48 protein-coding genes and 4 pseudogenes (2 of these 52 running past the window's edge) are annotated in these 57,671 nt (G+C 40.8%); 34 read left to right on the forward strand and 18 right to left on the reverse strand.

From position 1 onward, the window contains the following. The 5 genes from LZF95_RS06195 to LZF95_RS06215 form a co-directional block, all read left to right on the forward strand. A protein-coding gene (locus tag LZF95_RS06195) for an AraC family transcriptional regulator (RefSeq protein WP_233754111.1) crosses the window boundary here: on the forward strand, window positions 1-767 show its 3' portion. Its footprint begins 166 nt before the window's first position; the window shows 767 of its 933 coding nt (coding positions 167-933); its start codon lies beyond the left edge, outside the window; its stop codon occupies window positions 765-767. An 89-nt stretch (window positions 768-856) separates the two neighbouring features. Continuing rightward, window positions 857-1,597 (forward strand): SDR family oxidoreductase, encoded by a 741-nt coding sequence (locus LZF95_RS06200; RefSeq protein ID WP_233754112.1) that lies wholly within the window; start codon window positions 857-859, stop codon window positions 1,595-1,597. A gap of 15 nt (window positions 1,598-1,612) precedes the next feature. Further along, window positions 1,613-2,095: a DUF1097 domain-containing protein gene (locus LZF95_RS06205; protein ID WP_233754113.1), complete on the forward strand. Its 483-nt coding sequence runs from the start codon at window positions 1,613-1,615 to the stop codon at window positions 2,093-2,095. Between the two features lie 298 nt (window positions 2,096-2,393). Then, window positions 2,394-3,305: an NAD(P)H-binding protein gene (locus LZF95_RS06210; RefSeq protein ID WP_233754114.1), complete on the forward strand. Its 912-nt coding sequence runs from the start codon at window positions 2,394-2,396 to the stop codon at window positions 3,303-3,305. A 3-nt stretch (window positions 3,306-3,308) separates the two neighbouring features. Continuing rightward, window positions 3,309-4,217, forward strand: coding sequence for an AraC family transcriptional regulator (locus tag LZF95_RS06215; RefSeq protein WP_233754115.1), 909 nt, complete (start codon window positions 3,309-3,311; stop codon window positions 4,215-4,217). Between the two features lie 257 nt (window positions 4,218-4,474). On the opposite strand, the gene LZF95_RS06220 is transcribed toward LZF95_RS06215, so the two are convergent. From LZF95_RS06220 to LZF95_RS06245, 6 genes are all read right to left on the reverse strand, one after another. Beyond that, the gene (locus LZF95_RS06220; RefSeq protein ID WP_233754116.1) at window positions 4,475-5,515 is read right to left on the reverse strand and encodes a hypothetical protein; all 1,041 of its coding nucleotides are present in this window, start codon (window positions 5,513-5,515) and stop codon (window positions 4,475-4,477) included. 416 nt (window positions 5,516-5,931) lie between these two features. Further along, entirely contained in the window at window positions 5,932-6,330 is a 399-nt protein-coding gene (locus LZF95_RS06225) for a hypothetical protein (RefSeq protein ID WP_233754117.1), read from the reverse strand. Window positions 6,331-6,464: 134 nt separating this feature from the next. Beyond that, entirely contained in the window at window positions 6,465-7,229 is a 765-nt protein-coding gene (locus tag LZF95_RS06230) for a LytTR family DNA-binding domain-containing protein (RefSeq protein WP_233754118.1), read from the reverse strand. Next, window positions 7,226-7,990 (reverse strand): sensor histidine kinase, encoded by a 765-nt coding sequence (locus tag LZF95_RS06235; RefSeq protein WP_233754119.1) that lies wholly within the window; start codon window positions 7,988-7,990, stop codon window positions 7,226-7,228. Before LZF95_RS06235 ends, LZF95_RS06230 begins: the two co-directional genes overlap by 4 nt. Window positions 7,991-8,540: 550 nt before the next feature. Continuing rightward, window positions 8,541-9,101, reverse strand: coding sequence for a porin family protein (locus LZF95_RS06240; protein ID WP_233754120.1), 561 nt, complete (start codon window positions 9,099-9,101; stop codon window positions 8,541-8,543). A 673-nt stretch (window positions 9,102-9,774) separates the two neighbouring features. Further along, the gene (locus tag LZF95_RS06245; RefSeq protein WP_233754121.1) at window positions 9,775-10,125 is read right to left on the reverse strand and encodes a helix-turn-helix domain-containing protein; all 351 of its coding nucleotides are present in this window, start codon (window positions 10,123-10,125) and stop codon (window positions 9,775-9,777) included. A 103-nt stretch (window positions 10,126-10,228) separates the two neighbouring features. On the opposite strand from LZF95_RS06245, the gene LZF95_RS06250 reads away from it, so the two are divergent. The 5 genes and pseudogenes from LZF95_RS06250 (at window position 10,229) to LZF95_RS06270 (ending at window position 14,822) form a co-directional block, all read left to right on the forward strand. Continuing rightward, complete coding sequence (locus tag LZF95_RS06250) at window positions 10,229-10,999, forward strand: SDR family NAD(P)-dependent oxidoreductase (protein WP_233754122.1); 771 nt, start codon at window positions 10,229-10,231, stop codon at window positions 10,997-10,999. Between the two features lie 399 nt (window positions 11,000-11,398). Beyond that, window positions 11,399-12,394, forward strand: a complete 996-nt coding sequence (locus LZF95_RS06255) for an SDR family NAD(P)-dependent oxidoreductase (RefSeq protein ID WP_233754123.1) — start codon at window positions 11,399-11,401, stop codon at window positions 12,392-12,394. Between the two features lie 51 nt (window positions 12,395-12,445). Then, window positions 12,446-13,249, forward strand: a pseudogene (locus tag LZF95_RS06260) (helix-turn-helix domain-containing protein). Between the two features lie 60 nt (window positions 13,250-13,309). Next, the gene (locus tag LZF95_RS06265; protein WP_233754124.1) at window positions 13,310-13,879 is read left to right on the forward strand and encodes a Crp/Fnr family transcriptional regulator; all 570 of its coding nucleotides are present in this window, start codon (window positions 13,310-13,312) and stop codon (window positions 13,877-13,879) included. 79 nt (window positions 13,880-13,958) lie between these two features. Continuing rightward, a complete protein-coding gene (locus tag LZF95_RS06270; RefSeq protein ID WP_233754125.1) occupies window positions 13,959-14,822 on the forward strand; it encodes an SDR family oxidoreductase in 864 nt (287 codons plus the stop codon). 172 nt (window positions 14,823-14,994) lie between these two features. Here LZF95_RS06270 and LZF95_RS06275 read toward each other — a convergent pair whose 3' ends face one another. The 3 genes from LZF95_RS06275 to LZF95_RS06285 all read right to left on the reverse strand — a co-directional run bounded on the left by LZF95_RS06275 (window position 14,995) and on the right by LZF95_RS06285 (window position 17,000). Further along, window positions 14,995-15,750 (reverse strand): SDR family oxidoreductase, encoded by a 756-nt coding sequence (locus LZF95_RS06275; protein WP_233754126.1) that lies wholly within the window; start codon window positions 15,748-15,750, stop codon window positions 14,995-14,997. A 94-nt stretch (window positions 15,751-15,844) separates the two neighbouring features. Then, window positions 15,845-16,753 (reverse strand): AraC family transcriptional regulator, encoded by a 909-nt coding sequence (locus LZF95_RS06280; RefSeq protein ID WP_233754127.1) that lies wholly within the window; start codon window positions 16,751-16,753, stop codon window positions 15,845-15,847. Window positions 16,754-16,829: 76 nt separating this feature from the next. Further along, a complete protein-coding gene (locus LZF95_RS06285; RefSeq protein ID WP_233754128.1) occupies window positions 16,830-17,000 on the reverse strand; it encodes a hypothetical protein in 171 nt (56 codons plus the stop codon). Between the two features lie 663 nt (window positions 17,001-17,663). On the opposite strand from LZF95_RS06285, the gene LZF95_RS06290 reads away from it, so the two are divergent. From LZF95_RS06290 to LZF95_RS06315, 6 genes are all read left to right on the forward strand, one after another. Continuing rightward, window positions 17,664-18,137 carry a (2Fe-2S)-binding protein gene (locus tag LZF95_RS06290; RefSeq protein WP_233754129.1) on the forward strand — a complete coding sequence of 158 codons (474 nt, stop codon included), beginning with the start codon at window positions 17,664-17,666 and terminating at the stop codon, window positions 18,135-18,137. Beyond that, window positions 18,134-18,781, forward strand: a complete 648-nt coding sequence (locus tag LZF95_RS06295) for a hypothetical protein (protein WP_233754130.1) — start codon at window positions 18,134-18,136, stop codon at window positions 18,779-18,781. Before LZF95_RS06290 ends, LZF95_RS06295 begins: the two co-directional genes overlap by 4 nt. Window positions 18,782-18,814: 33 nt before the next feature. Beyond that, the gene (locus LZF95_RS06300) at window positions 18,815-20,968 is read left to right on the forward strand and encodes a molybdopterin cofactor-binding domain-containing protein (protein ID WP_233754131.1); all 2,154 of its coding nucleotides are present in this window, start codon (window positions 18,815-18,817) and stop codon (window positions 20,966-20,968) included. A gap of 152 nt (window positions 20,969-21,120) precedes the next feature. Next, window positions 21,121-21,693 carry a TetR/AcrR family transcriptional regulator gene (locus LZF95_RS06305; protein ID WP_233754132.1) on the forward strand — a complete coding sequence of 191 codons (573 nt, stop codon included), beginning with the start codon at window positions 21,121-21,123 and terminating at the stop codon, window positions 21,691-21,693. Window positions 21,694-22,078: 385 nt separating this feature from the next. Then, on the forward strand, window positions 22,079-22,942 hold the full coding sequence (locus LZF95_RS06310) for an aldo/keto reductase (RefSeq protein ID WP_233754133.1): 864 nt from the start codon (window positions 22,079-22,081) through the stop codon (window positions 22,940-22,942). A 61-nt stretch (window positions 22,943-23,003) separates the two neighbouring features. After that, window positions 23,004-23,849, forward strand: coding sequence for an aldo/keto reductase (locus LZF95_RS06315; RefSeq protein WP_233754134.1), 846 nt, complete (start codon window positions 23,004-23,006; stop codon window positions 23,847-23,849). 31 nt (window positions 23,850-23,880) lie between these two features. On the opposite strand, the gene LZF95_RS06320 is transcribed toward LZF95_RS06315, so the two are convergent. Then, complete coding sequence (locus tag LZF95_RS06320) at window positions 23,881-24,258, reverse strand: helix-turn-helix domain-containing protein (RefSeq protein WP_233754135.1); 378 nt, start codon at window positions 24,256-24,258, stop codon at window positions 23,881-23,883. A gap of 114 nt (window positions 24,259-24,372) precedes the next feature. Here LZF95_RS06320 and LZF95_RS06325 point away from each other — a divergent pair, with 114 nt between their 5' ends. From LZF95_RS06325 to LZF95_RS06345, 5 genes and pseudogenes are all read left to right on the forward strand, one after another. Next, window positions 24,373-25,251 carry an SDR family oxidoreductase gene (locus tag LZF95_RS06325; protein ID WP_233754136.1) on the forward strand — a complete coding sequence of 293 codons (879 nt, stop codon included), beginning with the start codon at window positions 24,373-24,375 and terminating at the stop codon, window positions 25,249-25,251. Window positions 25,252-25,455: 204 nt separating this feature from the next. After that, window positions 25,456-25,800 (forward strand): nuclear transport factor 2 family protein, encoded by a 345-nt coding sequence (locus LZF95_RS06330; protein ID WP_233754137.1) that lies wholly within the window; start codon window positions 25,456-25,458, stop codon window positions 25,798-25,800. A gap of 22 nt (window positions 25,801-25,822) precedes the next feature. Then, a complete protein-coding gene (locus LZF95_RS06335; protein WP_233754138.1) occupies window positions 25,823-25,990 on the forward strand; it encodes a hypothetical protein in 168 nt (55 codons plus the stop codon). A 39-nt stretch (window positions 25,991-26,029) separates the two neighbouring features. Next, window positions 26,030-26,314, forward strand: a pseudogene (locus tag LZF95_RS06340) (SDR family NAD(P)-dependent oxidoreductase); the annotation flags it as partial. After that, the gene (locus tag LZF95_RS06345) at window positions 26,311-26,478 is read left to right on the forward strand and encodes a hypothetical protein (protein ID WP_233754140.1); all 168 of its coding nucleotides are present in this window, start codon (window positions 26,311-26,313) and stop codon (window positions 26,476-26,478) included. The pseudogene LZF95_RS06340 and the gene LZF95_RS06345, both read left to right, overlap by 4 nt. Before the next feature lie 906 nt (window positions 26,479-27,384). Here LZF95_RS06345 and LZF95_RS06350 read toward each other — a convergent pair. Further along, entirely contained in the window at window positions 27,385-29,946 is a 2,562-nt protein-coding gene (locus tag LZF95_RS06350) for a hypothetical protein (RefSeq protein ID WP_233754141.1), read from the reverse strand. Window positions 29,947-30,594: 648 nt separating this feature from the next. On the opposite strand from LZF95_RS06350, the gene LZF95_RS06355 reads away from it, so the two are divergent. The 5 genes and pseudogenes from LZF95_RS06355 to LZF95_RS06375 all read left to right on the forward strand — a co-directional run. After that, window positions 30,595-33,744: a TonB-dependent receptor gene (locus tag LZF95_RS06355; protein WP_233754142.1), complete on the forward strand. Its 3,150-nt coding sequence runs from the start codon at window positions 30,595-30,597 to the stop codon at window positions 33,742-33,744. 10 nt (window positions 33,745-33,754) lie between these two features. Beyond that, on the forward strand, window positions 33,755-35,650 hold the full coding sequence (locus tag LZF95_RS06360; protein WP_233754143.1) for a RagB/SusD family nutrient uptake outer membrane protein: 1,896 nt from the start codon (window positions 33,755-33,757) through the stop codon (window positions 35,648-35,650). Window positions 35,651-35,869: 219 nt separating this feature from the next. Continuing rightward, on the forward strand, window positions 35,870-36,553 hold the full coding sequence (locus tag LZF95_RS06365) for a DUF3823 domain-containing protein (RefSeq protein ID WP_233754144.1): 684 nt from the start codon (window positions 35,870-35,872) through the stop codon (window positions 36,551-36,553). A gap of 5 nt (window positions 36,554-36,558) precedes the next feature. Then, a complete protein-coding gene (locus LZF95_RS06370) occupies window positions 36,559-37,917 on the forward strand; it encodes a glycoside hydrolase family 71/99-like protein (protein WP_233754145.1) in 1,359 nt (452 codons plus the stop codon). Between the two features lie 64 nt (window positions 37,918-37,981). Then, window positions 37,982-38,610 (forward strand): annotated as a pseudogene (locus LZF95_RS06375) (GMC family oxidoreductase); the annotation flags it as partial. A gap of 88 nt (window positions 38,611-38,698) precedes the next feature. Here the strand turns inward: LZF95_RS06375 and LZF95_RS06380 are convergent. Next, window positions 38,699-39,403, reverse strand: a complete 705-nt coding sequence (locus LZF95_RS06380; protein WP_233754146.1) for a LytTR family DNA-binding domain-containing protein — start codon at window positions 39,401-39,403, stop codon at window positions 38,699-38,701. Next, window positions 39,400-40,197 carry a sensor histidine kinase gene (locus tag LZF95_RS06385; protein ID WP_233754147.1) on the reverse strand — a complete coding sequence of 266 codons (798 nt, stop codon included), beginning with the start codon at window positions 40,195-40,197 and terminating at the stop codon, window positions 39,400-39,402. Before LZF95_RS06385 ends, LZF95_RS06380 begins: the two co-directional genes overlap by 4 nt. Window positions 40,198-40,397: 200 nt before the next feature. Between LZF95_RS06385 and LZF95_RS06390 the strand changes: the two genes are divergently transcribed. The 4 genes and pseudogenes from LZF95_RS06390 to LZF95_RS06405 all read left to right on the forward strand — a co-directional run bounded on the left by LZF95_RS06390 (window position 40,398) and on the right by LZF95_RS06405 (window position 45,466). Further along, complete coding sequence (locus LZF95_RS06390; protein ID WP_233754148.1) at window positions 40,398-41,270, forward strand: ABC transporter ATP-binding protein; 873 nt, start codon at window positions 40,398-40,400, stop codon at window positions 41,268-41,270. A 12-nt stretch (window positions 41,271-41,282) separates the two neighbouring features. Further along, window positions 41,283-44,570: a M1 family aminopeptidase gene (locus tag LZF95_RS06395; protein ID WP_233754149.1), complete on the forward strand. Its 3,288-nt coding sequence runs from the start codon at window positions 41,283-41,285 to the stop codon at window positions 44,568-44,570. 78 nt (window positions 44,571-44,648) lie between these two features. Next, window positions 44,649-45,023, forward strand: coding sequence for a cupin domain-containing protein (locus LZF95_RS06400; protein WP_233754150.1), 375 nt, complete (start codon window positions 44,649-44,651; stop codon window positions 45,021-45,023). A gap of 234 nt (window positions 45,024-45,257) precedes the next feature. Then, window positions 45,258-45,466, forward strand: a pseudogene (locus LZF95_RS06405) (helix-turn-helix domain-containing protein). A 143-nt stretch (window positions 45,467-45,609) separates the two neighbouring features. On the opposite strand, the gene LZF95_RS06410 reads toward LZF95_RS06405, so the two are convergent. The 5 genes from LZF95_RS06410 to LZF95_RS06430 all read right to left on the reverse strand — a co-directional run bounded on the left by LZF95_RS06410 (window position 45,610) and on the right by LZF95_RS06430 (window position 53,709). Then, the gene (locus tag LZF95_RS06410; RefSeq protein ID WP_233754151.1) at window positions 45,610-45,930 is read right to left on the reverse strand and encodes a DUF4194 domain-containing protein; all 321 of its coding nucleotides are present in this window, start codon (window positions 45,928-45,930) and stop codon (window positions 45,610-45,612) included. Window positions 45,931-45,933: 3 nt separating this feature from the next. Next, window positions 45,934-46,368, reverse strand: a complete 435-nt coding sequence (locus tag LZF95_RS06415; RefSeq protein WP_233754152.1) for a DUF3375 family protein — start codon at window positions 46,366-46,368, stop codon at window positions 45,934-45,936. A 347-nt stretch (window positions 46,369-46,715) separates the two neighbouring features. Continuing rightward, window positions 46,716-48,557, reverse strand: a complete 1,842-nt coding sequence (locus tag LZF95_RS06420) for a PQQ-binding-like beta-propeller repeat protein (RefSeq protein WP_233754153.1) — start codon at window positions 48,555-48,557, stop codon at window positions 46,716-46,718. A 90-nt stretch (window positions 48,558-48,647) separates the two neighbouring features. Next, window positions 48,648-50,354 carry a RagB/SusD family nutrient uptake outer membrane protein gene (locus LZF95_RS06425; RefSeq protein WP_233754154.1) on the reverse strand — a complete coding sequence of 569 codons (1,707 nt, stop codon included), beginning with the start codon at window positions 50,352-50,354 and terminating at the stop codon, window positions 48,648-48,650. Between the two features lie 103 nt (window positions 50,355-50,457). Then, window positions 50,458-53,709 carry a TonB-dependent receptor gene (locus tag LZF95_RS06430; protein WP_233754155.1) on the reverse strand — a complete coding sequence of 1,084 codons (3,252 nt, stop codon included), beginning with the start codon at window positions 53,707-53,709 and terminating at the stop codon, window positions 50,458-50,460. A gap of 502 nt (window positions 53,710-54,211) precedes the next feature. Here LZF95_RS06430 and LZF95_RS06435 point away from each other — a divergent pair. From LZF95_RS06435 to LZF95_RS06450, 4 genes are all read left to right on the forward strand, one after another. Next, on the forward strand, window positions 54,212-54,847 hold the full coding sequence (locus LZF95_RS06435; protein WP_233754156.1) for a response regulator transcription factor: 636 nt from the start codon (window positions 54,212-54,214) through the stop codon (window positions 54,845-54,847). A gap of 316 nt (window positions 54,848-55,163) precedes the next feature. Then, window positions 55,164-56,021 (forward strand): N-acetylglucosamine kinase, encoded by an 858-nt coding sequence (locus tag LZF95_RS06440; protein WP_233754157.1) that lies wholly within the window; start codon window positions 55,164-55,166, stop codon window positions 56,019-56,021. Between the two features lie 19 nt (window positions 56,022-56,040). Further along, window positions 56,041-56,856, forward strand: a complete 816-nt coding sequence (murQ, locus tag LZF95_RS06445; protein WP_233754158.1) for an N-acetylmuramic acid 6-phosphate etherase — start codon at window positions 56,041-56,043, stop codon at window positions 56,854-56,856. Window positions 56,857-56,972: 116 nt separating this feature from the next. After that, window positions 56,973-57,671 carry the 5' end (the start) of an AAA family ATPase gene (locus tag LZF95_RS06450; RefSeq protein WP_233754159.1) on the forward strand. The gene runs 3,438 nt beyond the window's last position, so only the first 699 of its 4,137 coding nucleotides appear in the window; it begins with the start codon at window positions 56,973-56,975; its stop codon lies off the right edge, out of view.

Raw genomic sequence — 57,671 nt, forward strand, 5'->3', positions numbered from 1 at the left:
GTTTTTTGTTTATAAAAAATGCTTTTGGAAAATATATCATAGATGACAAAACTTTTGAGGTTACACCCCATACTGTTTATTTTACCAATCCGGGCAATTTTCGAATTTTTGAATGGCATGAAATTACAGATGCCTGTCTGATTACTTTTCACGAATCCTATTTAAAGGAATTTGTTCATGCCAAAGTATATGATCATTTTTCCTTCCTACTTACTGAAACAGTGGAACCCCGAACGCTTACAGACGAACAATTCCAACTGACAGAAAGACTGTATCATTTAATTCATGAGCAGCATCTTGGGGATTCTCCTTATAAGAATCGCATTATTGGCAGTTTGACAGTGACTTTGCTTCTTATAATAAAAGAGTATTTTTTTCAGGATTACGACCCACTAAACGAAGGAAACCGTAGCTCAGAAATTGTTAAAACCTTTAAAAGGAATTTGGAACTGCATTACAGAGAACTGGTCACAGGTAAGACTGAGCATCAGCTCCGGGTACAGGACTATGCTGATATGCAATATTTGCATGTCAATTATCTCTCCCGTGTAATCAGTAGTAAGACAGGTAAATCCATAAGTACATGGATATCGGAGAAAACTATCACTGAGGCAAAAGTATTACTGCAAAATGCAGAGCTTAGTATTAAAGAGGTCGCAAACAGGTTAGGTTTTCTTGAATCTGCGCATTTTAGCAATTATTTCAAAAAGCATACTTCACTAAGTCCAGCATCCTATAAAAAACAACACTTTAATACCAAATCTTAGATATTTGCAACTTTTGTAATAGTTCTTGTATCATAGAATTTTTTACTCCTCCGCATCTTTGTATTGTTAATCTAAAACAATATAAAGTCATGAACAATTTAAATAATAAAGTAGCTCTGGTAACTGGATCTTCAAAAGGTATCGGGGCAGAGATAGCCAAGGAACTGGCTAAGGCAGGAGCGAAAGTAGTTGTCAACTATGCCGGCAGTATAACTGATGCAGTGGATGTGGTGAAACTCATTAAAAGTAAGGGAGGGGATGCGATCTCCCTTCAGGCAGATGTGAGCAATCCCAAACAGGTTTCGCAACTATTTGATAATGCAATAGAGTATTACGGTAAAATTGATGTATTAGTGAACAATGCAGGGATTATGATCAATTCCTTAATCAAGGATACATCAAATGAAGATTTTGCAAGACTGCTAGAAGTAAATGTAAAGGGTGTCTTTCACACGTTGAGGGAAGCAGCTACCAAATTGGCAGACAATGGCAGTGTAATCAATTTATCTACCTCGGTGAATCGTCTTATGCTACCCACCTACGGGCCGTATGTAGCCACAAAATCCGCAGTAGAACAATTAACGAGGGTATTCGCCAAAGAGGTAGGAAGCCGTGGAATTAACGTGAATTCAGTTTCTCCAGGACCTACAGACACTGAGTTATTTATGAAAGGAAAACCTCAAGAGCTCATAGATCGGTTGGCCACGCTTTCGGCTTTCAATAGGATTGGAAAGCCTGAGGATATTGCTAGCGTAGTTGTATTCTTGGCGAGTGATGAGGCAAAATGGATTTCTGCTCAAAATATAGGTGCCAACGGCGCTATGGCCTAAAAAAAAAATTGCATTATGAAAACACTTTCAACATCCTTATCTATGGGTGCTCTAGGAGCATTGGCCGTATTTATTTCATTTTCCTTACAATGGATTACATGGGTTTTATTCATTGCCTGGGTCAGTTATTATATATTTGGAATGTCAATCAAGACCTCTGCCAAAGCCTTATTGAACATTTCTGCAGGTTTTATTATGGGTATAATTATTAGTACGGTTGCTAATGGATTACCCGAACAACTCGGAAGGTTTACATTGCCGATAGCGGTCTTTATTTGCATAAGTTTCCTGCCATATTTAAGTAAGAACAAGGTCTTGAATAATATTCCCGCCTGGTTTCTGGGATTAATTGTTTTCTTTGGGGTTCATCCGCCGTTAGCGATCCAGCCTATATTGACTATTTTTAGTTCACTTATTGCAGGATTTGTATTTGCTTTATTGAATCATACAACCACAAATCTTATTTCCAAAATCAGTGAAAGTCAGCCGAATGAATAACCTAAAAATTAATCATATGTCTAAAAATCATGATTTAGGCCCTTCATGATAGTCTATAGGTTGAGTTTATCGCCTGAAGCCTTATTTTTAAACAAAAAACCAATCAGTCTCCGTCCGAATTTCGAAAGGCTTTTAATTGAAGTACTAGTTGCATGATTTATTAATAGTTACTGAACCTCTTGCATCATCATTTTAATATGCAGTAAATCCACCCATTTTTTGGATACAACCTAAGTTGATTTGATTCCATTCACCCACGATTTTCAATGGAACTTTGCTTAAACAAAATTTTAAAACCATGAAAATTATTTTAGGAGGATCTTTAGGACACATTAGCAAGCCACTTACAGAAGAGTTGTTGCGAGATGGGCATCAAGTAGTTGTGATCAGCAGCAACAAAGAAAGGGAAAAACAGATTCAGGCATTAGGGGCAGAGGCGGCTATAGGTTCTCTCAGTGACGCGGATTTTCTGTCAGCTACTTTCGCAGGTGCAGATCTGGTTTATACCATGGTTCCACCCGCCAACTACTTTGACCATAGCCTTGATTTGCTGGCGTATTATCGGAAATTTGGTAGGAATTATGCAAAGGCAATTACGCAATCCGGAGTTAAACGTGTGATTAATCTGAGCTCTATTGGTGCCCATATGGATAAAGGAAACGGCATTCTTCAAGGTACCTATCACGTGGAGCAGCTTTTAAACGATTTGCCAGCAGATGTTTCCATCACCCATATTCGCCCAACAGAATTTTATTACAACCTGTTGCCCCATAGTTATACTGCGAAAAACAAGGGATATATTGCTTTTAATATTAGCAATGGCGTGATAAATTCCTGGGTATCTCCCCTAGATATTGCCGATGTTATCGCGGCAGAAATCTCCACCCCATTTGCTGGCAGAAAAGTACGTTATGTAGCGAGCGAGGAAATTGCCTATGGAGATTTGATACGTATTTTAGGAAAGGCTATTGGGAATCCGGAGTTAGCATGGTTGACGCTTACGGATGAGCAGATGAGAGAAGGGTTGATAACTGCAGGAATGAATCCCACGATTGCAGCTGATATGACAGAGATGTATGCTGCCATAAATACCGGTTTGTTATATGAGGACTATAGACTGAATAGGCCGCTAATGGGAAAGGTAAAAGTCAATGATTTTGCACTAGATTTCGCAAATGCTTATAAGCAAATCCAACGAAACGTAATTTAAGACATGATGCAACCACATAAGTTTAAAACGATCAGTGATTATCATCAGTTTCGCGGCTTACCCAAGCCTGAACATCCATTGGTGAGTGTAGTGGATTTCGAATCCATAACTTACCTCAGAGATGATGAACCCAACCGTATTGTTCAGGACTTTTATGTGGTTGCATTGAAAAAGAATGTGAACTGCAAAATGAAGTATGGTCAGCAGGAATATGATTTTGATGAAGGAACGATGCTGTTTATTTCACCAGGGCAGGTTTTTTCTTTAGAAGCTTCAAGCCAATTGACTCATACAGGATGGTTACTACTCGTCCATCCTGATTTTTTGTGGAATACTTCTCTTATAAAAACCATCAAGCGATACGAGTATTTTAACTACTCAGTCCACGAAGCATTGTTTCTATCCGAAAAGGAAGAAATAACTATAACAACTATTTTTCAGAACATCGCGCAGGAATATCATTCAACTATTGATAAGTTTAGCCAGCAAATCATTATTTCCCAAATAGAAACGTTGCTTAACTATGCAGACCGGTTTTACCAACGCCAATTCATTACTAGACAAAAAGCCAATTCTCAGATTCTAGACCGTCTGGAAGAAATATTAAATGCCCATTTTAATAATATTTCATTGCCTGATAGGCAATTGCCATCCGTTCAATTTGTGGCGGAATCCCTGAATTTATCGCCTAATTACCTGAATGGTGTACTCAAAACGTTGACAGGTCAAAGCACACAGCAACACATACACGAAAGGCTTATCGAAAAGGCAAAGGAAATATTGTCCACTACTAATCTTTCGGTTGGTGAAATTGCTTATGAATTGGGATTTGAATATCCACAGTCCTTCAGCAAACTGTTTAAGCTAAAGACAAATCAAACACCTTTGGAGTTTAGAAGTACTTTTAATTAAGGTCATTATGGGGCTTAATAGAAATTTGATCTTCCTCCAAACCTAGAAGATTTTCTGATTTTTTGCTGACACTTGAAATGTAGTCTAAGAAGGGTGGTCGATGGTCAAGTATTTTATTGGAAAACAGGATTCTTGCTTAGAAAGCCAATCGTGGCACAATAGAATATATTCGTTCGCAGACTCATTTCCTTAGCCATTAGATAGACTTCCCATCAGGAATATAATGTCAAATCCCGGTACCTGGACTATTTCCATAATTATTGTTTTACAATATTTTCTAATTCTGCATCAAACATTCTTGCAAATTCAAGAATAGATAAAATTTGATCGTGTGGTCGTAGATCGTTCGCAGCACGATATCCCCATTCGGTGGCCGCTTTTCTTTGGGTAGGCGTACCGTGGTGTGAGTTAGCTTCAAAACTACAATCACCAATGTTAAAAAACACCTCTGAGACTTGTTGCATGCCCTCCTCCTGCATAGCACCTCCCATTGGGTGGGACAAGAAATATGCTGCGTAAGCATCGGCCATTAACTCAATGCGGCGAGCGGTTTTGGGGATTAGGCTCATCCCTTTGATTAAAATACCCAACTCATACTGAATATGATGTCCAAACTCATGGGCCAGAATAGCCTGCGGGGCAATAGCTCCATAACCAAGCGCCTCATAGCCTTGCAAGAGCCCATCACCAATAATTATTTTATCCGGGATTTGACCTATGCGAGAAAGGATTGTATCCGGGATCGCAAGTTGATTAAACGTAAATGCAGGATGTTGTCCATTGAGGAACTGTGGATAGGTTTGAAGCAGAGTGGCTATGGAGTCAGCATAGACATTAGCCTTATGGTCACTGTAGCCGTAATGTGCCTGATAAGTTTTAACAACCTTGACCCGGTCTTCCAACATTGATCCACGAGAGGCTACTAGGATGATTTGATCCGACTCCATGTCCCAAAAGCTTTTTAGACCGTTAAATTGTTGGTTAATCTGCTCGGTATATTCCCCGTTAGGACCAAAAATTTGGTTTGCCGCGCTGTTCTCAAAATACACAGTATGCATCAGCGCCAAATCGGCAATATGGATGTTAGTGTCTGCAAGAATAAATGATGCTTCTTGACCCCAGCTATATAATTGCTGTAAATACCAAAGAGGGAGCGGAGGGTTTTCACAGGGAGTAGGCTCCACCTCGGCTAAGTCTGGGTTAATGGGTATAACTGGACTATCTATTTTTTCTTCGCATCCTGTAAACAGGATCAACGAGATGGCAGTGGCTACGAATAGATGGTTAAGATTTTTCATCTGTTTATAATTTGTTTTTTAATGATCAGATAGCCTGTCCAGATTTTCATCGGGAGAATATTCTGGATAATCATCCTCCTGCGTGTCGACTGCTCGACATGGGTATTTCATGAAAGTAAGTGGTCAATAACTAATGATGGGGTAGTACTAAGGGCGTATAATTAGGAAATCATACGTATTGATATAGCTCCACAAAACCCCTAGTGTCCCTGGAAAGGATTGAACTTTTAAATTGGCTACTGAAAAGCAGTTTATTCGCTGCCTGCACATCTTTCCAATCATAAGTTAAGCACGAGGACTTCAAACTGTGGACGGTGCCTAATCTTACGCTTGCTTTTCGCTAAGGCGATACGTTGATGTGGCGATTTAGATATACTCTGTGGATTTATAAGATATGAGTGTAGCTCATCAATCAATTACTTATACTTAATGAACGTGGCGAGAATTTTCTTTTGAGTTAAATCTACCGTTGCGCTGCTTGAAGAGGCGGTGGTTTTATTTTTCTTTTTTTCTTTCACACTGCCACCGCTGGAGGTTGAGGTACCATAGATTTCTTCCACAATAGAAAATATCACTCCGTCTGCACCTTTCTTCTTAGCTAAATCATTGATTTTTTCCTGAGACCTTTCCAGAGAGCGGAAGCCTTGTAGAAGTTCAGTTTTTCCCATCACTGTATAGGATTCTTTCACATCAGCACTGTCGAAATATTCGTCAATATGTTGTGTAGGTTCATAACTTTTCCCAAAATATTTTTGGGCATTAGCAGTATTTAATACCAGAATTCCCAATACAAGTAGTAAGATTGATTTTTTCATTTTTAATCGCTTTTAATTAACTGAAGGACAAAAATAATTGTCATCCTGACCAAGGAGGTAGAACTTGTTCATGAAGTGATATAAATGAAGCGTGAAATGATAAATAGACCCGTTCAAGTGAATAAATGAAACCCTCAGTAATCTAACCACTCCTTAAATGAGGCAGCTTTAAGCCGGCTTACCAAAACTCCTTTTTTGTTTTGCTTAACATCCAACTTCAACTTTGAATTGAAATAATTGTGCACTTGATTTATAGAGTTGATATGGACGATGTACTGCCGGTTTGCTCTAAAGAATTGTTTTGAATCAAGCTCTTCTTCCAAGGATTCCAGCGTATGGGCAATGTGATTTTTTTCACCAGTGAAGGACATCGCATAGGTAGCTCCAAATTCAGAAAAAAAATAGGAGATGGATTCCACTTGAATCTGTTTGAATCCATCCCGGTTTGTGGTGATAAACCGTGTCCTATATTCCTTTTTATTAAGCAGATTCATTATATCCTTCGGCACGTTTAGCAGTTCCTTATTGTACTTGGTCAGGTTTTCAAATTTAGTAAGGGCAAATTCCAATTCAGCTTGCTCCACGGGCTTTAACAGGTAATCAATGCTATTGTATTTAAATGCTTTAATAGAATATTCATCGTAGGCAGTGGTGAAGATCACAGGACATTTGACTTCAACCAAATTAAAAATTTCAAAGCTGACCCCGTCGGAAAGTTGAACATCCATAAACAATAAATCCGGTTGCTCGTTACTAGCTAGCCATTCCACCGATTTTTGGATGCTGCAGAGTACTTCCAAAATTTGATAATTGCTTCGTAAGTTTACAATGATCCGTTTTAAGCGATTTGAATTAGCTTCTTCATCTTCAATGATTAGTATTTTTTTGATCTTATTCATTTTAACAGTGGTATTTTTACGATAAAAGATTTTTCTGTTTGCTCAATTTGAGGAATCCTGTCCGAGAGTATTTCGTATCTTTTAACGATGTTCTCCAATCCTACACCCGATGAAACTGGTTTTTTAAGTAAGGGTTTGATGTCGTTTTCTACAATCAATTGATCAGCCTGATCAGTATAAATCTTGATCAGCAAGGGGCTTTCCTTATCAATTCGGTTATGCTTTATCGCATTTTCAACTAGAAGCTGTAAGGTAATTGGAGGAAGATGCAGGTGCAGTTGTGTTTCTTGAATGCCAACCCTAAATTCTACTCCTTTACCCATTCTGTTTTCTAATAGAAACAGGTAGGATTTAAGGAAATTGATTTCATCATTTAGAGTTATTACCTGTTTTTTGGCGTTGATTAATAAATAGCGATAGACTTTGGCGAAATTCTCGCTGTATTCAAATCCTAATTGTTGGTCTTTAAGAATAAGTTCTGAAAGGACACTCAGGTTATTAAATACAAAGTGGGTGTCAAGTTGTAGACGTAAGGCGTGGAGTTCTGATTGGGTTACCAATTGCTGGCTTTCAGCTGCCTTGGTTTTATATTCTGCTGCCGCTATGATTTCTTTTCGCCAATTGGAGGATAAAAAGGTGACCGTATTCAGCATGCTGACAATCAGGGATAAAAAAACAATGGAAACTAAGACGTTTCCAATATCACTTTCAGCTGATTCCTCCGATGTATAGCTAATACCTAAAAGTTCCATTGTTTTCATGGTTAAAAAGGCATAGACCAAAAGCAAAACGAGTAAAGAGAGTGTCTGTACACTAGTTTGAATGACCCATCTTCGTACCGTATAAATATGCCAGGGTAATCGGCTGTTCATCTTGCGGTCAATCATCAGGAATACCTCGATGATAAAAAATGACAACAGTAAAGTGCACACAATGTCAAATCCGATTTTTAGAGGGCTTAACCCGAGATAATAACTCCAGCTTAGATGAGGATAAATGCTGAAACTAATTAAATATATCCCTAAGAATGTAAGTAGTATCAGTCCTATTTTTCTGGGCTTTACAAATTGAAATGTATCTTTTTTTTCATTCCTCATATATTTTTGGATATCCTACTGCTTTAACCCGTGTAAGGGAAGTTTTATTCCCTTTCGTGATCTTTAAAAATACTTAGCTGTTTGCGTGCAATTATAAGCTACTGATTTTAAGGTGTAGGATGCTGAGCTATTATGTTTTATTAATTAAAAGAATTAGTCCACTTATCCTGTTTTATATGAATTTCCTAGGGTTCTGATTAAGAAGGGGATAGGTTTAGAATCTTAAACCTGCAGATAGCTGAATCACTCTATTGGTGACACTGGCATCTGGTTTAACATCCGTGAGTCCCAGATTGTATCTTCCTTGAATAAACAAGGGGCCGATCACTTGGAGTGTTACCCCACCGGATATAGCAAAATCAAAAGAATTTGAATTTCTTAGATTCACATTTTCTTTTTCATTCATCAAAAAAGATACTTGTGGACCTAGATCTAGGGATAATCTATTGGGAATTAAATAGATCCGAGCCAAAATTGGAATAGAAATATAGCCTAGCTTATTCTTAAAGTCTTCCACTGCTCCATCAAGGGAGACTTCCGCTCCCAGAGTGGAGTATAGAAGTTCTGGCTGTAATGAAAGTCTTTCTGATAAGCCCAGTTCCAAGAATACCCCAGCATGGTAACTTGTGATGCTTTCTGCGTCAAAAGATGGACTTGTTCCTGCATAATTCGAGTTGTTTACCCCTCCTTTAAGGCCAAAATTCAAGCCTTGGGCAAAAGTCGCTGCAATTCCAATTACTGCGAATAGTATCGTGACACAGAGGTGTTTTTTCATTTTTTTATATGTTAGGTTTATATTTCCTGTAAAATTAAAGGGCCCTTTTCCCAAGTGTACTCCTTTTGTGAATGAAGTGATAAAAAGGGGGGATGAGCTGTTAAATGGAAATGCTCAATTGCAGCGGCAAATTTGAAATGCTGTAAACTCTTTTCCTGACAAAATTATAGTTTGTTAGGCTTTGAAAATTCTCAGATTTCAAAAAAAGGAAGTGGGTTTAGCTAGACCAAGGCCATTCCAATTCTTGGATCGAATTTTTAAATAGATCGGTCTCGGCAGTCCAGATTCTACTAAAAGGAAGTTAGCTTTGGATACAAACCCAGGGAATAATGCCCAGAATTTTGTTGCATCACATTATTTAATCCATTAGAAGATGCAAACAGAAAAAACAGTATGCACAGTAAAATCATATCAGGGGGGAAATTCAGGTCTGGGTTTTAGTGCTGCAGCCGCTTTACTTCAGGATAAGCAAGCCTGGCACGTTGTTATTGCCTGTAGAGATCAGAAATGTGGAGATTAAGCGGTAGAGGAGTGCTGCGGTTTTGGGTATGGAAAAGCTGAGACTATGATCAATGCCATCCAATAAATAGTGGTTTTACATCAGCTGCTCCTATAGGTTTCACGGAAACCTATGCTATTGTTGAACTATAATGCTTGGTCTCAAGTGTAAAAATCATTTACCTATAATTTTTTTTCGATGTGCAATTCCCCAATCGGTTAGGTTATTGATTATGGTTTGGAGAGTTTTACCGTGTTCCGTAAGCTCATATTGAACCGATATGGGTTGCGTATCCAATACTGTTCGATTGATTAATTGATTTGTTTCCAATTCTTTTAATTCCTTACTCAACATTTTGTTGGAAATTCCGACCACATCATTCAAGATATCAGAAAACCGTCTTTTGTTGTAATAGCAAATGGAGGAAATGATGGATATTTTCCATTTTCCACTCAGCACATCCATTGAATCCTGAACAGCCATCATCTCTTTTTTATGTTTTTCTTTTTCTAATGATTTCTGCATAATGTTACTTCGTTACCTCAAGGTTACTGTTACTTTTCGTTACAAAGTTACTAAAATAAATTTTGTTTATTAGGTTTGCAACTCAAATTTCAATAATTATAAAATGGACAAACTAAAAAACAAAGTAGCCGTAATTACGGGCGGAAACAGCGGTATCGGATTTGGTATTGCAGAAGCATTTAAAAATGAAGGAGCAAAGGGAGCTATTACCGGTAGAAATCAAAACACATTAAATAGTTCTGTTAAGGCTTTAAATTCAAATTTTATTGGGATTACAGGCGATGTTACCAATATAAATGATTTGGAGGGCATATTTAAACAAACATCAGATAGATTTGGGGAAATTGATATTTTAGTTGTAAATGCCGGTGGCGTGGTCGATGGAGTACCTTTGGAAACCATCCTCGATATAACAGAAGATAACTATGACCAGTATATGAATTTAAATTTAAAAGGGGCTTATTTCACTGTTAAGAAAGCGCTTCCCTATCTTAAAGACGGCGCATCTGTCATTCTCATAGGTTCGAGTGCAGCACATCGCGCTTACCCCGGAATGGCAATATATGGAGCAGCCAAAGCGGCACTCATCCATTTTGCAAAAGGTTTATCTCTTGATCTCTTATCAAGAAAGATTAGGGTGAATGCACTTTCTCCAGGGACAATTGAGACGCCTGTTTTTACAAAATTTGTACCTGAGAATCAATTGTCTCAAGTAAAACAAACCTGGTTAGATATTACACCATCCAATAGATTAGGACTTCCGTCAGATATTGGAAATGCTGCCGTATTTCTTGCATCGGAAGAGTCATCTTTTATCGTAGGAACAGAGATTCTTTCAGATGGTGGTTTGACCAATATGAGTCTGATGAAATAATCGTATGAATAGTTAGGATTCCAATGATTATATAAGGGCAAGGGTGTGTGTACTACATATAAACATCCTTGGTCATTTTGTAAGGGATTAAATTAGTGAAACTAAATAATAAATGTGATTACCCGCAATGATGCATGCAGCCATATTTTCCTTGCTTTATTGGCTGGAAGACCCGCCACAGCGAGGCAGACCGAAGTGGCCTTCATCACTAAAGTTTGCCAAGTCTTATTTCGCTTTGCTTCCTTGCTGGTAGAAAAGCGGATATACAAAATAATAAATATATAGATAGGTAAAATTTAGATGGCGTCCTGATTCAACTACAAGTAAGCTAGTTTTGGATACAGGTCCGGAGAACAAATCCCAGAACTTTGTTGCATCAAATTTTAAATTTTTACAGAGATGCAAACAGAAAAAACAGTTCGATCGGTTATCATAACAGGGGGAAATTCAGGTCTGGGTTTTAGTGCTGCAACTGCATTACTTCGATATAAGCAAGCCTGGCATGTTATTATTGCCTGTAGGGATCAGGAACGTGGGGCGTCGGCGGTGAAAAAATTAAGTCGTATTGGTTCGGGAAATGTGGAGGCTATATCATTGGCTCTGGCCTCTCTGGCCTCGATACGTGCTTTTACGAATACGATTGAGCAACGATTAAGTGCAGGAGACTTACCTCCTTTGTACAGTGTAATATGCAATGCAGGAACACAAGGAGCAACGAAGTTTACCGTGGATGGATTTGAATCGACCTTTGGTGTGAATCACTTGGGGCATTATTTATTGGTGAACCTACTGCTACCTTTGCTGGCTAAACCCACACGTATCGTTGTGATAGCAAGTGGTGTGCACGATCCGGTACAGTTGGACGCTGTACCCATGGCTACCGTTCCTGCTCCGGCTTGGAATACGCCAATGGAATTGTCAAAAGGCAATCTTGGTATAGAAGCTTCAAATGATGATGAAACAGCCGATATGGGTCGGAGATATGCTACGTCAAAACTCGCAAACATGTATTTCACCTATGGATTAGCATCACGGTTACCCGAAGGAATTACCGTTAATGCCTTTGACCCGGGGTTAATGCCAGGAACGGGTCTTGCGCGTGAATATTCACCTGTGATGCGTTTTATGTGGTACCGCATCATGCCACATATGTTGACTGTCATGCGTTTGCTGATTAAAAATGTCCATACTTCCAAAGAATCAGGTGCTTCACTGGCAAGGTTGGTTACAGATCCTGAATTGGTCGGAACTAACGGAAAATATTATGAGGGGATGAAAGAGATTCCTTCCTCCAAAGCTTCCTATGATGTAAATTCTGCCGATGAACTTTGGGATGACAGTGCCGTTCTTACGGGGTTGACTGAACCAAACGCTAGTACTAATTCATCTCGTTAATAGAGAGGGGTAGAAGGAATACATCAATTCTTGAATTTTTATCTTTATAAAATGGCAACACATAAGCTTGTGAAAATAAACACCATTTCCGAAGCACATCAGTTTCTGGGATTGCCTAAGCCTGAAAATCCACTTATCAGCGGTGTGATTTTGATGATGGGATTCTCTTCTTCATGGCTCCAAGACAGGTGATGAGTGCAGAAATAGTATATGAGGCTTTGGCTGCGCCGCCCTCTGGCTGGGTAGTGCTCCTACACACCGATTTCCTATGGAATACAGGACTTGCCCAAACCATAAAAAAGTATGATTTTTTCGACTATACGGCAAATGAAGCCCTGTTTTTATAAGGAAGAAGCCATTCTTAATGGCATTATACTAAGTATTCAAAGCGAATACCTTTCAAACGTAGATAAGTTCAGCAAACAGATCATCATTACACATCTGGAAAATTTACTGAGTTACGCAGAGCGATTTTACAACCGTCAGTTTATCACAAGAGAACAAAACCATCATCCCGTTTTAGAACGGTTGGAGGATTTGCTCAATTATTATTTTGCCGATGGTGGATTGATTTCAAAAGGGCTGCCTACTGTTCATTTCATTGCGGAAGAACTGAATAGTTCACCCATTCCAAAAACTTTGTCGGGACAAAGTACCCAGCAATTCATCCACGAAAAAATCATTGAGAAAGCTAAAGAATAATTATCCACAATGGAATTATCCATCAACGAAATTGCTTATTTATTAGGCTTTGAGCAACCACAATCCTTCAATATGTTATCCAAGCAAAAAACAGATCAAACGCCATTGGAATTTAGAAGGCCTGTAATTAAATGCTACAGTTTTAAAAACTGATTGGCCCATCTTTTACCATAGCAAAATCTCACCGAAATTTCCTCAGCGTAACTTGAGCCTATGAAAGCTTTTATTGATTATATTTCACAGTTTGGTGACTTAAACCAGCATCAAATAGATTTCATTCTGGGAAAAGCAACAAGGTATGATCTTCGAAAAGGAGAATATTTTTCTGAAGCCGGAAAAATTCCAACCCGGGTTGGATTTGTTCTGGAAGGCATAATGCGTTTCTGTTATTTCAACAACAAAGGAGATGAAATAACACATTTATTTATGGAAGAAAATAACTTTGTCACGGACTATCAAAAGTTTGAAGAACAGGTGGAAGCTTCCGAATATGTACAGGCAATTACCGATTGTAAGTTGCTTATTTTTTCAAAAAAAGATTGGGACGATATTTCAAATACAATTATAGGTTGGGATACACTGGTAGAAAAAATTTACAAAAAATGCCTGATTGAAACACTGGATCGACGGAGTCCCTTGGTCTCGGAAGATGCCACTACCCGTTATTTAACATTCATTGAAAAATTCCAGACCCTTATCAATCGCATTCCCCTTTCGTATGTCGCTTCATATCTGGGGATTACGCAGCAGTCACTAAGCAGAATAAGAAAAAATATCCGCTAACATCTCTTTTTACCATTTGGTAACTGTTTTCTTTTTTCAGATTCCAACCTTTGCATCATTAAATTAAACCAACAGAATAATGAACCGGAAAATAGTATTAATAACGGGAACAAATAGTGGATTTGGATGGCTAACCGCTAACAGTGTTGCAGCTTTAGGGCATAAAGTTTACGCCACCATGAGAGATACGAGCGGAAAGAATGCCGATAAAGCAAAAGCCTTAGCTCAGGTTGAAAACATCACTGTTTTGGATGTTTCGTTAACGGAAGAAGAAAGTGTGAAAAATGCCATTGACACTATTATCGCTAAAGAAGGAACCCTAGATGTGTTGGTTAACAATGCGGGTTCAGCGATGTTTGGTGTTGCAGAAAGTTTCACCACTGAGGACGTACAGTGGATGTTCGATGTCAATGTTACCGCCCCCTGGAGATTGATGAAATTGGTATTGCCATACATGCGCAAACAATCAGAAGGTTTGATCATCAATGTTTCAAGCGGGTGGGGTAGATTCTCCGCTCCTTTTTCAGTGGTGTATGCCGCCTCAAAGTTTGGACTGGAGGGTTTGAGTGAGGGCTTACACTATGAAGTGCGGCCATTAGGCGTTGACGTAGCCATTATCCAACCCGGTGCTTTCCCCACAGAGATGTCCCAAAAGATCCGATTTGGCTCGGATACCTCAGTGGTTGACGGTTACAAAGCAATAGCAGATGTTCCAAACAAAATGGGTAGTGCCCGTGGTCAGATGTTTGACACTGTAAAACCCGACCCTCAGGATGTGGCAGATGCAGTAGTCAACCTGATCAACTTACCAATAGGAGAACGGCCGCTAAGAACAGTTGTTGACCCATCCACAGGAGAAATCGTCAGGGCTGCCAATGAAGCCGTAGAAGCTGAATACGCAAAAGCCATGACAGCATTTGGAATGAAAGAGCTTTTGGGTTGAATTATCCATTAATCAATGAAAATCTCTTTCTGCACAAGGCAGAAAGAGATTTTTATTTGCAGTTATCAAAAAAAATATAGTTGGTTATCCGCTTTATTGCCAATAACTAAATGAAAAAGGTATGGGGATCGATTTCACCTGTTGTTGGCTGTCATCTATGGACGGAGATCAATTACAACATCTGCCCTCCGGAAACTTCAATACGCTGCGCAGTAATCCATTTTGCGTCTTCCGTACATAAAAATGCTACCACACTTCCTATATCTGTAGGCAAACCAACACGTCCTAAAGCAGTTTGGGTGGCTATATGCTTGTTCATATCAGAATTATCACGGACCATTCCCCCGGCAAAGTCAGTCTCAATGGCGCCAGGTGCCACAATGTTTACACGGATTCCCCTGCTGCCCAGATCCTTGGCGAGATATTTAGTCAGGTTTTCCATTGATGCTTTTATGGAAGAATAAGCAGGATAGTATGGCAAGATTATACGTGTTAATCCAGTAGATATATTGACAATCCCACCACCGTCATTCATGTGAGATAATGCTTTTTGTGTCAGGAAAAACGGACCTTTGAATTGAATGTTGATCAAAGAATCAAATTGTTCTTCTGTGGTTTCTGAGAATACAGCGGTTACGCCGATACCTGCATTGTTGACCAGGAAATCAAATTTATCTGTGTTGAATTTAGCCGACAATCCATCCAACAGCTCACTGAAAAAGGAATCGAATGTTTCTGTTTTACCTGTATCCAATTGCAGTGCTTGGGCCTTTTGCCCCATCCCTTCAATTTCGGAAACCACCTTATCTGCTTCCTCTTTTTTACTTTGGTAAGTTAGGACTACATCCAATCCTTTTTTGGCGAGGTTGAGTGCCATGTCTTTTCCCAATCCCCGGCTTCCGCCTGTAACTAATGCTATTTTGTTCATAATCAGTAATGTTAGTGTTAAAACTTGTTTGATACAAAACTACTGGGGAAGAACATTATGATAGTTGTAATTACTAAAGGGATATTTGCAAAAATCAAACTATTAAAGCTGAACGAAACTTCATTGGACTTTCTCCGATCTGCTTTTTAAAGAAGTTTGAGAAGTGTGATGTTTCTTCAAATGCAAGGCATTCAGCAATGGTAGCGATTGGCCAATCTGTTTCCAATAGCAAGGTCTTCGCTTCTTGGGCAATACGCAGATTAATGAACTGCTTGGTATTAAAGGAAGTCTCTTCTTTGAGGGTTTTGTTAAGATGATTGGTGTGTATGGCAAGCCTGCTTGCGTAATCTTCAGCTTTACGTAGATGCAGTCTCTGTTGGGGGTTGTCGATAGGGAATTGGCGTTCCAAAAGCTCAATAAAAAGATTGACAATCCGTTTGCTTGCAGTGAATGTACCAACTTTGGGCCGCTTAGGCATGAGTTTTTGACCATTATGTACAAGTTCAAGCACATAATTCCTAAGCAAGTCATAGCGATACTCATACTCAGAGATTAATTCTGCCTGCATCTTCTTGAAAATTGCTGAAAGCCGGGTATAATCCTCTTTGGTTATTTCAAATACGGGTATGGCTTCCTGACGGAAAACAGGAAGTGTGTCCATTTTCTCACCCCCTAAAAAATCATGGGTAAAAACACAGAAAAAGCCTGACTGTTCATCACTTGTAGGATTGTAATTGTAGGGTATTTTGGGCGTAGCGAACAATAGACCGTACTTTTCTATCGCCAGGGTTTTATCTGCGTATTCCAGTTTGTTACTCCCTTTGATCAGGCTGATTTTAAAATAAGTGCGTTTGTTATAGGGCATCTCGGGAGAATCAGCCATTCGTTTGTGTACTTTTTCGATCTCAAATACATTGAAATGGCCCAATTGATCTGTAGCAATATGGGGATTGTCACTTTTGATTTGGGCATAAAACTCAGATAGGGAAGTAGTATTCTTCATTGTGGAAATTTATAAAAAATAAATAATTTACAGCTAAGGGTACTAGTGGGAATATAATCTGCTCAAAGTCTCCCGACTAACCTCTAGGTATTGATAGCACAAGAAATTCATACTTCACCTCATCCCCTTCATGGATCAGAAACTGGTTTTTGCGAACCCGCTTTAGTGTGAAAAATGTTTTGATATGCTCAAATTCAATGTGGCTGATGGGAATGATCTCCTGGATATGTTGTTGCAATCTATTCATGGTCAAAAATATAATTTTTGATGATGGGGCAGTTATTGATTTGTTGACGGAAAGTGATTTTTCTTAAGAGAATTTGGCTTCCAATATCATTTCCGATGCTCATCCAATTTACATTAGCTTAAACGGATTGACTTTACCATATAGTTATCCCTTTGGAATCGCATGATTGATCTCATGTTTGAATACCCATACCAGCACCGGCAACAGATGTTCGAAATTCTATGCTCCCATATTGAATAAAAAATAACGTTATCACCTAAGGAGAAGCAAGATATAGCTACAGTTTTTACTTTTAAAAAGATTAGAAGAGTTTACCTGGGCCCCATATTGAAGAAGGATATCTTCACATAATGCTTTTTTACGACTGAGTTATCCTCCTGGGAGATATTGCTAATGGCTTGTTCAATCTGAAATAAGTACATGAAAAATTAATGTTGTTTATTTTGGAACGTTCGGTTTAATTCATACTTTTATCAGACTGAGTAAGAATTTGGACTTAACCATCTAAAAAGCATATGCTTCCTGTTAGTATATGAAATGGATTGTACCATATTCTGAACGGCTCAGAAACCAAAAGTCTATCCTTTTAAAAAATACCTTTCAGAAAAATTCATTCTAAGAATTCAGTTAGAAGCATAGCATTCATTATTAACTTCTATGTATATGATTACTACTACGATAAATGGAATACAGCATCAACTTGATGTAGATCCGAAGATGCCGCTCTTATGGGTTATAAGAGATATAATAGGATTGAGAGGCACCAAGTATGGTTGCGGAGTTGCACAATGCGGTGCATGTGTGGTTCATCTGAATGGGGAGGCGGTCAGGTCCTGTGTCACTAATGTGAGTAGAGTAGCAGGCCAAAAGGTCACTACGATTGAAGGGTTGTCTAACAATAATGACCACCCCCTTCAAATAGCATGGGACAAAGAAAATGTTCCTCAGTGCGGTTATTGCCAATCGGGTCAGATTATGTCGGCAGCTGTGTTGCTGCGTGAAAATGCTAATCCCGGTGATGAAGACATAAATGCAGCAATGTCCGGGAATATTTGCCGATGTGGGACCTACCTACGAATACGTAAGGCTATTCACTTAGCTGCCGAGCTACAAAGAAATGAAACTTCGGGATTATGAAAATGCATCTGGTAGGACATCTAACTTATAAGGGTATTGCTAAGACGGTACTGGTTATAGGAGTTCATTTATTCATGATTTGCATAGTAGCTTATGGATTGACAAAAGAGAAGCAAAACTATACGGCATCAATAAAGAAATCCATGGAAAGCGACAGTATTGCTTCCGTTACTGCGTTTGGGCAGGTTTATTCCGTATTGATGAGTCCACGCTGTATGAACTGCCATCCTGCAGGGGATATTCCATTACAGGGCGAAGATAGCCATCCGCACACCATGTCACCGCAAAGAGGTATTGAAGGAAAAGGAGTATATGCCATGAGATGCACGAATTGCCATCAGGAAACCAATTCTCCCGGAATACATAGCCCACCGGGAGTTCCCGACTGGCATATGCCCCCACCAAACATGAAGATGGTTTTTCAGGGTAGGACAGCTCATCAGTTGGCCAAACAATTAATAGACCCAAAACAAAATGGAAATAAAGACATACAAATGCTTATTGAACATGCAGATGACGGGTTGGTACTGGCAGGCTGGAATCCTGGAGAGGGACGCCAGGTTCCCCCCATTAGCCATGGGGAGTTCAAAAAAGCATGGATCACTTGGCTTACTACCGGGGCATATGCACCTGAAGAAAAATAAATGGGGAATTATCACATTCAATACCTATAACTTATGAGTTCTACTAGCTTATCACGAAGAAACTTTCTCAGGACGACAGGTCTTTCGGGATCCGCTCTATTCCTCGGCCTTTACTTCCCGTCGAATGCAAAAGGGGGGAAGTTTATTTCCATACAACGTGAAGTAGTTGAGGATATTGAAATGAATGCCTGGATACATATTGATACTGGTGGCAAAGTAACCCTTTTTACTCATCGGGCTGAAATGGGACAGGGTGCCTACCAGTCTGTTCCACAGATTATTGCCGAAGAACTGGAAGTGGATATGAATGATATCAGTATACGTTTCGCTCCCGGAAACCGTAAAAAATACGGTAACCAAGTAACGGGTGGAAGTTCCACCATTAGCGGCTCTTATTTAAATCTGCTTAAGCTAGGTGCCTCGGCCCGGGAAATGCTTATATCGGCCGCTGCGATTAAATGGAATGTTCCGTTATCGGATTGCTATGCGCAATCAGGTCATGTTGTACACCGGTCAACTGACAAGAAGCTTAATTTCGGTGAATTGGTGATAGAAGCATCTAGGCTTGAATTACCTGATGTTCCGTTAAAAAAACGCGCTGACTATAAACTGATAGGTAAACCACTTCCCCGTAAGGACACGCCGCTTAAAACCAATGGAGAGGCTGTTTTCGGCTTGGATTTCAAATTACCGGGCATGCTTTACGCGGTAGTTGAACGAAATCCCCGTTTACGTGGAAAGCTGGTAAGCTTTGATGCAAGTGAAGCACTTAAGGTCCCGGGAGTTAAAAAAGTTTTCAAAATCCAAACCGGTGTTTATCAAACCTTCAGGGATGGAGTGGCAGTTGTGGCTGAAAATACCTGGTCGGCTATTCAGGGAAGAAAAGCTTTGAAAATTGAATGGGATGATACTGGTTTTGAGCATGTGAATACGGCTGATATTTACACCCAGCAAAAAGAGTTGCTAGCAAACAGTGAAGGCCTAATTGCGATAAAACAAGGTGAGCCGGATACTATTCTCTCTACTTCTTCGGGAAAGCTGGACGTAGTGTATGAAACTCCGTATCAGTCCCACAGTGCCATGGAGCCGCTTAACTGTGTTGCTTATTATCAGCCCGACAAGTTGGAGATTTGGGGGCCATTACAAGCCCCCGAGTGGATTCAGGATTACATGATGGCTCAATTCAACTTGCCACAGGAAAAAGTTATCGTAAACCTGACCTTTCTGGGCGGAGGATTTGGACGGAAAGCCTTAATGGATTATCCGCATGAAGCCAGCCTTATATCAAAAGAAACGGGAACCCCGGTACAAATTGTTTGGACGAGAGAAGACGATATGACACAAGGCCCTTACCGGGCAGGGGTTAGCTATCGTTGCGAAGGGGCTATTGCTGAGGGTCAGCTAAGCGCTTTGAAATTTAGAATGGCTGGGCAAAATGTAGCACACTGGCAAGGGGGGGCGAAAACTGAAGCCAACGGTAATACTACCGAAGGTTTTTTGGCTAAATATTTCAAAGGAATTACTCATGTAAGCTTTTCGGATATCCCTTTCGAAACACCTATTCCAATTACATGGTGGAGATCAGTGTATGCTTCGACCAACGGATTTGCCTATGAGAGCTTTATGAATGAAATGGCGCATGCTGCCAAAATTGATCCGCTTGATTTTAGAAGAGGACTTTTGAAGGATGAGCGTGAACAGCGATTACTTGATAAAATGGTAGTTGTCTCAGATTGGAAAAACAGAAAAAAGGGATCAGGTTTCGGCTTGGCGATAACCGAATGTTTTTCTACTACGGTAGGTCAGATCGTCAAAGTCTCAAAAGCAGAGGAGGGTAAGATCAAGATTGATCAGGTTTGGGCAGTAGTCGATTGTGGGTGGTATGTAAATCCAGATATTATACGTGCTCAGGTAGAAGGGTCAATTCTTATGGCATTTGGAGCAGCAATATCACATGAAATTACATTCAAAAACGGGTTGGTTGAGCAACGTAACTTTTATGATTACGTCATTCCCAGGATCAATGACATGCCACCTATAGAAGTACATATTATGGAAAATGAGGAAAAAGCATGCGGTATCGGAGAAGCTGCACTTCCACCATTTGCACCTGCGCTTACAGAAGCTATTTATGATCTGACAGGAAAACGGATTAGGAAATTACCTTTTGATCTGAATTCGTTATGAAGGCTAGGCTTAGAGAAAGGCTGGGTAAGGCGTTATTTATCATGGAGGGATTCAAATGGGCTAAAATTTTTCAAATATTAATGAAATGTAAAATATTAAAAAGTCATTGATTGTTTTGGAACGTTCGGTTTAATATATATCTTTGTATCGATATGCCAAGAAATAAAGAGTTTGATTATGATGAGAAACTGGTAGAAGCCAGAAATCTCTTTTGGAAGAGAGGATACAATGCCACCTCTATGAACGAATTGGTAGATGTCATGCAAATCAACCGAAGCAGTATCTACCTTACTTATGGAAACAAGCATGAGCTGTTTTTGAAATCTTTAAGGGATTATATACGGAATAAAGATGACCAATACCGCTTGGCAGCGGAGAAAAGCGACCAACCTCTGGAGGCGATAAAAAACATTATCTATTCTGTTTACGAATCTGCTTTGAAGGAATCCAACTGTCTGTTTACCAATACTATTTTTGAACTTGGCAACGTAGATGAGAAAGTGGGTAAAGTGCTTAAGAACCAGACGATTAAAGCAGTAGAGCTCTTTGAGAAGTTATTACTGGAAGCAAGGGGAAATGGAACACTTAAATCAGACAAAGAACCCAGGGCACTTGCCTACTTTCTGGTATCAGGCCTGACCTCCATTTATAATATCCATATCCTTTTTAGGGACAGCCAATTGACAAAACAGACGACCGAACTATTAATAGAATCCATCAAATAATTTTTTTTGGCCTATTATGGAATGATCAGTTTAAAATAAAAAACAACTCATTAATGATGAAATGGACTGATAAGAGGCTTAGCAAAACACTCTGGGGCTAGCTGACCACAGCTAACATCAGTATTGCATTACTATGCAGTTGCGACAGCCCGGTAAAACAAAATAGAAGTATGGTGAATATAGATTTAAAACAACCAAACCCTAAAGCTGGAACGTTGTACCTGCCAATGAAACGCTAACGAAACGGAATTACTTCCAGCAGTTGAATGATTCCATCAAAGATTACTTTGTATCCAGCCCAAAGGAAACCCGATGGATTCTTAAAGATATTTCACATTAAAAAAAGACTAAAAAAATCATTGAATCAACCTTTAAAACAAATACCATGAAGAAAACCACATTGAACAATGGCGTAGAAATACCTCTTGTAGGTTTGGGTGTTTTCCAGATTCCTGATCTGGAAGAATGCGAACAAACTGTGTTAACAGCTATAAAATCAGGATACCGTCTTATTGATACAGCTTCCTTATACCTTAATGAAAAGGCTGTAGGAAATGCTATTAAAAAGAGTGGTGTGTCGAGGGAAGACCTCTTTATTACCACAAAGCTATGGGTACAGGACACCGGGTATGAAAATACCATCAGGGCAGTGGAGAAATCACTGAAGGAATTGCAGTTGGATTACCTTGATTTATACCTTATCCACCAGGCAATGGGCGACTATTACGGCTCATGGCGTGCCATGGAAGATCTATATAAACAAGGAAGGATCCGTGCCATTGGAGTAAGTAATTTTTTCCCGGACAGAATAGTAGACCTGATCGCTCACAATGAGATCATTCCTGCGGTTAATCAGATCGAGATAAACCCATTCTATCAAAGGGAAGAAGAGCTTGAATTGTTAACCAAATACAACGTTTTGACTCAATCCTGGGCATCGTTTGCCGAAGGGAAAAATGACCTTTTCACAAATAGAATACTCACTGCAGTAGGGCAGAAATATAATAAATCTGTCGCTCAGGTCACTTTACGTTGGCTTGTTCAGCGGGGAATCGCCGTTATCCCCAAATCAGTCCGGGAAGTCAGGATGCTGGAAAATATGAATATCTGGGATTTTGAATTGAGCAAGGAAGATATGAACGCCATTGCCACTCTGGATACAGGTAAAAGTGTATTCTTTGACCATCGCGATCCCGAAACGGCCGAATGGCTTACTAAGCTGACATTCCAAGACGTCGAAGCAAGGTAGTATATAGATAGTATTAATCCCACAGCCTGTAGTAGGGCTGTGGGATTTTATAGCGGGAGATATGAAAGAAATCAAGTTGAACGACGGGGTAGAGATGCCCATGCTGGGTTTGGGAGTTTATCAGATAAGCGACCTGAGGGAGTGTGAGAAAACAGTCCTTACTGCAATTGAATCAGGCTATCGACTCATAGACACCGCATCTGCTTACGGAAATGAGTTGGCTGTCGGCAATGCTGTCAAAAAAAGCGGTGTGGTCAGAGAGAAGCTGTTTATTACTTCTAAACTGTGGGTGCAGGATGCGGGGTATGAAAAGACCAAAATAGCTTTTGAACAGTCTTTGAAAAAACTACGGCTGGACTATTTGGATTTATATTTAATACATCAAGCTGTAGGTGATTATTATGGATCGTGGCGCGCCATGGAAGAACTCCATAGAGAAGGTAAAATAAGGGCAATAGGTATCAGTAATTTTTATCCGGAGAGAGTAGCGGACTTAGTTGCGCACAATGAGATTGTTCCTTCAGTCAATCAGCTTGAAGTACACCCTTTTTATCAACGCTTTGATGCACAGCGATTCTTGCAGAAAAAGGATGTGCAAATTCAGTCTTGGGCATCCTTTGTAGAGGGGCGATATGATTTTTTCAATAATGGACTTTTGACTTCGATTGGTAGGCAGTACGATAAGTCTGTGGCTCAGGTGACGTTGCGTTGGCTGGTCCAGAGGAATATTGCAGTCATTCCAAAATCCGTCCACAAAGAAAGAATCATTGAAAATTTCAATATCTGGGATTTTGAATTAAGCAAGGGAGACATGGATGCTATCTCTACTCTGGACACTAATGCAAGTGCATTTTTTGATCATAGAGATCCTGAAATAATTGCCAGATGGGCTAAACGCAAAATCTGACGCTAAACAATCAACTATTAAAATAATGTATCTATATCCCATCAGTTTTCATTACCTCTTTTCTATGGGCTATACCCCAATCAAGCATTGAATCGACAATGTCAATCAGGTTTTTTCCGGATTCTGTTAAAGTGTATTCTATTAGAACCGGGGTTAGGTCATAAACTTTACGCTGCAATATACCATTGATTTCCAGTTCTTTCAATTCCTTGGATAGCATTCGGGGGGTTATCTTTTCAATATTTTCCTGCAAATCTTTAAAGCGGGTTCTGCCATACAATAAAGAAGCAATTATTGGAAGTTTCCACTTTCCACTGATCACTTGAAGGGTGTCTGTCAATGCAAGGATATATTGCCTGGGACATTTATTAACCGTTTGATCTGCTACTAATTCTTTGAAGTCGCTCATAATGAAGAGATTGATTTTATACTATACAAAAGTATACCAATACCTTTTAGGAAACAAGTATATTTAGTATAGTGATATTCGTAAACTTGCATTATATCTTAAAAACAACATCAGATGATTTTAATCACAGGAGCAACAGGAAATTTTGGGTCTAAAGCGATAGACCATTTGTTAAACAAAGGCGTGCCTGTCAGTGGAATTGCAGCTTTGGCCAGAGAAGGGGAAAATGCCACTGCTCTAAAGGAGAAAGGTATTAGCGTAAGAATAGGGGATTATTCGAATATCGATTCAATGATATCAGCGTTTAAAGGTGTGGATAAATTACTCCTAATTTCCAGTAGTGATCGTGGAGCAGTCGAAAACCGCACCAAGCACCATATTAATGCTATCACAGCCGCCAAGGAAGCAAACGTTAATCACTTAGTCTACACGTCATTTGTTAGAAAGTCCGGCCATGAACATTCAGCTATTGCTGACTTTCAGAATTCTCATGTGGAGTCAGAAAACTTTCTTAAACAAAGCGGTATGGATTACACCATTCTTCAAAATGGAATTTACCAGGAAATGATAAGTGCATTTGTTGGTGATAAGGTATCTGAAACAGGCACTATTTTATTTCCTGCCGTAGAAGGTAAAGCAAGTTGGGTTCTTCGTGAAGAATTGGCCGAAGCTGCCGGTAATATCTTGATATCTACAGGTCACGAAAATAAAACATACAAGTTGACCAACAATACATCAGTGGGTTTTAGTGAAATAGCGAAGTATTTCTCTGCTGAATTAGGTAAAAATGTCCAATACCACTCACCAGATGTTGAAGACTTCAAAACAATTCTTCAAACTGCAGGTGTGCCTGAAATGTACATAGGGATGTTTGTGATGTGGGGTAAAGCAGTAGCCGAGGGTATGATGGATTTAGAAGACAATACATTGGAATCAATACTAGGAAGAAAACCTACTTCCGTCAAAGTGTTTATTTCTCGGATTTATGGGTGATTGATCTGCGTTTTAAGCAAATTTTGAATGAGGGAGGTCATTATGGATAGAACACAGATTCTATCTAATCGCAATAAGGATCAGTTGAACAACTGAGGTTGACATAAGGAGATCTGAGGCTTAATTGAGTTTTGCGGATAAATCGCTTTGGACCGGTACTATTCCCTCTTTCATTCCGTTCTAACAATTAAATACAAGCCTTTTATGATAAATAAGAAAAAAGTATTGTTAAAGGCAAACGAAGCGGTTTCCAAAGGAGACAACGAGGGCTTCCTAAGTCATTGCACCGAAACAGTAGCTTGGGTTTTTGAAGGGGATACCACTATCAGAGGAAAGGAATCCCTTAAAAAATGGATGGGTGAAAATTATACCAAGCCACCTCAATTTCAAGTCAAAAGATTGATTGAAGATGATGAATGTGTGGTGGCGATGGGTGCTATTTCCTTGAAAGATAAAACTGGAGTAGTTCGTGTATATTCCTACTGTGATGTATGGCAATTCGATCAGGGCAAGATGGATATGTTAAATGCATTTGTAGTAGGGATTTGAGTCGTTAGCAAAATAAAATATCATGAAGAAGTTTAAAATTGGAGAAGGGGTAACAGTGAACAGTGGGCCAATGAAAGGGATTTATGGCAATGTGGTTTGGTACAATGAAGAGAATGGGGAATACCTAGTAAGGTTTACAGGACAACAGCAATTGTTTTATACTGCGGATGAGATTATAGCCTGGGAGTAATTTACAGCTGTTTAAAATTCATTAAGTAAGGATTTTAAGGAGCTCTATGGTGCTAACACTTTGCTTTTAGCCTTGGATTTCACCAAGCCTGAACAGGGGAAGTCTGCGCTGAACTATGCATTTGATTATTTTGGAAGGTTGGATATTGCCTTTAATAATTCAGAATACTCCTTGATCGGTACTATAGAAGAATCTGGACCTGATGATGTCCGCACACTTTACGAAACCAATGTTTTTGGGCTATTGACGGTTATCAAAGCTGCTTTACCATTGTTGAGAAAGCAGGGATATGAACATGTTTTAGGCACATCGAGTAATCTATGACCTATCACTCTACCGATGATAATACACGGACGGGATACTATCAGAATGTCAAAAACTACAAAATAGAGGAGGAGAAAATGAAGTCCATCTTATTCGGGAGCCAACACAAATCAAAGGGCAGAAAGCATTTGACCTGCGTCAAGCAGTTTCGGCTGATGGGATAGAAATACTAGGATACAATTGATTTGAATCCGGTGGGTCGTTTGATCTATCTTTTTTTATAGCCTGAAAATCCATCTATTACCTTTCCAATAACTCAGAAAAGCTGATTCTGATAAGCTTTAAATTATTGGATCCACAAACAAGGATTCAACTCCCTGTAATGGGTTGGGTTTTTAGTTCTTATTATTTTGATACAAAGATAGGTGCTCCGGTAGGGGAGAGCAGCAGACTACGGAAAGCTTTCATAATGCGATCATTTAAGTTAGAGGTTTTTAGGATGCCGTATTCAGGTGCTACGGGAGTAAGGAAGCAGGAAATGGAATAAACAGCGCAGCAGCTGTAAATCAAGCAAACAATCTTATCCAAGTACCAGCAATTACCTTGGGATATCATCCCAAAGTAAAAAGAAGCCAACGTCCAATTTCGAGTTGCCCAAGACAAGTATATGAAGTCCAGTATGATTTTTGGGATAAAGACACCTTGGAACTGGCTGAACATTTTCAAGTCGTGCTGTTAAACAGAGCCAACAGTGGGACTTGGGATTTGTACGCTTTCAAAAGGTGGAACTGCCCGCACAGCTGATGCCAAATTGGTTTTTGCCATGGCGCTAAAGGTAGCCACCCACTCTATAATAATTCCGTACGACCATCCGCTATGAAACTTAATGCCTACCGATCAGGATAAAGGATTGAGCAAAAGGTTGGTGAATAGTTGAAATCAACCATTTTCCAGAAGCCTAGATTTATAGAATATTTTTAAACTAATAAGATAGCTAGTCTCGTCTGCTTTAAGTTTTTTATCAACCAGATAATGGTGTTCAATTATGTACGGTCAGTGTTTGATTGCGCTCAGACATTTTGGAGAAACAAGACTATTTCAGAAGGATTACAGCCTCATCGCTCTGTCATTTAAATACTACTTTCTTCCGAGTTTTCTACCAACGTTTGAAAATCAACTTCATACGCTTGATCCAATAGTAATTGATAATCCCTGCAGAAATTTTTGTAAGCAGATAGGGCCAGGGATTTTTTGCCCATTTTAAATAAGGTTACGCATTTTACCCGCAAAGCCTCTTCGTTTAGGGGATCAAACTTTAGAACAGTGTCAGATGCTTCGGCAAGCAGGGATTCATCTTGGAGCTCGTCAAAAAGAAGGGACATATATTCCAAAACCTTTGAGGAAAAATTATTCTTATAAGTGTCCATCCAATTGGTCTGTATAGATGGGCAGATCACTCCATTAGCAGTGTAGCTTAGAAATTCTTGTATTTCCGGGATGGATAATCTTTCTTTCTGCTTAAGCTTTTCAATTTGGGTGATGCAAAACTCCAGATCAGAAAAGAACTCATTACTGTGTTCTATTTTCCAGTAGGAATTGTCATGAGTCAGTTGGATGGAGGGTGATACCTTCTCCATTACCAGCCTTATTTTGCTCAGGTTTACATTTCTGTTGTTCCGGGCTTTTGTAGCGGATTTGTCGCTCCAGAGTAATTCCGTGAGTTTGTCGGAAGAAATCCCTTTTTTGTCCAGAATAGTAGCCAGATATATCAGCAGAAACAATGCTTTCAACGTAGGTGTAAACTGGCCGGTCAGGTTTTCTCCTTGCGCATTGAATATTTGGAAGCCACCCATCAGATAAACCGCAGGAAACTTTTCGGGTGTTTCTTTCAACGGATACACATCCGACACAAGTGTATTTTGAGGCTTTTCGGATTGGACCGATATTTCATTTTCTGGAGCTGGCTTCTTTCGGCTTTTAGTTCTAAAAAATATCGCCAGTCCCACTACGCCAAGGATTAAAACAGCCAACACAAGTAACAGAAAGTTATTTTTTCTTTTAAACTCAATCTGTATTGCATCATCCAATGTAAGTGGCGGATACGCAATCTGGTAAAACTGAATCAGGGAATCCACTCTCGTGATGGCTATTATTTTGGATTGACTAGCCTGATAATACATATTGGCCCAGCTCCGGGTATCCAGAAAATTATAAGGAATAGAATCCTGATAAATCTGTAGGTAGTTCTCACTAATGCCAAACTCTGCAATTTTCAAATGGGTATTGAAATTCACATTGTTGTAAACCAACGTGACAAATGACTTTCCACTGTCCAAGGTGATGAGGTTGGTGATTGGTACAAAAGGATGTAGATCACTCTTTATTTCTTTTAGTTTGGTTACACTGTTATCTCGCAGGCTTATAGAATACAAATCATAATAATGTTGGGAATTGATTCCTTGTTTACCACTCTGGCTTCCATAGCCTCCAAAAACCAACAGACTATTTTCATCCAGTTTACCCGTTGCCGTCAGGTACCTTGGTGGAATGGTGTTAGAGAGATTGATGGAGTCCCAATTACCGGAGGCTATGTTTAATCTGTTTAGATTGGACTTGTACGTATAATGCCCATATCCACTGAATGTCACGATCTCATCTTCGGTAGGAATAAATAGGTTGGAATGGTGCCAAAGATCGGGTTCGGGGCAGGTATCAGGCGCATATTGCCAGGAAAGGTTCTGTAAGTCAAATCGGTTTACGATCGTTTTGTCAAAAGAATAGGAAAGTATTTCCTTCGACATAGGATCGTAAACGAAATTATTTTCCGGACAGGGGTAAGGATTGCCTACACTATACTTCAACTCCCTGATTTTGGTATCAGATGCCGTATAAAGAAGTAGGCTTGATTGTCCCAGTATGAAAATCGAATCAGAATTCGGTGTGCTGGTAATTCCTAGGGTATTAGGAAGAACGTATTCACCGGATTTCTTCCATTTCAGGTGTTCATCGATTTTCCAGTTGGGATAGGATACAGTGGCTATGTCCTGCTTGACCAGGTCGGCCACTTTATTTTCTCCGTGTTTCTTCAGTTCCCAGTGCCTAATCAGTTTATCCCCCACTTCGATTTTGACATCCTTCAAGGTCATGGGACATACATCCGTATTGAGCATTTTGGACACGGTGCTTGCGCCAAATACGACCTGCAGTGACTTAATAGCGTCAATGTCAAGTGGATCTGTGGTGTGCTGGATACCGTTGATACTAAGGGTTATCCTGTTGTTTTCCGTTTGATATCCTAGATTGATCTTTACCCATTGGTTATAGATTTCTCCTCCCAAATCTTCCCAATAAAAGGCAGCTACCACCTTGTTTCCCACCACCAGCCAAAAATTCTCCGTTTCTGAAGCCAGATTCGAAACCAGATCTATAGGGACATTATCATTTGTCAGCATTTTGAAGATGTACCCATAAAAACCGTCTCCGTCCCGGAACTGTACATCAAATTGAAAATTGAGATCTCCATTTACTTTCAAAGGTGAATCAGGGGTTAGGTTGAGGGAGGTTCTTTTATCCTGGATTACTTCGTGGGAGTAAAAGTAGAGGCCGGAATTTAACGTGGATTGGGCAACACATATGTTGGATGCCAGAAGTGTAAAAAGAGAAAGTAAGATAGTTAGTTCGCGGACTTCCACAGAATAAGATTTGCTAAGGTATATTTTTCGATTTCCAACAGATGTTCTGTAGCACTACAGTTATACTTGAGTTAAATCTACTGCTTTGCATACTATCAATGTTACACAAATTGGCTCGAATGGGTTTATAGTTAAAATTAATCAATTATCAGAAATGCGAAACAATATTCAAATACATGCTTCAATTGAGGATTGAAATTTTGAATTTTCAGTGGATTTTCAACTTTTTTCAATTTTTGCCTACAAAAAAGTAGGGCATTAAGCGAATATTAAGCGCATTTTAATTGCCTGGACATTCATTTACGATGTATTTATTTCAATTCATAAAACAATACCCAAAATGAAAAACACTATACCATTTCAAGTTATCTGGCATCCAGCCGGGCATTTTTTGTATCCAAGTCACTTTTTCCATCAAAGGACAAAATAGCAGTCGGTCTCCTTCTTTGATCCAGTATCAGGGAATCTTACCATCAGTTAATATCGACTATTTCCTTAGCCAGAATCCGGCCTTGGAGTACAGTCATAACTATAATCCTTACCCATAAATGCCTATGATTAATCTACTACGTCCAAAAGACAGCAGTCTTTTCAAGCTGCCCAATTCTCAATTAACAAATTCTTTTTCAACCCAATAACCCTCCTGCCATGATAAAAAATAAACCTAAAATTTTGGTAAGCAGACTGAAAGTTCCCATTCTGCTGCTGCTCAGTTTACTGATAGGAATTCCTGTCTGGGCCCAGACTGGGAATGATGAAAAAAAGGAGATTACCGGAACGGTGGTCGATAACAGCAATGACCCGCTGCCGGGAGTCACAGTTCTCTTGAGAGGAACCACTGTCGGTACAGTGACAGATGTTGATGGGAGTTTTAAACTATTGGTACCCAATCAGGGCGCCATCCTCGACTTTAGTTTCATCGGATACAAAACCCAATCTATTGAAATAGGAAATCAGAGCCGGCTTTCAATCACGATCGAAGAGGACATTGCCGGACTGGAGGAAGTAGTGGTCATCGGCTATGGCACTCAGAAGAAAGAATCACTTACCAGTGCGATAAGTCAGATTGATTCGGAGGAGATACAGACCACCACTAGTTCCAGCCTTGCACAAAAGTTGCAGGGTAAGGTTCCAGGACTTCAAATTCGTCAAAATTCCGGGCAACCGGGAGAATTTAATACCTCCATCAATATCAGGGGGTTCGGTGGAGCTCCATTATATGTAATTGATGGAATTCCCAGAGATGGTGGGAGTGAATTCCAACGCTTGAATCCGGATGATATTGAGAGTATTTCGGTGCTAAAGGATGCCTCGGCCGCAATTTACGGTGTCCGCGCAGCTAATGGCGTAATTATCGTTACCACCAAAAAAGGGACTAAAGGAGCTGCAAAATTCAATTACAGCGGAACAGTAGGGTTTCAGACACCGACTGGAGTTCCCCTGATGGCGTCTGCATCACAGTGGGCTCAGATGAGAAATGACGCAGCTCTTTTCGGTACTGGAGCTCCTTTTTATTCCGAGGAGATTCTCAACAATTACATCAACTCCGCTCCAGGTTATGAATCTATCAATTGGTATGATGAAACCCTGAAGGATAAGGCCTGGCAATACCAGCAGAACCTCAGCGCCAGTGGAGGCAATGATCAGGTGAGCTATTTTATCAGTGGTGGATACTTCAATGAGCAGGGTTTGCTGAAGACAAATGACATCAACTATAAGCGCTATACCCTCCGATCAAATATCACCGCTAAACTTTCCAATTCTCTGGAAACACAGGTTTTTATCGCCGGAAAAATAGACAAGCGCTCTGATCCTGGAGAAAATTTCTTCAACATTTTCAAAGGTACACGGACTACTTTGCCCATTGAAAGACCATTTGCCAACAACAATCCGGAATTCCCGTCCGCGGTAGGATCAGGGCAAAACCCGGTAGCACTGGCAGACCGCGACTTGACTGGCTATAATGAGACAACTGATAAAAACATTCAGTCTTCTGTGGCCTTGAATTATAAAGCGCCTTTTCTTGAAGGCTTGACCATGAAGGGATTGGTGGCTTATGATTTCACCTCTTACCTAAACAAGAATCTGTTCAAAAGCTATAATCTCTACAATTATGAATCTGAAACCGATGACTATGTAGTTCAGAAGCAGCGAGATGGAAACGCAAATATTTCAAACTATAACTCTGATTTTAACCGCATGACTCTGCAGGCTCAGGCTGCTTATAACACAACAATCAATGAGGATCATTCTATCGGTGGTGTTGTTGTTTTTGAACAGCAACAGACCTGGTCCAGGTGGGTATCAGCACTTCGGTACTATGATTTTTTTACCACCGACCAGATCAATTTTGCGGGATTGAATAACCAACAGGCTGGAGGATTGGAGGAACAGACAGCTCGGGTATCCTTTGTCGGGAGGTTCAACTATGACTATAAGGGTAAGTACTTGGCTGAGTTCTCATTCCGTGAAGATGGTTCTTATCGCTACCATCCTGACTCCAGATGGGGATTTTTTCCGGTTGGATCCTTAGGTTGGAGAATTTCGGACGAAAGCTTTATGAGTGGTACTACAGGCTGGCTATCTGATTTAAAACTTCGTGGATCTTTTGGGGTAGTGGGAGAAGATGCCGGCAACCCATTCCAATTTGTAAGTGGATATACTACCACCGGGGGAGGTGGGTATGAATTTAATGATGGCCAATACACAGTAGGTGCAGGTTCTCCGGCAATCGTTAACCAAAACCTCACATGGTTTACATCGGAAATTCTGGATTTAGGCTTTAACCTAGGACTCTGGGATGGAAGATTTGCGATGGAGTTTGATGTGTATCAGCGAAACCGGGAAGGGCTGCTTGCTTATAGAAACCAATCGCTTCCCAATACATTTGGAGGTACTCTGCCACAGGAAAATCTTAACAGTGATCAGGTCAGGGGATTGGATATGATGATTGCCTACAGGAATGAAGTCAATGGATTCAGGTACGGCATCAGCGGAAATTTCAACTATGCGAGAACTAAAAATCTGTATGTAGAAAGAGGTGAATTCCTAAATAGCATGGACAGATGGAGAGGTGGTAATATAGACCGGAACAATGATGCAGTCTGGGGATTCCAATATTTGGGGCAATTCGAAAATGAAGAAGAGATAATCAACGCACCCATCCAAAATGGCTCTTTGGGGAATATCCGTGAGCTACCAGGAGATTTCAGATATCAGGATGTGAACGGGGATGGTATCATCGACGGCAACGATATGCTTCCCACTTTCTGGAATGGTACTCCGAAGATGTTTTTTGGTCTTACACTGAATGGTGCATACAAGGGCTTTGATTTTAACTTTCTGTTTCAGGGAGCAGCCAAATATTCAGTTAGATTCAATGAGGTCTATGCAGAAATCCTTGCCTTTAAAGGTTCGAATACTCCGGCTTATTTCTTTGATAGGTGGCGCAAAGAAGATCCAAGTAATCTGGATAGCGAATGGATACCAGGCACATGGCCTGCATCTAGGCTGATTGAGAATGTTGGGATGATCTATGCAGAAAGTGAAATGTGGAGAAGAGATGCTTCTTATGTAAGATTTAAAAGTGCCGAAATCGGATATACGGTAAATGCTTCCGCTCTCCAGCATGTCGGGCTTTCCAGTCTTCGTGTATTTGGCAATGCGCATAATATTTTCACCATCACTGATCCTTTTGTCAAGGCTTTCGATCCAGAGAAATTGGAAGGCCTGTTCAATGCTGGTTTTACCTACCCATTACAACGCAGTTTCAACTTTGGAATCAGCGCAAACTTCTAAACTATCAGATATGAAAAAGATATATTATTCCATATTTAGTCTGATTGCCTTGCTCATCCAGGCGTCCTGTTCGGGTGTATTAGATAAGCAGCCACTGGACAGGATTCAGGGAGAACAACTGTTCTCAGACCCCGAGGGGGTAAGGCTATACATGGCAAATCTGTATTCCCAGCTTCCAGTCGAGGATCTCGCATACTTCAGAAATGGTTTCAATGTCAATGGAGGGGATCCCAATAATGGGGGATTTGCCGTAGCCATGCTAACCGATGAAGCGGTTCATTCCGAATTCGGTGACTTCTTCCGAAATGAGGATATCGCCTGGTGGGAACCTGCCTATAAATTGATCAGGGATGTCAATCAACTGATTGAGATTGTTCCGGAGATCGACGTGACTGAGGCTGTCCGCAATCAGATTCTAGGCGAGGCTTTATTTATTCGTGGCTATGCCTATTTAGGTTTGGTCAAGCGATACGGGGGAGTTCCTTTGATCGCTGAAGCTCAGGCTTACTCTGGAGATATAGAATCATTGAAAGTACCAAGATCCACCCAGAAGGAAACCTGGGATTTTTTATTGAATGACTTAAAGAACGCCAGTGAGTCACTTCCGGAAATTTGGCCGGGTGGGGAAAGAAGGGCGACTAAATGGGCTGCACTTGCCTTGATGTCTAGGGCTTCATTGCATGCAGCATCTATTGCGAAGTATGCTGCCAAGGCTCCTCTTTCTGGCGATGCGGCAGAAGCAGGTTTGGTGGGACTGAATACAGCTGATGCGAATGCTTACTATCAGATCACCATTGTTTCCGCTGATGAGATTATCAAAAGCGGGTCTTTTGGCCTTTATCAACCCAATCCATCCAATCCGGAGGAGGCTGCTGGGAACATTCAGGGAATGTTTCAAAATCCGAATATTGCACTGACCGAAGCAATATTTATTAAGGGATTTGCTATTCCCGGCAATAACAGGGGGCATAACTATGATATTTGGTTTGGTCCTGCCCAGTTGGCAAATGGCTGGCCGCACCCGGGAAGGATGAATCCTACGCTGGAATTTGTAGAACAATACGAAACCTATGATAACCCTGGGGAAATTACTCCTTTGGAGACCCGGACTGATGGTGTCACATCTGATTATAATGGCTACAATGCCAGTGTGGACTACATCCGATATGATGACCCTGAAGCTTTGTTCGCCAATAGAGATGCTAGGTTCCATGCTACGGTAGTGGCTCCGGGATCCGAATGGAAAGACAGGGAAATTATCATTCAGGCTGGATTTATCAAGCCAGATGGAAGTCCTGTAATCCGAACCAAGGATCAGATTGAAGTGAACGGAAGGATGTTCTATTCCTACGGGGCGGAGAATACTTCCCAATATTCAGGATTTGACACCTTCGGTGGTAACAATACCCGTACTGGTTTTTCTTTTAAAAAGTTTCTGGACGAGGATAAAGCCGTAGTCCCTGGCTGGAATCAAAGCACAACGGATTTCATGGACATCCGCTATGCAGAGGTGTTGCTCAATTATGCTGAAGCAGTAGTGGAAAGCGGTCAGGGAGATTTGGCTCTTGCCGAAAAGGTGCTCAACGATATCCGACGCAGAGCCGCCCACACTGTAGAGGTTCCGCTTACGCTGGAAAATGTTCTAAGAGAAAGAAGAGTAGAGTTGGCATTTGAGAATAAGAGGTACTGGGACCTTATCCGAAGAAGAACGTATGAAGAGGAATTTACAAACAGAAGGAGGCATTCTCTGTTTCCCGTTTTGGACCTGAGAGCATCCCCGCCTGTCTATATTTTCATCAGGGAAAATGTCCCGGCAATGGAAGTGCAGAACTTCCAACCAAGATTCTATTATAGACCAATACCTGGAATTGGCGGAAACGGCCTGATTCAAAATCCATCTTATTAATTACATCTGACATATTATGAAATCGAGCATGAATCATGTATCTCATAATGGGATGATTATAATACATGCGACCTGCCTGCCGCCAGGGAGGGATTTCATATGGCCTTTAAAAGACAAATTATAAACACATGAAATCGAGCATGTCGAAGGCGACACACAAAGGGATGATTATTCCCCGGGCGAGATTCCATGTGACCATTGAAAAACAATTATAAACACATGAAAAATCAATTATATATCCTGGTTTTGTTTGCAGTAGGCTTATTCTCCTGTGAGCTGGACAATTACGATGCGCCGACTGCAAGTATCTCAGGAAGATTCGTAGATGCCCAAACAGGCGAACTGGTAGAGCAGGACCTGATCGACGGAACAGTGATCCAGTTGGCAGAGCATGGCTATGATCCTGTGGGTTTGCAGTATCTGATAGTGAAAAATGACGGGACTTTTGAGAATAAGCTTTTGTTTGAAAATATGTATACCGTGCAGCCGGTCAGGGGAAATTTTTATCCCTTGGATGAGCAGGTGGTGAAAATCGCTTCGGGTACCACACTGGATTTTGAAGTGACTCCCTACCTACGTATTGTCAATCCGCAGATAACGTATTCTAACGGAATAGTTACAGCAACCTTTAGCATTGAACAGACAGGCGCTGCCAACGTCAGAAAAATCGGACTGTTTGCCCATCCTAACCCAGTAGTAGGACAGCCGGTACAGGTCTATTCCGTAGAAAATGACCTGAACAGGGATGTGACTGAAGACGAGGTTTTTACCATTGAAATTGATGTTATAAACAACAGTTCGATTTTTGGCAAGTACAACGATTTCTTCTTCCGGATTGGAGCTATTGCCAATGCAGCCGAGTCAAAGTATAACTATGTAAGCGCTGAACGGATCACACTTTAATCAACATGAACTATTCTAAAATCAACATGAACTATTCTAAAATGATCATATCTTATTGGATTTCAATAGTATTGCTTAGCAGCTTCGGGTGTTCAGATTCACCTGGGCCAGCCCCTGTCCAAAACCCTGATCCCACTGATCCTCCGACTGACATAGTCTATGATGAAGAAGGATTGTTCTTCACAAGTATCGATGGGTTGGTGATGGCAGGTTATCAGGGCTGGTTTGCGGCGGAAGGGGATGAATCAAACCGGGGCTGGTATCATTACAGGGCAGGATGTGGTTTTTACCCTGGATGCTCTACCATTGACATGTGGCCGGATGTAAGTGAATATTCCAAGACTTACCCTACGGATTTCAAATTCCAGAATGGGGAAACGGCTAGGTTATTTAGCTCCTATGATGCAGAGACTACAGATTTACATTTCAAGTGGATGGAGGAATATGGTATTGATGGTGTGTATTTACAACGGTTTGTAGCTGAAGTCAGGGATTCAAATCCAGCCGGTAAAAGACATTTTGACAAAGTCCTGGAAAATGCTTTGGCAGCAGCAAAAAAATATGGTAGGGCTGTTTGCATTATGTATGACTTAAGCGGTGCAGAAAGTGAGGAAGTCCGCGACTTTGTGGAGAAGGATTTTTTTGAATTAGTCAGTAAGTATAAACTCTTTGACAACGAGGAAAATCCCACTTACCTGAGAGAAAACGGGAAGCCTATGGTAGCTGTATGGGGGGTAGGGTTCAATGATAACCGGAAATATTCCATTGATGATGCTTCAGTTTTGGTCAATAAACTCAAAGGGTCTAGAAATAGAGTTTCTGTCATGTTGGGAGTTCCTTATTGGTGGAGATCTATGGGGAATGATACTGAAAACAACCCACAGCTCCATGAGGTGATCAAAAAAGCCGATGTTCTTATGCCTTGGGCTGTAGGGAGGTACAGTTCTGAGAATTATGCTTCCGTCTCCTCCCAAACGCTCGTTTCTGATTTGCAGTGGTGTGAATCCAATGAGGTGAAATATATGCCTTTGGTCTTCCCGGGCTTCAGTTGGGGGAATATGAATGAAGGTGCAGAATACAATGCCATTCCAAGACTGAAAGGTGATTTTTTCTGGCAACAGATCAACGGAGCTGTTAAATCCGGTGCAGGATCATTGTATGTCGCCATGTTTGATGAAATCGATGAGGGAACCTCTATTTTTAAGGTGCTTCATGAGGGGAGTACCCCATTAAACGGAGATGGGAAATTCATAGGTATCGAGCCCGAACTTCCCTCTGACCATTACCTCTACCTGACAGGTGAAGCAGGGAAATGGTTAAAAGGAGAGACTGGCTTTACCTCATCACAGCCTCATAGACAATAAATTGCGGAAGAAGCGGGGAGTTTTGCCACCCCTTACAATGACATCAATCAACTAAATTAATTCAATGAGTTTTCAGATAAAATCATCAGACGACAGCTATGATGTGATCATTGTAGGCTCCGAGGAGGAGGCATGGCTTCCAAAATCCTTTCTGAAGCAGGGCTTTCTGTCGCCGTGTTAGAAGCCGGCGGTGACTTTGATCCCGCAAAGGATGAGGACAGAACCCAGCTGCGCCCGCCCTGGGAATCCCCGAGAAGAGGCGCCAGTACCAGAATTAGGCCATTTGGTGATTTCGATGCAGCCATAGGTGGCTCGGATATAGAAGGTGAGCCTTACACCCGTAATGACGGTACCAAATTCGACTGGTTCCGATCCAGAATGGGAATTCTTCCGGATTTGATTGATAGGGAAAGATACAATGAAGACGGAGTAGGTGGGATGCATATGTACACGCCTTGGTGGGGTGACAACAAGAAACTGGACTTTGCCCGCGGCTACCATATAGAATACTGGGGTGGGATGACGCAGCCAGCCTATGGTACCGGGGGAAGCATGAATTCCATGCGCCAGTATATCAAAGATGAGTTTGGCGAGCCGAGCCAAAACGGAGGCTACGGAGTGGGCATGAAAAAAGATATCCGGCGACTCTACGGCTCCACTCTGGGCATGTCTGGCCGTAGGGAAAGTGTGCCTGATATCAGTCAGTGCATTACAGCAAGGCATTGAATATTTTGAGGATTTGGAAAAACTACCCAAAGACCTACGGAATACACATATTTTATTATTTTAAAAGCTGGTCTAGTTGTGCTCTGAAAGACTTACTGATGGGTACGGTGTATTTATCAATATTGATCTGGTTTCCCTCAATGCTTTTGATGTGCTTTTGCGACACCATGAACGACCGATGCACCTGGACCAGACCTTCGGTTGGGATATGTTCTGTAAGCGAAGACAAGTTCCCGCGTATCGTGATAACTTCTTCTTTCAACACGATTTTTACATAGTTCCCGGAAGCTTCAACAAAGAGAATTTCATCCAGTTCTATTTGTACATGTTTGCTGTTTGTGCGCACAAAGATTCTACCTGGCTTTGTTTCCGGAACTTCCTCAATTGGGATAGGAACTGGTTTGGAAGGTTTTAAACATGCCTTATTTACAGCTTTTACAAATCGCTCAAATGAGAAAGGCTTCAGCAAATAATCCACTACATTCAGTTCGTAGCCTTCCAATGCATATTCTTTGTAAGCAGTCGTTACGATTACCTTGGGCGGATTAGGAAGTGTTTTAAGAAATTCAAAGCCTCGAAGCTTGGGCATATTGAGATCGAGAAAGATCAAGTCAATAGGATTAACGGACAGATATTCTATTGCTTCAATGGCATCATAGCAATCCCTCATCACCTGTAGGTTGGGGAGAAGCGCGCAATATTTTCTGATGATGTCATGGGCAACAGATTCGTCATCCACTATAAGGCATTTAACGCTCATAATCTAAGTTTAAGTAGGGTACAATACAATCCTGCGTTTGGATCCATGGATATTATGAGTTCATGTCTATTGTGATAAACTAATTCCAGTCTCTTTTTCAGATTTTTTAGTCCAATACCGTCATTTTCGTCTATCTCCTCCGGATCAAAGTTGTTTTCAATTTTAAAATCAAGCAATTGCTTTGTGGCTTTTAAGTGGACGTGTACAAATGCATTGGACCTTAGTTTTTCCACACCATGTTTGAATGCATTTTCCACTAGTATGATGAACAGCAGCGGCATGATTTGAATGTTTCGGTCATCCGCATCTACATCAAAACGAATATCAATACGCTTATGGTACCTCATTCGATGTAGATCCATGTAGTTGTCCAGATAGGCGATTTCATCAGCTAATGTAACCCAGTCATTTTGTCCCTCATAGATACTGTAGCGCATCATGTCAGAGAGTTTGAGGATCAGCTCTTGGGCTTTCTCGGTGTCCTGGCCGACCAGACCATAGAGGTTATTCAAGGTGTTGAAGAAAAAGTGCGGATTTACCTGGCTTTTCAAATGCATTAATTCAGCTTGCTTTTTTTCTTTTTTGAGCCTTAGGATAGCTTTTATTTGGATCACCAACCATCGGATCAGCCAGATTGCCATGGAAGTGAAAAACAAAAGAGAGAAAACTATTAACTCATCTGTCTCTCCAAAAGCATCATTGAAAACTAGAATTAAAATGGTGGTTATAAGGAAAAAATAAGGCACCAGCCTTTTAAGAAATTGCTTGTTGAAAGATTTTTGAAAGAAAGTCATCCTACGAAATTAATCAAAAACCTGCAGGCATCGGGTCTATGTTGCAGACGTATGCATGGGTGTGACCGATTGACTAAAAATAGGTACGAAGTTCTTTGACCCCAGAATTTCACTGGTTCAAACCACCTATTAATACGTCTATCCCAGTTCTTTTTTTTACCCTTTTTCTCCACCTAATCTTGGGTTAAAAATAACGACACATGGACAATCTGATCATTACTGACCTTTCCAAAACATACAAAAACGGGGTGAAAGCTCTTCAGAATATTTCATTACAAATTCCTAAAGGCATGTTTGGACTGCTAGGACCTAATGGCGCTGGCAAGTCAACACTCATGCGTACGATTGCAACGCTGCAAGAAGCTGACCATGGCGAGTTAATGCTTGGAGGACTCAATATTCAAACACAACCTAATGAACTGCGAAAAATATTGGGTTATCTGCCACAGCAATTTGGTGTATATCCGGCGCTATCTGCAGAAATGCTTTTGAGCCATCTGGCGGTATTGAAAGGAATTATACACAGAAAAGAGCGCAAAGAAATTGTACTCGCTCTTCTTAATAAAGTAAATCTGTATGAAGCACGGAAGCAAAAATTGGGTGAGTTCTCTGGGGGAATGAAGCAACGTTTTGGCATTGCACAGGCATTGCTGAATAATCCAAAGCTTTTGATTGTCGATGAACCAACGGCAGGTTTAGATCCTGTCGAGCGAAACCGGTTCTACAATCTTCTAAGTGAAGTGGGGGAACAAACTATTGTGATCCTCTCCACTCATATTGTTGATGATGTGAAGGAACTATGCACCAAGATGGCCATCATCAACAAAGGCCAAGTGGTCATACAGGGAAATCCCATCGAAATAATAGCAAGCCTTAATGGGCGGTTGTACGAAAAGACAATTCAAAAATGTGAGTTGGAACATTACAAAAAGGAATATCATGTAATCAGTGATCGCCTGTATTTGGGAAAACAATTGGTGCATGTGCTCAGTGACTCCCATCCTGGGTCTGACTTCAAGCCCATTGAAGCCAATCTGGAAGATGTGTACATGTCTCAAATTTTCAAATCCTAATCTCAAATCATCATGCTTTACGAGTTTTTCATATTCGAATTTAAGTACCGATTGAAGCGGCCGGAGACGTATTTCTTTTTCCTACTTCTGCTTTTGTTCTCTGTAGCAGGCACTGAATTCATTTTTCAGGGGATTGATTTAGGATTGGTGAAGAAGAATTCTCCCCTGGTAATTGCTAAAACCATGGGAGCCATTACCGGCCTGTTTATGATCATTGCTTCGATGATTATGGGTGTTCCTGTACTGCGGGATTTTCAATACGACGTTACGTCCCTTATTTATGTCAATCCAATCTCCAAGAAGGATTATTTAGTAGGACGTTTCTTGGGATCCTTTGCCGTACTACTTTTTATTTTCAGTGGGATACTTTGGGGAATGATGATTGGAGAATTTATGCCCTGGAATGATCCAAACGAATTTTTGCCTTTTCAATACATGAATTACCTTCAACCCTTTTTGTGGGTTGTTTTACCCACCTTGTTTTTTGGCGCCTGTGTGTTTTTTGCGACTGGTGCCCTCAGCAAAAATCTGATGGTTGTATATACGCAAGGGGTAGTCATATTTGTTTTGTTCATGATTACCAAAGGTATTACCAACGAGACGCTTCAAGCCTTGCTGGATCCTTTTTCCCTTACCACATTGACAAGAGCAAGCAAGGAGTGGACGGTTGCGGATAGAAATTCTATGCTTATTCCTGTGTCAGGTATTATGCTGCTCAACAAACTCTTCTGGATAGGGGTGGGTTGCTGGGTGTTGATGGGCGGCTACATCAGGTTCAAGCTGATGGTGGTAAATGAAAAGGCTTATTATAAAAAGCAGATACAAAAAGTCAAATCCTTGCCACACACATTTACCAAGAGGCTGCCTGCTATATCCCCTGACTTTCATCTTTGTGCACAGATCAGACAGCTACTTCTCAACACTTGGTTTCATGGCGTTTCCATACTCAAGCTTAAATCCTTTTGGGCAATTATCCTGTGCTGTTTCATCATTATTCTTGTCAATTCTGTCAGCCTGGGCACCTCCTATGGCGTGGATAGTTATCCAACCACATATCTTATTATCGAAGAATTGCGGGAGATGTCCATTTACTTTTTCATGATCATGCTGGTTTTTTATTCCGGTGAAATAATGTGGAAGGAACAGGACGTAAAACTTGACCTCATTCATGATGCCACTCCTGTTTCAAGTATGGTAAATGTTGGTAGCAGGTTCCTTGCATTACTGCTCATCTATGCCCTTGTCATGCTTTCACTCATTGCAGCTGGAATGCTGTTTCAGACATTAAATGGCTACCATAACTACGAATTGGAGGTTTATTTCTTTGGGTTCTTTTTGGAGTTATTTCCATTTCTGGCCTTGTATACTTTTGCGGCGATGTTTTTTCAGGCGCTTACCGGAAATAAGTTTATGGGCATGCTCGCCACCATCGCGTTCGCTATCATCAATGTAGCCATTGGCGTTTTCGGTTTGGAACATGCCTTACTCAACTTTGGTGGACATGCGCTGGCCACCTACTCGGATATGAATGGTTATGGCCACTTTCTGCCTGCCTATCTCTGGGTGAAACTCTATTGGGTCTTGTTTGGAGTGCTGCTCTTGATCTTCGCCGGTATGTTGATGGTCAAGGGCAACGAAACGGGCCTAAGAAAACGATGGATAAGTGGACTCAAGCAAATAGGGAAACCTCTCGCAGTTTTTGGTTTAGTTTGCTTCATGCTCTTCCTCATTATTGGAGGCTATATTTTTTACAATACCAATGTGCTGAATGAATTCTGGACTAAAGGTGAACAATCCAGTTTTAGAGCGGAATACGAAAAGACGCTGAAGCAGTTTGAATATATTCCACAGCCCAAAATAATAGATGTGAAACTGAATATTGATCTATTCCCATCCAAAAGAGCCTATGAAGTAGCAGGATATTATGTTGTCACCAATACATCGCAAGAACCCATTCGTGAAGTCCATGTTCAAAAGTTAATTGAGTCAAATGTCGAACTAACGGATGTGACCTTTGATTGCAGCATGAAGGTAAACAACACGTATTCTGACTATCATTATACCATCTACGAATTAAGCGAATCTCTAGCGCCCGGTGATACACTGAGAATGAATTTCAGACAAACCTTATATCCAAAGGGGTTTGAAGCAGATAATTCCGTTTCGGATGTGGTATATAACGGAACCTTCTTCGACAATACTGAACTGCCGGGTTTTGGTTATCAGAAAAAATATGAACTGCAGGATGAGGATGATCGAACCAATTTTGGGCTGCCTCCAAGATTCCATAAAGCCAAGCGCAATGACGTGAGAGAATTGGTAAATGCCCGCAGTGGAAGTGATTCAGATGGTACCACATTAGAAGTAATAATCAGTACAGAAGTGCCACAAACAGCACTTACCTCCGGTGATTTAGTGGCAAAATGGAATAAGGAGGATCGCAATTATTTTCACTACAAAACTAATCAGCCAATCATCCACTTTTATCCCTTTGTATCAGCTCACTATGAGGTAATGAGAGATACCACTATTCCATCTGGCAATACTGTGGAGGAAGTTGTGGATTTGGAGATTTATTACCATAAAGGTCATGAATACAACCTCTCACGAATGATGGAATCGATGAAAATGTCGTTGGATTATTACAGTACCCATTTCAGTCCGTACCAATACAGACAACTTCGAATCGTGGAGTTTCCAAGGTACCGAACTTTCGCCCAATCGCTACCTGGCATCATTCCTTTTTCGGAGGCCATCGGTTTTATTTTGGACATTGATGATGAAAAAGATGTGGACATGGCTTTTTATGTTACGGCGCATGAAGTGGCTCACCAATGGTGGGGCTTACAACTCGAAGCAGCTAACGTGCAGGGACAGAACATGATTTTGGAAACCCTGGCACAGTATTCTGCCATGATGGTGTTCAGAGAAAAATACAGTGATGAGAAAGTTCAACAATTTCTGAGGCTCCAATGGGATGACTATACAGAAGCTAACTTAAAGTTCAATAAAGAGGAACTGCCTTTGGCCTTGGTTGAAAATGAGGAACATATTTATTACAATAAGGGAGCACTGGCTATGTACGAATTCCAGAAGCAGATAGGGGAAGAAAATGTGAACCTTGCTTTACGGGATTTTCTGAATGATTGGCATTCACTCGATAATCCCAAAAAGCCAAGTCGCTACGCAACCACCTTAGATTTAATTCAATATTTTCGAGAAGTGACTCCGGATTCTAAGCAACATGTTATTACAGATTTGTTTGAACAGGTTAATACTATAGGGCAGGAGCCGAGTTGAGTAGAATTCTATTCACCACTTAAAGGGATGGATAAACTATAAACAAGAAAACTAACTAATTCTAAAAACTAGAGAACTATGAAAGAAATCAACCCCATCAACATATTGGAGAAATTCTCCATGTTTGAAAAGCTCTGGACTCCCCATATCATCGGGGAGCTCAATGGACAATATGTCAAGCTTTGTAAACTCAAAAACGACTTTGTCTGGCACAGTCACGATAATGAAGACGAACTTTTTATGGTGTTTAAAGGAACCCTTCTGATGGACTTTAGGGATGGCCGGACCGTTGAAGTCAAGGAGGGAGAAATTCTAATTGTCCCAAAAGGCGTGGAACACCGTCCACATACGAATGGAGAAATCGTTTTGAATCTGCTCTTTGAGCCTAAAGCCACACTGCACACGGGCAATGTAGAAGATGAGATGACAGTCAAAGAATTGGGTTGGATTTAAGCGAGTGACAAAATCAATAAATGCATAGCTCTTAGATCAAAATCCTGCAGATTGGTATTCACTTCGGTACAGCTTTACTCATTATCAAGTTGAAAGTACTTCCAGTAGAGCAATGGATCTTTTGTCTACCGAGTTATTGGTGTTTCTGATTTAGGGATACCTGATGTTCTTTTTAGCCGATGCTTTTAAAGAAGGGATTACGCTACAGGAGGAAAACGATCTAATAAGTTAATTATGCCAATCATAATCAACTTAGATGTGATGTGCTTGCAAGGAGAAAAATGCAATCGAAGGAATTATGTGAGATTCTTGGAATCACCCCTGCAAACCTTTCGATTTTAAAAACCGGAAAAGCCAAAGCTATTCGTTTTACCACTCTTGAGGCTATTTGTGAGGCATTGGAATGTCAACCTGGTGATATTATAGAATATAAGAAAGACTAAATCACTAGGGACTTGAAATCCATAGTGATTTAGTTCTAAGGCATAAAATCGCTTTATTTTTCCTTTCGTAGTAAGTTTTAGGGCGTATGTTATCTTGGCCGATCCCACGACAGGGTTCCAATCGGAGACATTTATTTTTCTCTTTAATGAGATTCCTTGATGAACTTTAGCTCATTGGCCTTTTCTTTGAAAAACATCTCCATCCTATCCCTAAATTCTTTAGGAGTAATGTACAAATTGGCGGTTTCCAGATCGCTCGACTCAAATTCGAGAAGCCATTCCCTTAGCCCATCTCTTTTGTCAATTAGCACATCAAAGGCAATTCTTTCAAAGTATTGAGTTAGTTCGACCTGATACTGCAGCATCTCATTCCAAACATCTTGCTGATCTTCAAAAACAGGACCTTGTAGAAGCTTCACTGCTGACTTGGCGTATGGAGCAATATTTCGGCTTTGGTGTTCCATTGGCTATCTGGTGAAAATGATTTGCGGCAAGTCAAGGTATTTTCTTTCCGTTAAATTGAACAGAATGCTTTCCCGTATCTTCTCATTGATAAAAAATTTGTTGTTGGAATTTACAAGGGTGACGTAAGCCAAGAGTTCTGCCAAGCCTTTATTAAGCCCTTTTTCTTTCACTACTTCCTGAAGTGAAACCTGCGATCTTGACTGCAGTAGATGGTGTATATTGGCCAATAATTGCTGCTTGTCTATTAAGTCGGCATTGTAAATTTTTGACAGATCTTCCAAGTCTTCCAGTTCAAGTTTAGCCTGTTCTGCCTTCGCAATAAAAGAATTGTTTTCTGGCCTCTCCCCAAGCTTACGCTCCAAGGGGAGATAAATTTCAGGGTTTCCCTGTATGTCGAGATAATACTCTTTTTTTGCATAATATTCCAGACCGTCCAAACCGGGAAATTTTAAAACCTTTACTGTACTTCGATTTACAGGAGCTGAACCTCAATTAAGGAAAAATAAGGAATTATTGGTGAACCAAGGCAATAGAAGGTACCGCATAGAAAAAATAGTGCCCATTAAAATACCTTGTCCGGTAAATGAAAAGTTTCAGGAAGGGCCGCCCCCTCAATGGTATCATTTTTTTCCTTTATTGCATAAGTCTTTTAGTTACTGAAATCGAAGATTTCGGGAATAAAGTGATTCGGGAAAGGATGGGAACCAACCCTAAAATTCACTTACACACTTTGCGGGATAGTTTGGGTGATTTATCTCAATATTAAAGTTATACTCACTATCTATTATGGATTGAATTCCAACCACTCCACTTTTCCATCCATTGTTGCAACCACAAGAGAGTTTTCATCTACAGGATTCACGGTGTTCGCCATCGAATTATCTATTTTATGTGCCCAGTTTATTATTTGGGAGCGCGGATCAATGCTGTAAACTGTGCTGTTTTTTGTGCCAAAATATACATTACCATTTTTTTCTATTAACATGGAGGGAACATGTTCATAGCCAAAACCCACGTCCATTTTCCAAGCAACTGATGATTTTATCCTAGATGTGGGGTAAGCCACTATTTCGTCATTCATTGTTTTGCCATAGATCCACTTTTTATCCTCAGAAATACCAATTGATTCACGGACAGTTGCCTCATTGCTTCGCCATAATTCTTCTCCGCTAACAATATCCAAAGCAGTGAGATATCGATCTGGAGCGACGATATATACGACTCCATTGGCTGTGACGGGAATGCACATGGCCGGGGAATACATTCGGTTTGGGGAGCCGTTATTCCAAGTCCATTTCAATTGACCTGTTAGTTGATCAAGTGCGTACAGATTCTTGTCCCAAGCACCAAAAATAACCAGGCCTTCCGATAACAAGGGTTTACTTACTACTGGGCCTTGAATCCCTTTAAACTCCCATACGACCTTGCCGCTTGTTGCGGATAGTGCTCTGAATCTACCATCGCTTCCGCCTATATATACAATATTTCCTTTGAGGATAGGTGATCCCAACACTGCTGTCTCTGTGGGTGTTTTCCACTTCAATATTCCGTTTTCTTGGTTCAACGCATAAATATTGCCATCACCCGATCCAAAAATCACCAGGTCTTCATAGGCAATAGGAGAGGAAAAGATTCCTCCAGAAGTCTGGTAAGACCAGATTGGCTGACCACTTTCACTTTCTAATGCTTCAAATTTGCCTAGGCTATTTCCAAAAAAGACCTTTCCATCTTTTACTAATGGAGTGGAAACAATATTGGCGGAAGAATGGTAACTCCACTTTTTGGACACTTGAGGGTAATCTAGATTAATATCGAAGTTAGGCCTTGCGTAAACCTTCGATTCTGAATAGTTTCTATCTCCTAAGGCTATTTCTCTCCAAGGTTCTTGCGTTTTTACCCCAGGTGTTCTTTCAGAAAAAAGTGCGGAATTAGCTGTGATTTCAACAATCGTATAACCACCAATTTCATCTTTCGCCCGCAGATTGGATCTACCCATGGTTCCCGGGATTCCTTCAAAATCATAGATTTTATTGGTATGCCCATGACCGCATATGGAAAATTGTGTATTGCGCTTCTTCAATCTGTCTGTCATTTCAAACCAGTTGTCAAGGCTATTGTCAAGTGGATAGTGGTTGGCATTAATGATTGGCTGAGATGCTGGAGTCGCGTTCAATACGGAATCCAGCCAAACGACAGCATCCCGCGGGATATGTCCATCAGACATTCGTACATAAGGACCCGAGGCAGTTCCTATGAACTTAAATCCCTTATGCTCAAAGACAAATTTATCATAGCCAAAAATCTCAATGAAACTGACTCCTCCGGATTCTGACCAGCCGGTATCGTGGTTGCCGGGTATTACATGGTACGGGATGTCAAGTCTATCCAATAATTTCTTAGCCTTTTTAATTTCTTCATTTGTACCCATTTCAGTGATATCTCCAGTGACGATCACAAAATCCATGTCAGCAAGTGAATTGATATCTTTGACAGTTCTTATCAAATCCTCTTCTGCTACTCCGTTGGGTGATCCTATGTGAGTGTCAGTGACAAAGGCGAATTTAAAATCCTGGGCAGAGGAGATGCCGAATTTTAGTAGGAAAAGGAGAAAGAGAATTTTTTTCATGTATAACATCAAAAGGATAATTTTTAACTAAATAAAATGTCCTTCTTTCAATCATCGAAAGAAGGACATCTATAAATTTTTATAAATCAATTACCACCCAGGGTTCTGTGTTAACGTGACCCCTTGTTGCTGATAAAGTGTAATTTGATCCAAGGGAACAGGATCCAAGTACACTTTAGGATCTTCAAACAATCGCTGCGATACTGCCGCTGTAGCAGGGATGATATACCCTTCTTCTCCATCAGTCAGCGTAACGCTGCTTTGAAGTTCAGGATAATCAGCTCTTTTGATCCAAGCGCCGCGATTGATATCCGAATTGCCTTCTGTATCAGTGTATTCAAACTTTGCCCAGCGGGCTAGATCATCTGATCTGAAACCTTCCATCATCAATTCTATTCTTCTCTCACGTCGGATTTCCCAGATTATCGAAGGGATAGTTGGATCCCGTGCTGGGTCGTCATACACCATTCCGTTTACAGCCGCCCCAGTTCCTACCACTTCCAGATGCGGAATCATAATGCCTGGTCTATCTCTTAGCACATTTACAGACATATCAAGATCCGACTGCGTCAACGCAGCGCCACCCACGGTAGCCAGTTCAGCAGCAGCTTCTGCATAATTGATCAATACTTCACCATATCTCAAAACCGGAGAATCTGTATAATTTAGATTAGAGCTTCCCTCTGGTTGATCTTTGATTACCTCATTGAGGAATTTATGTGTAGCATAGCCAGTGGTGCTGTAATTGGAAGCGATACCATTCAGCCTCAATTCATCGGAAACCAAGGTTTCATAAATTCTTGGATCCCTGTTTGCCATTACATTTTCTATTCCCTTATCCCCCTGATATAAAGGTGAAATACCAATAGGTAAGCCGTCTTCAGCCAGATAAGCTTCCACCGCATCTTTGGACACGCCTGTTTGCGGTTCCATATTGTTATATGAATTCAATGCGTGAGTTAAGATTCCAGGCTCGTAATGTCTGAATAGAATGACTTCAGGGTTTCCCGTCAAATTCAGTGAGTTAAATACTTCTCTGTAGTTACCTAAAGTAAAACCGCCTGTGTTGATGAGCTCAGCAGCGGCATTTTTTGAAGCTTCTAAGTATTCTTTCGCTTTTTCACTGTTGCTGTTATGGTATTTCTGCCAAGTGCCCTCAAATAGAAATACCCTGGACATCAACGCAAGAACTACTGCTCTATTCACTGTCTGTCCTTCGTTTCCGTCGTATATACGTACGTTTTCTGCGGCAAATTCAAAGTCTTCCAAAACCCTGTCCATTACAAACTCCCTAGTATCCCTAGGCTTGTAGAGTATTTCTGGATCTGATTCGCTCAGTTCCTCATCGTACCATGGAACATCGCCAAATTGCTTTACCAAATCAAAGTATTCCAAGCCACGGAAGAAGCGTGCTACTCCTGACCAATGCTGAATAGCTTCCTCATCCATTGGAACAGTCTGGACCCTGTTCAGAAATATATTTGCTTTTCTCACGTAACTGAAATTCCAATAAACATTTGTGGCCGCTGTAGGGACGGTTCTTCGGAATTGATTTGGACTAGCCGGAGCGAAGTCATCATTCAGGGTTTGCCCAGAGAAGAATTTTCCCCAAGTATATCCTGAGCCATAACCACTGAAATAAGCGGTATAAAATCCCCATGAAAAATTTCGGACATTGCTTTCAGTAGTCCAATAAGTCTCATCGGTAAGACTATCCAAGGGTGGTTTTTCTAGAAAATCGTCGCATGCAGAAATTGCAAGGAAGCTGAGAGCGAGTGCTATTATTCTTAGTTTCATGTGATTATAATTGTTTTTTAGCGGACACATGGAATCTCGCATGGCTGATAATCATCTGGCTGCGTAACGCTTTAGTCATGCTCGATTTCATCGTGCTATCAATTTAAAATGTAACCTGTAAACCGAATGACAGGGTCCTGCTGTACGGGTAAACCCTTCCGAAGGTATTCGAGTCATTGTTTCCTGCCGGTGTATAATCTACTTCAGGATCCAGCGGCAGGTCTAGCTTATCAAACTCAAAGAGGTTTTCACCACTTACATAAACCCTTACTTTGTCTAAGCTGACCTTAGAAATCAAAGAAGCAGGAAGTGAATATCCCAAGGTGATGTTCTTCATTCTCATATATGACAGATCTAGCAAATAGCGAGTCTGTGGAAGGAAGTTCCGTGAATTGTTTGATTGACCGGCATCAGTAGGACGAGGATAAAAAGCATCCGGATTGTCTTCACTCCAATAGTCTAACTGGTGAGAGAACCATGCTTCTCCAGGCCTATAGCCCGGTATCATGATTGGACCGTCTGCCCAATAGTCTCTTTTGCCTACGCCTTGAATGAAAAAGCTTAAATCTATTCCTTTGAAGTCCATACCCAAGCGGACACCGTATTGGTATCTTGGTGTGGTGTTGCCTATTACAGTTAAATCACCATGGTCTTCTTCGGTGTTTTCCCCAAAAGAGATTTCCCCATCGCCATTTAGGTCTTTGTACTTCACATCACCTGGACCATAATAGAACCAGCCACTCTCATATAAGGACTGGGAAGGAATACCTTCCTTGAGTACATATTTTCCGTTATCCAGAACTAATTCTCCGTTAGCATCTTGCACAAAATCATCTGCTGTAAATAATCGGTCTGTCTCATAGCCCCAGATATCACCAATTACTCTACCCGGACGGTTTGAATAGATACTCTTGTTATCAGCGAATTCTGTAATAGTTTCTATGTAATCTGAAAGGACTACCGTAGCATTGAGGTTCAATCCGTTGGTAAAACCATGGTTGTAATCCACCGCAAGTTCCCAGCCTTTGGTCTCCAACTCACCGAAGTTCTGCTTTGTGGCAGAAGTGCCGTATGAGGCAGGAAGGACTTCACCTGCGCTGTGCATATCACTTGTAGTGCGGTTGTACCAGTCGAAGGCGATACCGAATTTATCCTGGAAGAATCTTGCGTCAAATCCCAAATCAAGCGTAGTCACTGTCTCCCACGTCAAAGAGGATGGCAGCGCACCCGGCGTGCCAAAGGTTAGTTGATTATCTCCTCCGATCAACCAACCAGATGAATAGGATCCCATAATTCTATAGATGTCACTTAGGTAAGCATTCTGGTTACCGATAGCTCCCCAAGATGCCCTTAGTTTCAGAAAGGACATTACATTGGTAACAGGCTCAAAAAAGGACTCTTCAGAAATCACATATCCTGCGGACATGGAAGGGAAAAATGCCCATCTTTCGGTAGGGGAAAGCCTGGAGGATCCGTCATATCGACCGTTCAATTCCAAGAAGTATTTTCCTTTGTAGTTATAGTTGATTCGGCTAAAAGCTCCAGCAGTTGACCACTGGTTTCTTGACCCATCTACAAACTGGTCTCCGGATGCAAGATCAAGTTCACCTCTGTCCAGATCCATCAGGTCTCTTCTCTGTGAGCTGTGATACCAGTACTCATATGCTTCGATATCACCACCGACCATTGCTTTGAGTGAATGATCACCAAACATTTTTTCATAGGTTGCAAATGCTTTCCCTACGTTTCTGTTGCTCCAAGATGAAGCATATTGCACTCTGTTATAAGAAGCACTTGTATAGGGGGCATATTGAAGATTAGCTCCAGTTGACCAGAAGTTATAGGCTGATACAACGCCTCCGGTTTGATGGTCATGAAAGTTCTGATAATCATAGGTGTAATTGGCTACAATAGACAAGCCCTTCACAGGAGTTATGGTCGTCCCTAAGTTTAGTCGGGTAAGTGAGGTGCTTTGTTCATTCATTTTTGCCTGCTGCACTTCGGTAACTGCGCTTCTAAACGGATGCCCTTCATATGTTCCATAAGGGTAATTTTTAGGCCATCTTAATAGGTAGTACCATGGATCATATGTTTCACTTGAGAAGTAGAATGGTCTTGTGAACTTGGTTTTGCTATATAGTACACCACCACGAACCTCTAACCAATCATTTACTTGGGTGCCTAAACTAAGGTCAGCTGTATATCTGTTGAATTCATCCGGATTTACCTTTAAAACACCGTTTTGACCTAGATACCCGACACCTAGTCTATAGGTGGTTTTTTCGGAACCTCCTGCCACAGAAAGATCATGTTTTTGTTGTGGAGTCCATTTCTTCATAAACATATCACCAGCTTCCCAAGGACGATAAAAGAATAACCTTCCATCTCTTATCTCAAAATCACGTCCAATAACCATTTCATTGCCCAAGTCTTGGCCTCCATATTCAGCCTCCCAATCACGCATTTTTTGAATACCCAATTCATCGAAATACATACCCACTACGCCAAATACATTGGTTGAAGGATTAGTACGTTGTAAGGCTTTAAAGGCCATTTCCGCACCATCTGCCGTGTTTGCTATAGTGGGCGTTACGGTAGGAGTAGCCCAAGCAAAATTGTTTGAGTAGCTGATTTTAGGAGCTTCTCCTTTTTTGCCCTTCTTGGTCGTTATCAGGATAACACCCCAGGCTCCCCGTGCTCCATAGATGGAAGAAGAAGCAGCGTCTTTCAGAACAGAAATTGATTCAATGTCTTCAGGATTTACTAATTGCAGATTTGGGATTTCCACGTTATCCACCAAAATAAGCGGTTGGGCTCCACCTGAATTACTAAGGGTACCTACACTTCCACGAAGTCTAATCGTGGGGTTCTGGCCGATTTGCCCGCTTGGAGTAGTGATCGTTAGACCTGGAGTAGTACCTTGAAGACCACGGGCTACATCCGTAATCGGCCTTGATTCCAGGACTTTCGTGTCCACGGATGAAACAGCTCCAGTCAGGTCACTGCGCTTTTGGGTACCATACCCGACCACGACAAACTCATCCAGTGCCTGCGCATCTGGTTCTAATACAATATTGAGAGTTCCACCTTCATTGATCGTCCTTTCTTGGCTGACCAAACCTATAAAACTGAATACCAAAACTTGATCCTTCTCCACAGTTATCTGGTATTTTCCGTCGATGCCTGAGGTGACACCTTTTGTGGTTCCTTTGACCAAAATGCTTGCTCCCGGTAAGGTCATTCCATCTTCAGCACTGGTGACAGTACCCGACACGCTAAGCGACTGGGCATTCACTTGAAAATGAAACAGGAGAAAACACATTGCAACAAATGAACAATGTAAAAGTTTTTTCATGTTAAACATTTAATTAGTTGAGTTGATTAGAGTCTTATGAAATAGTTAATGGAGTTTTAAAGCATCAGTAAATCGCAAAGAATTTTGTCTATTGTACATGTTTTGTCGTGTACCCCTAATTATTTCATCGTCAAATTTTTCTAAAAAATGCTCCTGTTCAATCCCTGAAAACAGGGATATTAATAAATCACTAGTGTTAAATAATATTGAAATAATTACCTTAGAGAAGAGCATTTTCTAGAGTTTGAGGATTTATCAATTAGTCAATAGACCCTGGAAAAATCCATCTACCAATGCCAATGGTGCGCTTTTTCTCTTTTTGAAAAAGAGGATTTGGGCAAGTCGAATTTTGAAGCATAGCTTAAGAATGGCTCGTGAGGTAGGATGGGAGCTATATTCTTAGGAGTTCCGTTGGTGGAATTTTATTATCTAGGGACATCAGTAACTACTAATATTAGGCTGGTGAGAGGGAAATGAAGGATTTGAATTTAATTTTTACGTTATGATCAATGTATTGATAGCAGATGACCATCAAATGTTTATTGATGGTTTAAAGGCCTTATTGAAAGACCTTCCAGGAATTAACGTAGTGGGTCAGGCATGCAATGGTAAGGAAGCAGTACTACATTGTAAAGATAATCCTGTAGATATAGTAATAATGGATGTGAATATGCCTGAAATGGACGGTGTGGAAGCAACTAAGGAACTGAGTAGAACAAATAAGAACCTTAAAATTCTTGGTCTCTCCATGCATAGAGACAGGCACTTTATATCTGATATGCTTAAGAGCGGCGCCAGCGGATACATTTTAAAAAACACAGGTAAGAAAGATCTGCTGAATGCAATCCAAACTCTTTATAGTGGAGATAGCTATGTAAGCGAGGAGGTGAGTAAAATACTATTGAACAGTTTTTTGAAAGACTCGGCTAAATATGAGGTCAATGAGCGCTTGTCAGGAAGAGAATCCGAAGTGCTGGAATGTATTGCGATTGGTCTTACTACACTGGAAATAGGGGACAAACTTTTCATAAGTAAAAACACAGTAGAGACTCATAGGAAAAATTTACTCTACAAGCTAAAGGCCAAAAACACTGCTGAATTGGTCAACAACGCCTATAAAAGAGGATTGATTAGTTGATTTTAATTAGTTGTCCGCTTCTCCTCCAGCAAAACAAAAAATGCATCATAAGAGTCTGAAACACTAGTGTCAGGCCTTCCTCCCAGTAAAGCAAAGAAAATATGGCAACTGGTATTATTGCGGATAATCAGATAATTCTAATTTAAAGAAGTAGTGTAGGACGGTTGTTATACAAGTATAACTTACCGGATAATTACCATTGGTGATTATTACAAATCCCTATTTTCAGGGAGGGCAATAGTTGTTTTAAAAAACATATTTGTAGATCATGAGACTTGGGAATTGGCCCAGCTCTTTCCTATTAAATTGATTCTGAATGCTTTTATTGGCAGATAGTGGGTCTACCAAGACCGATTGGAGATTAATAGATAAATCAGGCGATTGCTTGGTGTCTCTTAAATCGAAGGGACTTAATCCCTATTTTCTGACATCAGATGAAATCAAAAGCGAACTTAGTTCAAAAGTTCTTGATAAAATTCCTGATGTGAATAGAGTGGTTTTCTATGGAGCTGGCTGTAGTCATCCTACCAAGGCGGCAGAAATGGCAGTCGTGCTGGATGAGATATTTCCAACTCAAGTACCTGCAGAAGTAAATGGAGACATTTTGGGCGCAGCCAGAAGTTTGCTTCAGGGTGAGTTTGGAATAGCGTGCATATTAGGCACTGGAGCAAATTCGTGTCTATATGATGGCAGGGACATAATTGGTAACGTACCTTCCTTGGGGTTTATTTTGGGGGATTATGGCAGTGGAACGGTGCTATGTCGGGATCTGATCCGGGAATTATTGCAAGGAAATATAGGAGAGGGGCTTAAAGAGGAATTTTTTAAAAAATTTGGACTGGATCAACGGATGATTCTGGATAAAATCTACAATCAGCCACGGGTCAATCGTTTTTTGGCTTCATTTACCCCCTTTCTGCTTGATAATATCACCGATCCAATTATCCATTCTTTAATTTATCAAAACTTCAGACAGTTTTTCGAATACTATATCATGCCTTATCGAAAATCTCATCAGGATATCCCTTTAGTATTTACAGGCTCTATTGCGTATCATTTTGAAGCTTGTTTGCGGGCAGTAGCTGAGGAGTTTGGTGAGAAAATAAAAAATATCGCCCAACACCCAATGAACGGCCTGGTAAATTTTCACAGCCAAACCTTCGTTAATTATTAATTCACAACACTCATTATAAATGACACTTGCTACCGAATCAGCTTCCTTCTACGACAATTTGGAATCCATGCCTTTGTTGGACTTACTGGAATCTATCAATAGGGAAGATCAGAAAGTGGCACTCTCAGTCCAAAAAGTACTTCCCCGGGTAGAAAAGTTAGTAGAGGACTTAGTTGAAAAATTTAAGTCTGGCGGGAGATTGTTTTATATTGGAGCTGGTACGTCTGGAAGATTGGGCGTGCTGGACGCCTCTGAAATTCCCCCGACCTTTGGAGCTTCTCCAGAATCGATAGTTGGCCTGATAGCAGGCGGAGAAACAGCCATAAGATCTGCTGTGGAAGGAGCTGAAGATGATGAAGATCAAGCATGGATTGACCTTTCGCGGTATGGGTTGAATGAAAATGACACTGTACTCGGGATAGCTGCTTCAGGCAAGACACCTTATGTAATGGGAGGACTAAAAGCGTCGAAAGCCAATGGGCTGCTGACTGCAAGTATTTCTTGTAATTCCAATGCGGCTATTTCAACATTTGCCACACATGCAATAGAAGTGGAGGTTGGAGCTGAGTTTGTCACAGGGAGTACCAGAATGAAATCAGGAACTGCGCAGAAATTGATTCTCAACATGATCAGTACCAGCTTGATGATTCGCTTGGGTAAAGTGAAAGGCAACAAAATGGTACATATGCAGCTCAGTAATAGCAAGCTAGTGGATAGAGGAGTACGAATGATTCTTTCAGAAGTACCTTCCTTATCATATCAAGAGGCCCAGTCGCTATTGGAAAAGTACGGATCGGTGAACACTGTAATCACTGAGCTTACGACGGGGGAATAGAATTGGAACCAAGCCATTAAACCAAGAATTCAGAATTCTTAGGGAAAATAGAAAGATTAAATTGTTTGCTTAGTAGTTTAGCGATCAGTGTATTCCGCTTTTTCCATTTACAATAGATGCAAGATCCATTCATTAACAGCAATTCTACTCAGGAAGAAGTATCTATTCATAATCTTCTTCTCGATCAGCTGGATGGGTGCCTCAAAAAGATGCTTCATCCGTCTAATACCTTATGGACTGGAGCTGTCATCATTGGTAAATCTGGGGCAGGTAAGACTTTTTTGATCGAAAAGCACCTATTGAATTCTACGTATGATGTACTGATAAGCCGGCAATCCCAGCAGCTTCAGAATGTACCGTACGCAGGTCTTAAATTGGCAATTGGCAATTATTTAAGGTCAAAGTTCAGGGAGATGGATCCCGAGTCATTTGTTTCCTTTTCGGAAGGGCTCAACCTGGCTTTGGGAGAGAATTTCGCGTTGATGTGTGAATACATCCCAGAGCTGATGATGCTGGGCATAAAAGGGGAGAAGCAGGAGATTTCCAATACCCCTAAAATGGAAAACCAGCTTTATTTTTTGTTTAAGGTGCTATTCGAATTTTTTAGTGATTTTTCTGATCAGGTGCTGATACTATTTACAGACGATTTGCAGTGGATAGATGGATCCAGCGCAAGCTTACTTCAGTATTTGCTTACACATATTCCGCCTTCCAAATTACTATGGCTTGGAGCTGTGCGAGATTCAAAGGAAGACCTGGGACAGGTGGATCAGTTGATAGGATCACTTGGCTTTGATCAAAAACATATTCAAAGG

This window comes from Algoriphagus sp. AGSA1 (genome assembly GCF_021390545.1).
GTDB lineage: Bacteria > Bacteroidota > Bacteroidia > Cytophagales > Cyclobacteriaceae > Algoriphagus.

Bases quoted from the DNA above. Each gene is read 5' to 3' on its own strand.
- LZF95_RS06365 (WP_233754144.1), top strand. From the start codon at position 35,870: ATGAAAAATCAATTATATATCCTGGTTTTGTTTGCAGTAGGCTTATTC.
- LZF95_RS06210 (WP_233754114.1), top strand. From the start codon at position 2,394: ATGAAAATTATTTTAGGAGGATCTTTAGGACACATTAGCAAGCCACTT.
- LZF95_RS06250 (WP_233754122.1), top strand. From the start codon at position 10,229: ATGGACAAACTAAAAAACAAAGTAGCCGTAATTACGGGCGGAAACAGC.
- LZF95_RS06220 (WP_233754116.1), bottom strand. From the start codon at position 5,515: ATGAAAAATCTTAACCATCTATTCGTAGCCACTGCCATCTCGTTGATC.
- LZF95_RS06410 (WP_233754151.1), bottom strand. From the start codon at position 45,930: ATGGAACACCAAAGCCGAAATATTGCTCCATACGCCAAGTCAGCAGTG.
- LZF95_RS06320 (WP_233754135.1), bottom strand. From the start codon at position 24,258: ATGAGCGACTTCAAAGAATTAGTAGCAGATCAAACGGTTAATAAATGT.
- LZF95_RS06240 (WP_233754120.1), bottom strand. From the start codon at position 9,101: ATGAAAAAACACCTCTGTGTCACGATACTATTCGCAGTAATTGGAATT.
- LZF95_RS06265 (WP_233754124.1), top strand. From the start codon at position 13,310: ATGAAAGCTTTTATTGATTATATTTCACAGTTTGGTGACTTAAACCAG.
- LZF95_RS06225 (WP_233754117.1), bottom strand. From the start codon at position 6,330: ATGAAAAAATCAATCTTACTACTTGTATTGGGAATTCTGGTATTAAAT.
- LZF95_RS06300 (WP_233754131.1), top strand. From the start codon at position 18,815: ATGAGTTCTACTAGCTTATCACGAAGAAACTTTCTCAGGACGACAGGT.
- LZF95_RS06245 (WP_233754121.1), bottom strand. From the start codon at position 10,125: ATGCAGAAATCATTAGAAAAAGAAAAACATAAAAAAGAGATGATGGCT.
- LZF95_RS06330 (WP_233754137.1), top strand. From the start codon at position 25,456: ATGATAAATAAGAAAAAAGTATTGTTAAAGGCAAACGAAGCGGTTTCC.
- LZF95_RS06200 (WP_233754112.1), top strand. From the start codon at position 857: ATGAACAATTTAAATAATAAAGTAGCTCTGGTAACTGGATCTTCAAAA.
- LZF95_RS06360 (WP_233754143.1), top strand. From the start codon at position 33,755: ATGAAAAAGATATATTATTCCATATTTAGTCTGATTGCCTTGCTCATC.
- LZF95_RS06235 (WP_233754119.1), bottom strand. From the start codon at position 7,990: ATGAAAACAATGGAACTTTTAGGTATTAGCTATACATCGGAGGAATCA.
- LZF95_RS06430 (WP_233754155.1), bottom strand. From the start codon at position 53,709: ATGAAAAAACTTTTACATTGTTCATTTGTTGCAATGTGTTTTCTCCTG.
- LZF95_RS06420 (WP_233754153.1), bottom strand. From the start codon at position 48,557: ATGAAAAAAATTCTCTTTCTCCTTTTCCTACTAAAATTCGGCATCTCC.
- LZF95_RS06335 (WP_233754138.1), top strand. From the start codon at position 25,823: ATGAAGAAGTTTAAAATTGGAGAAGGGGTAACAGTGAACAGTGGGCCA.
- LZF95_RS06435 (WP_233754156.1), top strand. From the start codon at position 54,212: ATGATCAATGTATTGATAGCAGATGACCATCAAATGTTTATTGATGGT.
- LZF95_RS06355 (WP_233754142.1), top strand. From the start codon at position 30,595: ATGATAAAAAATAAACCTAAAATTTTGGTAAGCAGACTGAAAGTTCCC.
- LZF95_RS06295 (WP_233754130.1), top strand. From the start codon at position 18,134: ATGAAAATGCATCTGGTAGGACATCTAACTTATAAGGGTATTGCTAAG.
- LZF95_RS06425 (WP_233754154.1), bottom strand. From the start codon at position 50,354: ATGAAACTAAGAATAATAGCACTCGCTCTCAGCTTCCTTGCAATTTCT.
- LZF95_RS06285 (WP_233754128.1), bottom strand. From the start codon at position 17,000: ATGAATAGATTGCAACAACATATCCAGGAGATCATTCCCATCAGCCAC.
- LZF95_RS06325 (WP_233754136.1), top strand. From the start codon at position 24,373: ATGATTTTAATCACAGGAGCAACAGGAAATTTTGGGTCTAAAGCGATA.
- LZF95_RS06280 (WP_233754127.1), bottom strand. From the start codon at position 16,753: ATGAAGAATACTACTTCCCTATCTGAGTTTTATGCCCAAATCAAAAGT.
- LZF95_RS06390 (WP_233754148.1), top strand. From the start codon at position 40,398: ATGGACAATCTGATCATTACTGACCTTTCCAAAACATACAAAAACGGG.
- LZF95_RS06400 (WP_233754150.1), top strand. From the start codon at position 44,649: ATGAAAGAAATCAACCCCATCAACATATTGGAGAAATTCTCCATGTTT.
- LZF95_RS06255 (WP_233754123.1), top strand. From the start codon at position 11,399: ATGCAAACAGAAAAAACAGTTCGATCGGTTATCATAACAGGGGGAAAT.
- LZF95_RS06275 (WP_233754126.1), bottom strand. From the start codon at position 15,750: ATGAACAAAATAGCATTAGTTACAGGCGGAAGCCGGGGATTGGGAAAA.
- LZF95_RS06215 (WP_233754115.1), top strand. From the start codon at position 3,309: ATGATGCAACCACATAAGTTTAAAACGATCAGTGATTATCATCAGTTT.
- LZF95_RS06370 (WP_233754145.1), top strand. From the start codon at position 36,559: ATGAACTATTCTAAAATCAACATGAACTATTCTAAAATGATCATATCT.
- LZF95_RS06205 (WP_233754113.1), top strand. From the start codon at position 1,613: ATGAAAACACTTTCAACATCCTTATCTATGGGTGCTCTAGGAGCATTG.
- LZF95_RS06310 (WP_233754133.1), top strand. From the start codon at position 22,079: ATGAAGAAAACCACATTGAACAATGGCGTAGAAATACCTCTTGTAGGT.
- LZF95_RS06270 (WP_233754125.1), top strand. From the start codon at position 13,959: ATGAACCGGAAAATAGTATTAATAACGGGAACAAATAGTGGATTTGGA.
- LZF95_RS06395 (WP_233754149.1), top strand. From the start codon at position 41,283: ATGCTTTACGAGTTTTTCATATTCGAATTTAAGTACCGATTGAAGCGG.
- LZF95_RS06290 (WP_233754129.1), top strand. From the start codon at position 17,664: ATGATTACTACTACGATAAATGGAATACAGCATCAACTTGATGTAGAT.
- LZF95_RS06440 (WP_233754157.1), top strand. From the start codon at position 55,164: ATGCTTTTATTGGCAGATAGTGGGTCTACCAAGACCGATTGGAGATTA.
- LZF95_RS06305 (WP_233754132.1), top strand. From the start codon at position 21,121: ATGCCAAGAAATAAAGAGTTTGATTATGATGAGAAACTGGTAGAAGCC.
- LZF95_RS06315 (WP_233754134.1), top strand. From the start codon at position 23,004: ATGAAAGAAATCAAGTTGAACGACGGGGTAGAGATGCCCATGCTGGGT.
- murQ (WP_233754158.1), top strand. From the start codon at position 56,041: ATGACACTTGCTACCGAATCAGCTTCCTTCTACGACAATTTGGAATCC.
- LZF95_RS06230 (WP_233754118.1), bottom strand. From the start codon at position 7,229: ATGAATAAGATCAAAAAAATACTAATCATTGAAGATGAAGAAGCTAAT.
- LZF95_RS06345 (WP_233754140.1), top strand. From the start codon at position 26,311: ATGACCTATCACTCTACCGATGATAATACACGGACGGGATACTATCAG.
- LZF95_RS06385 (WP_233754147.1), bottom strand. From the start codon at position 40,197: ATGACTTTCTTTCAAAAATCTTTCAACAAGCAATTTCTTAAAAGGCTG.
- LZF95_RS06380 (WP_233754146.1), bottom strand. From the start codon at position 39,403: ATGAGCGTTAAATGCCTTATAGTGGATGACGAATCTGTTGCCCATGAC.